Origin of the sequence: uncultured Dialister sp., assembly GCA_900314595.1 — a bacterium.
Taxonomy (GTDB): domain Bacteria; phylum Bacillota; class Negativicutes; order Veillonellales; family Dialisteraceae; genus Dialister.
The window spans coordinates 1-52,678 of record OMVW01000009.1 but is presented as its reverse complement, the minus strand read 5'-3'; the positions used below and the strand labels follow the sequence as shown (position 1 = coordinate 52,678).

Below are 52,678 nucleotides of genomic sequence, written 5' to 3'. Positions count from 1 at the left end.
ACTCCGAACAGGGTGAATAAGGCCCTATTTCCTTTAAACGCAATAGAGAAATTTCGATTTGGAAGCACTTTAGCAGCTGTTAAGTTAATGATATTGTAGCTAATAGTTAATGGCGAACCAGGAACCACGAACCACGAACCAGGAACCACGGACCACGGACCACGGACCGCGAACAACGAATAACGAATAACGAATCATGACTCTAAAACAGAAAAAATCCCCATTGACACATCCCTATTTCCATGATATCATACATCTCATAAGAGACAAAAAAGTCTCAAATGAATATTTTAAAGTTTAGAAATAGAAAGAGGTGTCTTATGATAACCGCGGAAAGGGAAGCGGAATTAAAAAGGCTGGCCATCGCGGTCTGTGCAAATCCACGCTCCACGGCAAAAGAACTGGCGGAATCGGCAGGCATCAGCAAGGCCACCTTTTACCGGGTCTATTCGTCCAGGGAAAATCTGGTGGAAATCCTGAATGACAGGACGAGGGCCATGGTGGAAGAACTGATGACCATCGTCCGGCAGCGGGACAAAAGCCCGCGGGACGTACTTCATGAATTCATCCTGAAAAGTTGTGAAAATAAGGAGTACCTGATCCGCATCTGCTACAGCAGCGCAGCCGGCTGTGATGATTCATGCACGGACCGGTATGTGCAGGAAGTGACCGATTTCTTCCTCTGGGGACAGAAGGAAGGGGCCTTCCGCATCGACCTTCCTGCATCGGTAATCAGTGAACTTTTCGGAGGCTCCATGCTGGCCCTTTTCGAAGGGGAGCGGACAGGACGCATCGCGTCTATGAGCCTTTCCGGTTACTGGGAAACTTTTTTCCTGCAGGGTGTAGAAAATTCTGAAAGAGGAGATGTCAAGTGAAAGAATTCAAACCATCGAAGAAACCGATATTGACGTACTATCTCGTCATATTCCTGATCATTATTTCCATCAACTCCTGGCTCTGGCCGATTTTCCGGGGCGAGGAAAATACGGTGAAGGAAATGGATTACTCCAATTTCATGACCCTCACCGAGGAGCAGCAGATTGACAAGGTCCAGATCGAACAGGACCAGATCATTTTCACGAAGAAAGGGGAAAAACAGGCCTACAAGACGGCACCCATCAATGACCCCCAGCTCGTGGAACGGCTGCACAAAGCCAATGCGGATTTCACCGGCAAAATCGTGACTCCCATGAATCCGCTCCTGAACTTTGCCCTCACCTGGATCCTGCCGATTCTTATCTTCTTCGGCATCGGCCATTACATGAATAAACGGATTATGAACCGTATGGGCGGCCAGGGAGCCATGCAGTTCGGCATGGGGAAATCGAACGCAAAGATTTATGTGAAACCGACCGATGGTATCAAATTTGCAGATGTTGCCGGGGAAGATGAAGCAAAAGATTCCCTGAAAGAAGTGGTTTCCTACCTTCATGATCCGAGCAAGTACAAAGATATAGGCGCGAAAATGCCTAAAGGCATCCTTCTCGTAGGACCTCCGGGCACCGGTAAAACCATGCTGGCTAAAGCGGTAGCCGGTGAATCGGGAGTTCCCTTCTTCTCCATTTCCGGTTCCGAATTTGTGGAAATGTTCGTCGGCATGGGTGCGGCCAAAGTCCGTGACCTTTTCAAACAGGCCAAAGAAAAAGCGCCCTGCATCGTATTCATCGATGAAATCGATGCTATTGGCAAGAAGAGAGGGGGAGCTGCCATCGGGGGCAATGATGAAAGAGAACAGACCCTGAACCAGCTTCTGACCGAAATGGACGGATTTGAAGAAAATACAGGGGTCATCATCCTGGCAGCTACGAACCGTCCGGAATCCCTGGATCCGGCCCTCACCCGCCCGGGCCGTTTCGACCGTCAGGTGCCCGTAGCCCTCCCGGATCTCCAGGGCCGTGAAGAAATATTGAAAGTCCATGCCCAGAAGATCAGAACTGCTCCGGCCATCGATTACAATAAAGTGGCCCGCATGGCCTCCGGCGCATCGGGCGCAGAACTGGCCAATATCATAAACGAAGCCGCTCTCCGGGCCGTCCGGGATCATCGCCCCTATGCGACCCAGGAAGATATGGAAGCGTCCATCGAAGTGGTCATTGCAGGGTATGAAAAGAAACATGCTATCCTTACGGATAAAGAAAAATGTGTGGTGGCTTATCATGAAATCGGTCATGCCCTGGTGGCAGCCCTTCAGAACCATACGGCTCCGGTCCAGAAAATCACCATCATTCCAAGGACCAGCGGTGCCCTGGGCTATACCATGCAGGTAGAAGAAGGAAATCATTACCTCCAGACCAAAGAAGAACTGGAAGCCCAGATTGCCACTTTGACCGGCGGCCGGGCGGCAGAAGAAGTGGTCTTTGGGACATCTTCTTCCGGCGCATCCAATGATATCGAAAAAGCAACCCGCCTGGCCCGGGCCATGATTACCCGTTTCGGCATGAGCGATGAATTCGGCATGGTAGCCATGGAAAACGTACAGAACCAGTACCTCGGTGGAGATACGACGCTCGCCTGCTCCCCGGAAACCCAGGCCAGAATCGACCGGGCCGTTTCGCAGCTCATCGGCAGGCAGCATAAAAAAGCCATTCAGCTCCTTACGGAAAACAGGAAGAAACTGGATGACCTGGCTAAACACCTCTATGAAAAAGAAACCATTACCGGTGAAGAATTCATGGATATCCTGAACAAAGAAAAGGCAGAAGAAAGCTCTCCTCTTCCGGCGGAAGAACCGAAGGCGGAAGCAAAAGAACTGCCTCATCCGGAACTGAATCTGGAGAAATGAGTTTGGTGAAATATAATTCGCGGAATGGATAGAGACAAACGAGGTAATCGTTCTTCGTGAATGTGGCCCGCTTTAGAAATGAGGCGGGCCATTTTGTGTGGGGGAATAATCAATCATAGAACCTTTTACGAATCGAGTCAGCTGCGGTTTTCGTGAATTAGCCTCACCACGGCATGTCCCAATACAGACACTTCCGAGATATCGTGGCCCGTGATCCGTGGTCCGTGAAGGCGGCCTGCATCAGAAATGAGGCGGGCCATTTTGTGTGGGAATTTTCTGCGGAATGGATAGAGACAAACGAGGTAATCGTGGTCCGTGGTCCGTGAAGGAGACCCACTTCGTAGAATGCGCATCAGGGTGAATGATTTCATGCCGGGAAGGGAAGGAAATATTTCAGACCGCCAGTCAAAAAACGTTAGAGGAATTGGGTTTATTATGTTATAATTAACTGATATTAAACAGAAACTTTACATTTTCATGACAAATGGAGATTGATTTCTCCCCTGAAAATTTTACGAATCAGGATTATGCGTTAAGGCTGGTGGACTGGATGGACTTGGAAGCGCAGGCAATCAAAAGGAAATTTCATAAAGGACTCGCTGTTTTTGCGATATGCGCACTGCTCTGCTTTATACCTCTTTTATTTACGGGTCCCTCTTTTGCCTGGGAAAACGGTCCTCTTGAAATAGCGCAGAATGTGGTCCTCTTTTTCGAGACCTGTCTTTTCCTGTATTTCTATAAAAATGCAAAAGGAAGCCGGTATCAGCGGCTCTGGGGAAGCGTGGCCATTCTTTTCCTGATTCTTCTGGGCCGTGAACTCAGCTGGGGACGGGTCTTTTTCTTTAAAGAAATGGCGCCCTACGGCCCTGCTTTTTACAGCCTGAAGGAAATCTCCTATGGATTCCTTGTGAACTGGGTGGTGGAAGCCCTGATGCTTCTTACCCTTTTCGGCCTCTTCCGGTATGCCCCCTGGCGGGCCATCTGGAAGGAAATCCCCAAACCCTGGATCCTGATGGCCCTGGTGGTCATCATGGCTGTGCTCTCGTCGCTGGGAGACAAGGAAAAAATTCTTCATACCGTCTTTGACCAGACGATCGAAGAATATGCGGAGCTTCTCATGTATATTCTCATCGGTTTCGGAGCGTACTGGTATTACTGCTGGATCCGATGGATGGAAAATCGGAAGTGATAAGAAGTGCCTTTCATAGTTGGAAGGCACTTTTAAATTGGAAAAAACGGATTTCGGATTGCGGGAAGGCGGCACCTTTCGGGCGTTTTATATGGGCCTTCGGCTCCCGATTGGCGGGAGTCACTTTTCAGTCATTAGCCATTACCTATTACCAATTAACCATTATTTGCAGTTTTCGGCTGAAAAGACACTGCCGCTTCCGGGGTCCATTCCCCAATTCTCTGAGACTGATGGTCAGAAAATCCTGCAAGGCTTTCTTGAATATGCTAAAATAACAATGGGTTTACGTAATATTTACTATTCTTTACATAGATATAAAGAGGACTCTCATGAAAAAAGCGTTGTTTTCTTCCATTCTCTGGCCCATCGTCTCAGCTCTGGTGATTATGGGCCTTCTTCATTTGGGTGGCGATTTTGCTGATATTCATTCCTACGTACAGCCGCGGCTGGGCGCGGGGCTCCTTATATTTTTCATCGTTTCCTTCGGCCTGAATTTCGTAATGGACAGGAATTATCTGAAAATCCTCCTTCCCATCGCCGTCATTCTTCCCCTTCTCTGGATGGGTACTTTTACCTGGGCTTACGGTTTTGCGTCCCTTCCTGAGAAAAAGCATCTGGGCGATTACTATGTGCTGGGGGGCCTCCTTTTTGCGCTGCCCTATGTGTATACCTCCATTACGGGACGGATTCGGAAGCTGAAGGGACTCTGGACTTTTATAGCGGGGCTTTTTGCCTTTTTTATGCTCCTTCTGCCTTTCATTTATATCGGTTACTACATCCTCTTTGGCGGGGAAATGGATATGTTTGCCATGCTGGCCGTCCGGTCCACCCATCTGAAGGAAATCAAGGATTTCCTCCGTACCATGGGGTCTCCTGCCCATATCATCATGGCTGTGGTGGCATTCCTTTTTGTAGTCTCCCTGGCCACTGCTTTTGCAAGACGCCTCATGAAGAAGGCAAGGAGTTTCGAAGGCTCTTACCTTCGGGGAGATGGAAAAGGATTCGCCCTTGGCCTTGCCGTGATTTCCATCCTCTTCGTGGGCGGTTTCTATCGCCAGATCACCCATGTATTCCCGGCGTCCATGATCCGTGCCCTCAATTCCAAGGGCAGTGAATTTTCTCTGCTCCAGAAGCTTTCTGATAATCTGGACAAGAATGTGAAGACAATGGCTTTCGTGCTGCCGGACCCGAATTCCGGTATCGATGAGGGCACCCATATCGTCATTATCGGTGAAAGCGCCAGCCGGGATCATATGAAGGCATTTACCCCGGACTATCCGGAGGAAACGACGCCCTGGCTTTCCGAGATGGCAAAGACGAAAGATTTCGCCCTGGGCTACAAGGCTTATTCCAATTTCCCGAATACACTCTTCTCTCTTTCCTATGCCATGACCAGCGCCAGCCAATATGGAGACAGTTCTTTTGAAGATGTGGTGTCCATGGTAGATGTGGCAAAAGCGGCAGGTTACTACACCACCTGGATTTCCTTCCATAACCGGAGTTCCATGTCTTCTGCCGGAGTCACCATGATTGCCGAGCGCTGCGACGATTCCTACTGGGAAAAGAATTACGACGGATACACCCTGGATATCCTGAAACGGATGCCGAAGCACAAGAAGCAGGTCATTTTCATCAATATCGATGGCAGCCATTATACCTATATCGCCAGAGTGCCCGTGAACCTTCGGGACAAACTGGGCGTATCCGCAGGGGATAAATACCACGATTACGACCTGACCATCGCCTATGATGATCTGGTGATGAAGGAAATATTCGAATACGCCAAGGAAAATCTCAATATGAAGTCCATGATTTATTTCTCCGATCATGGGGAAAATATGGAGCACTACCATACCACTTCGCCTTTCTTCTATGATATGGTCCATATTCCTTTCTTTGTTTATCTTTCTCCTGATTACCAGGCCGCTCATCCGGAACTCATGCCGGTCCTCAAGGCTCATGAAAATCAGGTCTTCACCAATGATCTGGCTTTCGATACGGTTACCGGCATCTGGCGGGCAAGGACCAATTTCTACCATTCGAAGTACGACTGGTCCTCGAAGGATTATTTCCTCACCATGGATAATGCGACGACTTTTGAAAGAAAGAAGAAAATTGCTGACGACCCGGTGTGGAAGAAATAGTGGCAAGTGATAAGTGGTAAGTGATAAGTGTTGGTGGGCGCGCTTCAGAAATACGGGCGCGCCCTTTTATTTATAAAATAAAAAAGCTGTGTAACGGACCTGCCATTACACAGCTTTTTACATACATTCAGGCTCCCAGGTCTTTGAGAAGGTCGTTCACGTGGGAAGCGGCCTTGACTTTGCGGTATTCTTTCACCAGATTTCCTTTTTCATCGATGATGAAGGTGGACCGTTCGATGCCGATAGATTTCTTTCCGTACATCATCTTTTCCTTAAGGACTCCGTACAGGTTCACCACCACTTCTTCCGCATCGGAAAGGAGGGGGAAGGTGAGCTCGTATTTATCCCGGAAATTGCAGTGCTTCTTCACGGAATCCCTGGATACGCCCAGGACCACATAGCCAAGCTTTTTGAAATCTTCCAGATGGTCCCGGAACGCTTTCGCTTCCAGGGTGCAGCCGGACGTATTGTCCTTCGGGTAGAAATAAAGAATCACCTTCTGCCCTTCGAAGTCATGAAGGGAAATATCTTTGCCGGAATCGGAAGGAAGAGTGAAATCCGGCGCCTTTTCGCCAATCACAAGTGCCATAATAAGCCTCCTTATATAAGAAATATTTATTTCGATTTCTATCGATATAATATCATATGTATGCCGGTCAAGTAAAGAAAAATATGAGATGAGTCAATAGCGAATGGCTGATAGTTAATGGTTAATGGCTAACTGCTAATAGCTAAATCGCCTGTACTGCTTCCATTCCCAGGATCAGTGCCGCCATCCGGCTTTCGGCTCCCCAGTTTCTCTGGTCGTGGGTCATTCTGGCAAGCGTATCGGCAGTGAACAAGATCTGGGCAAAATTTTTCTTCCTGAAAATCGCGCAGGCCGCGAGGGCGCTTGCTTCCATATCCACGAGAGTGCAGCCTTCTTTCTTCCTCATTTCAATCTTTTCCCTCGTCTCCCTGAAAAAACCGTCACTGGTCCAGGTCGTGGCCGGATGGAAGGGATAGCCTTTCTCTTCGTAAAATTTCTTCAGCTTTTCCAGCGGCTCTTTCGGAAGTTCCACAAACCGCTCCGGCGGCAGATAATGGAAAGAAGTCCCTTCGTCCCGAAGGGCTTTTTCGATAGGGAAGAAACAATTCTCCGGAATATCCGAGAGAGCACCGCAGCAGCCGATGGCCAGGACTTTTTCCACCCCATAGGCAAAGAGCCGGTCTTCAATCAGCACCGCTGCCGGCGCTCCGGCAGGCGCCTGCACGAGGAGGATATCCTCTTTTTCACCGGGAATCTGATAAAGAGGAAATGTCTTCGTGAGGGAGAGAAATTTTCCAATGATTTCTCCTCCTCTCGATTTCGCAAAAGCATCGATCCGCTTTTCGCCGAGAAAAGCAAGGAGGCAGCGCTTCGGGAGGTGAAGGTCCAATTTTTCAAAATCCGGGGAAATAAGGCCGGGAGTGGGGGTGAATTCGGAGAGGGGGATATTGGTCATAAAGGCATACCTTCTTTCAATTGAAAGGATAGAGGCAGATGAGAGGACAACTTTGAAGTATTCGAATAGCCGGCCGGCGTGGCGGGTATGTTGGAGGCTTATGAGCCCGGAACTCTGAATTATTCGTAGGGCCTGTCGTTTCGGCGGGGACTTCGGAGGCGATTATGCCTGGAGCTTTGAAGTATTCGTGCGGCCTGCCGGTCCGACTTGAGCTTTGAAGGCATCTGTACAGGGAACTTTCATGTATTCGTCTGTTTGTACAGTTGCTCCGCTATTAACCATTAACCCCTTCAAGGGCAGAATGGCAAAACAGTCATCGATACTGCTAACCTCAATGTACGGTTTTTCAACATAAATAAATAGACAGCCATCGAAGATTGAATCCATTATCCATTAGCCATTACCTTAATGCTTAGTCCCTGAAAATCCAAAGTCCGGCTTTCCACAATAGTCCGATAACTGCGAACTGCCAACAGTTCCACGGACTAAATCGCCATCAAAGTTTATCTTTCATCGTAGAACTCCGGATCCGGGCCGATTTCGTTTTCTCCGTATCCGTATTCTTCGGCTATGCTGTCTAAAAGGATGGTCACATTGTCCGTATCGTATTCGATCTGTTCGGACCAGCGGGCGGGGGAGCGGAGGAGGTCGTCTGTCCGGGATGTTTCCAGGAGGATGAAGAAAATACTTTCATCCACATATCGGATGAGGACGGAAAGGTCATAGGATTCCAGCATGTCCAGCTGGCGGAAAAGGATGTACTGGTAAAGATTATCGAAATAGAAACGATATTTCCCGGCCAGTCTTTTTAATTTGGGGAGAAGGACAGGGAGATGATTTTTGAGGAAAGAGAGGTTTTCCGTCCATGCTGTATCGATGGGCTCCGTTTCGAAGAGCCTTTTCAGCAGGAGGCGGGCGTCCACTTCTTCAAATTCCGGGATGAAATGGTTGTATCCCGGTTCCGAATCGGAGCCCAGGATGTGAAGGATTTCCTCCATGGAGACCCTTTTCCCTTCGGCCGTGGAAAAGGTGATGGGCCCCTTGAGCTCGAAAATCTGCTCCACCGTCCTTTCGCAGCATAGTCCGGTGCCCGAAAGCTCCACTTCTTCATCGGTCATGGGATTGAAAGTGTATTTATAAAACCTGGGATGGGCGGTGCAGATATCGCACATATAAGAAGGCCCTTTTAAGAGGTACAGCCGGCAGAGCCCTTTTTCCGTGAGGAAATGACAATATCCCTTCTCATTCAGGCGGAAACAGGTGGACCCGTCGTCCGATTTCTTCATCCATTCCGAGAGCTCCTTTCCCAGAGGCCCCTCGGTCTCACGGTACCGCTTCTCCGTTTCCGGGTCGATATCGATTTCCCAGGTCTGGCAGCAGGTATGAAGACAATGGTCCGCTTTGCAGGCAAAGTCGGGAAAGAAAGACGGGAAAATGTGAATCATGGCGGAGGCCTCCTTGGAAATATCCGGAAATGCTGTCTTTATTATAGCAAGGTTGGAGTTGATGGTTAATGGGGACGGTTTTTAGATTGTATTGGTTTCAAAAGGTTGACCAAAAGAATAAATACCTTTGGATCGGGAGTCGCGGGAGTCTCGGGGGTATCGGGATTATCGGGAAGGTGCGGCGCAACAGTAGAAGGCGCCGCATTTTGTATGAGATAATCATGAATAACTGTGATGTCATTCCGTCCGGGAAGCTGTACATTGGGGTTAATGGGTAACCGGTCGAAAGACTTTCTTCAGTGAGGATCACTTCATTTCGTATAACTGTACATAGGGGAACAGGTAATGGGGCTGGACAACTATAATGTCATTTCATTCGCGAAACTGCACATTGGGGTTAATGGTTAATGGGTAATGACTCAAACCGTCAACGTCACTATCCCACCCAGTGTCCCCTTGAGGGGGCATGTGCTTTCCTTTCAGCTCATTCTCGATGCTTACGATCGTACGACCCTTTCCCCTCCGCTTCGCTCCGGGACCTCCCCTGACCAGGGGAGGTTGGTGCGCCAAAGGCGGGGGAAGGGGTGTACTATCGGTACTTGGCAATATGTGGAACAATAATTCGAAGTTGAAAATAAAGCATGTCATGCCAATTGAGAGCTGAAGGCCCTATCAAAAACTGCGCCCGAAGGGCGCCACCTTCCCGACAGCCCCGACATCCCCGAAATTATTCCCGATAATCCCCGATTCGAAAGTCCTTTCCCCTTAAAGCTTCATTCCATAGTTCATGCTATTTCCGCATATAAAACTCTGCGCCCGAAGGGCGCCACCTTCCCGACAGCCCCGACAATCCCGAAATTAACCCCGACAATTCCCGGCACAAAAGTCATCTCATCCTTCCGTTTCCATTCACTTTGGCGAAAAACTCAAACCGGCACGAAGAACGAACAACGAATCACGAAGAAGGATGTCGAAATATTTCCCAAGACCAATTATTTCCGCATACTCTTTCCCCATGTGATATAATGATACAAGCGACTATGGAACGGCTTTTCATATTTCATATATATTTGTATTTAAACATGAAGACTCGAAAAATTACAACTGAATAAAGGAGGTTAATCTTGGCAAAAGCTAGATTACAGATTATTCCCCTGGGAGGACTGGGGGAAATTGGGAAAAACATGACTGTTTTTCGTTACGGCGACGAAATTATCGTAATTGATGCAGGCATGGCTTTCCCGGAAGAAGACATGCTGGGGATCGATATCGTCATCCCCGATTTTAGTTATTTAATTGAAAATAAAGATAAGATCAAAGCCATTCTGATCACCCATGGTCACGAAGATCACATTGGCTCTCTGTCTTACCTTTTGCGCGATATAACGGCCCCGGTCTATGCGACCAGACTCACCTGCGGCCTTATCGAAGGCAAACTCAAAGAAGCTCATATTACCAATTACGACCTGCATGTGGTGAAATCGGGGGATGAATTCAAAGCCGGTTCATTCAAATTCGGTTTCTTCCATGTATGTCATTCCATTCCGGATTCCTGCGGCATCTACCTGCGCACGCCGATTGGTACGATCGTTCACTCCGGGGACTTCAAATTCGATCATTCCCCGGTAGATGGTGAACTGACCGATATGTACAAACTGGCCGAACTGGGCCACCGGGGAGTCCTGGTGCTCTGCGCCGATTCCACCAATGCCCAGGTGCCGGGCTATACCCAGTCGGAAGCGGTCGTTGCAAAGTCCCTGATGGAAGCTTACAGCGATGCAAAGGGCCGCATCATTCTCGCCACTTTTGCATCCAACGTATCCCGCATCCAGATGGCTGTGGACGCTGCTGTCGCTTTTAAAAGAAAAGTATGCGTCTTCGGCCGTTCCATGGTGAACGTTGTCAATATTGCCCTGGAAATGGGTTACCTGACCGCACCGGAAGGCACGTTCATCGAACCGGAAGAATTGAACCGCTATCGCGATGACCGCCTCTGCATCCTCACCACAGGCAGCCAGGGCGAACCGATGGCAGGCCTCTCCCGCATGGCTGACGGCAGCCACCGCCAGGTACAGATTCACGCAGGAGATACGGTCATTATTTCCGCTTCCCCGATTCCGGGAAATGAAACGAGCGTAGGCCGCACCATCGATAACCTCATGCGTCTGGGCGCACATCTCGTCACCAGCTCCACCACGAAAGTCCATGTCTCCGGCCATGGATCCCAGGAAGATTTAAAGACCATGCTGTCTCTCGTCCGTCCGAAATTCTTCATTCCTGTTCACGGAGAATACCGCATGCTCTGCCAGCACGCAGAACTGGCGGAAAGCCTGGGAGTGAACAAGCAGAATATCCTGGTCGGTGAAAATGGGGATATCTTCGAATTCACCAATAAAAGCGCCAAAATCAACGGCAAAGTCCAGGCAGGTCCTGTCTTCGTTGACGGACTGGGCGTGGGGGATGTAGGAAATATCGTCATCCGCGACCGCCAGCAGCTGGCGCAGGACGGAGTGGTCATCGTAGTCATTGCCCTTGAAAAAGGAAGCAACCAGGTCCTTGCAGGCCCGGATATCGTATCCAGAGGCTTCGTCTATGTAAGGGACTCCGAAGCCCTCCTCACCGAAGCCAGAGAACGGATCGAATCGGTCCTCGACCGCTGCGAAGCAGGAAACGTCACCGAATGGAATGCCATCAAGACCCAGATCCGCGATACCCTGGGCAAGTATTTCTACGACAAGACAAAGAGAAGACCCATGATCCTTCCGATTATCCAGGAAGTGAAATAAGGATTTCATTTTTGAAATAAAACCGTATTCTCAGGAATGTGAGAATACGGTTTTTTTGTTTTGCACCTCATCAGGATAGAAAACTTTTGAATCGGGGATGATCGGGGATAGTTTCGGGGATCTCGGGACTATCGGGAAGGTGGCGCCCTTACGGGCGCAGATTTTTGATTTTGCCTTCGGCCCTCAATTGCCATGATATACTTTATCTTCCATTTCAAGTCATTTTCCAACATATTGCCGGGTGCCTTTAGTACATCCGCAATACCTGCTCGTGGGAGCTCCCCCCTGGGGGTATACCTGGGGGATAGTAACGCTGCCGATTAACCACATTAATCATTAACCCTGATGTACAGTTTTTCCAATTCACAGTTCTCTTTTCATCCTGCAGCCATTCTGCGAACTGATAACTGTTAACTCCTCCTTATATATGTTAAAATAAAATATCAATCAAAAATAATTTTCCAAGGAGTTTTCCATGAACAATACGATTTCCGGAAATAATCATGCTGTAGTGCTGGCCGGCATGTGTACGGCCCTGGCGGTGGTGCTGTCCCTCATCGGTTTATATATGCCCCTGCTTTCTACGGTCGTATTTCTTCTGATTCCTCTTCCCATTGCCTACCTGGGCATGAAGGAGGGGGTGAAGTGGTCAGTCATCGTGACGATCGGCATACTGATTCTCGATTCTTCTTTCTTTGGCATCGTGTCGGCTGCCTTTCTCTGCGCTATTTTCGGCGTACTGGGCGTGGTCATGGGCGTGTGCTACCGGCTGAAAGTCTCAGCCACGAAGACCCTGATTGCCGCATCCATTGTGGTACTCTGGGCTCTCATTGCGGAAGCGCTGGCCACGATGTACCTTCTGGGCCTTCCAACTCTTCTTTTTGGAGGGGAAGGCATGGCGCAGCTGAAGGATGCCATGATGCAGTCTCTGCCTTCTTTCTATTCCGGAGAAGCTTTAAGTGAAGCGGAGGAAAAAGTAAGCCTCCTTATTACAGCCATGGAAAAATCCGTGCCTTTCACCATTGTGGCGGTGGCGGTTTTTTATTCCTGGGCATCCATGACCCTGGGCTCCTTCGTTTTCAAAAAAATGGGCATTGCGGATATCCCCCATCTTCCCCGTTTCGAAAACTGGTACCTCCCCAAACCGGTGCTTTATGTATATATAGCCGTGCTGGCGGGCCAGTTCTTCCTGCAGGACAATGAGACTGCCTCCTATATCATTTACAATCTGGGTGTGGCCTGTACCTTTGCCTTCTGGATTCAGGGGATTTCCACCGTGTGGTGGCTGCCCCACAAATATCCCTTCGTAAGACCTCTTAGAATCATCATCATCGCACTTTCCGTATTCGTCGCCCTCATCCAGATGGTGGTCATCTTCCTGGGCATTGCGGATATGGCCATTGATTACAGAAAGAGATGGACGGGGAAATAGGCGTCAGCAGGTAATCGTTAATGGGTCATTGCTTCAATCTTCGATGGCTGTCTATTTATTTATGTTGAAAAACCGTACATTGAGGGTAATCGTTAAAAGGGACGATAACCGTTTATCCATTTCGTCCCTGAAGCTGTACATAAGGGTTAATGGTTAATAGAGTGTCACTCATTCCGGCCCGCACTCCACCATCTGGCCCCTTGAGGGAAAGCTCCCGCTGAAGGCAGATGCTCAGGGCGTACGAATGGTACGCGGTGAGATGTTGGATATGTATTTCGAAATAGAGATAAACCATTTTCAGTCCATTCGAGGGCCGAAGGACAAATATAAAAAGCGGCCAAAGGCCGCCACCTTCCCAAATCACGAACCACGAATAACGAATCACGAACAGCACAGTGAGAAAATGGCCGGGCAAGCACCCCATGAGACCAATAAACTTGCATTCCCCTCTCATTTCGAGTACGATAAGATAGTACCGGTGTTTCTTCCGGTTGGTAAGGACTCTGTCCTTGAAAGATGAGGCATACTATGCTCAGCGATATTTGGGTTTACAAGAAGACGGCCCGCATACTGATCGGCGTCCTTCTACTGGCAGTGGCGCTGCTGGCTACCCAGAACTGGATGCTAGGCCTCCTGGTTTTCATCGTGGCCGCCGCCTGCATTCTGTATGTGAAGCGGTCTGACTATTATCAGGAGAGGAAGCTGATCAGTTATCTGGATGACCTGTCCACGGGCGTTTCCGCAGGTACTGTCTATGCGGTGAAGAATCTGCCCATGGGCATTGCCATGATGGACGAAAAGAAGGAACTGGTCTGGGCAAATAATGTATTCCGCAACTGGGTGGGAAAGGATGCAGAAGACGGCGTCCGTTTCCAGAATCTGGTGACCGGACAGAAAATCGCGAAAATCTGGGGCAAGACCGGCTGGTTTGACTGTCATGCAGGCGGTACTTTCTTCCGCGTGTTTCATAAGTTTATCGACGTGGATGTCGGCGGAGGTACACAGTCCCCGTTCATGGTCTTTTATTTCATGGACCGCACCGATGTGGAAGTGGCGGTGAAGGAATGTACCGAAGCAAGACCGGTTTTCTGCCTCATCCGCATCGATAACGTTTCCGAAGTGACGGCCGATATGACGGATATGGAAAAATCCGCCCTCCTTTCCGACGTGACGGAAAAAGTGCTCTCCTATTTCACGGAAAAAGACAGCTTCATCAAGCAGTATTCGAATACGGACTTTGTGTCCTGTATTTCCCAGAAATCCCTGACGGAAATCATGGATGCCAATTTCGATATCCTCGACCAGGTGCGGGAAATCCATACGGTGAACCGGATTCCTGTCACTCTTTCCATCGGTGTGGTGCAGAGCAGCGATACTTTTGCGAAACAGTTTGAAGAGGCCCAGGTTTCCCTGGACCTGGCTCTCGGCCGCGGCGGTGACCAGGCAATCGTGAGGATTGGCAAAGATGTAAAGGCCTTCGGCGGCAAATCTCCGACTGCTGTCAGCTCCACCCGGGTCCGGGTGCGCGTGGTGGCGCAGGCCCTGCGAGAAATCATCGACGATTCCGATATGGTGCTCATTATGGGCCACAATCACGAAGATTTCGATGCCCTGGGCGCAGCGGTGGGCGTTTCTCATCTGGCAAGGGCCTCTCATAAAGAGACGCACATCATCCTTTCCAGAGAGCGGGACACCTGCAAGAAAATGGTAGATGCCATTGAGAAGAGCGGAGAGGCGGAAGGACTTCTCATCGATGAAGGCAAGGCAAAAAATATGATCACCGACAAAACGGTGGTGATTATTGCGGATACCCACATTCCGGAGCTCGTGGCAGCGCCGGAAATCCTCAAACGGGCGGCAAAGAAAGTGGTCATCGATCATCATCGCCGGGCGAGCTCCATCGTGCAGCATACGCTCCTCACCTATATGGAACCTTCCGCATCGTCTGCATCTGAACTGGTTTCCGAACTGATCCAGTACTACGGCGGCGATGAGGAAATGAATGTACTGGAAGCTTCCTGCCTCTATGCAGGCATTGTGGTAGATACAAAGAATTTCGCCGTGCAGACCAGTGTCCGCACCTTCGATGCGGCCAGCTTCCTGCGCCGCTGCGGGGCCGATACGAAGCTGGTACACCGCCTCTTTGAAGAGGACATCAGCAGCATTCAGGCAAAGGCGGAAATCCTGGCCTCCATGAAACTGGTGGACGGAGTCATTGCCATTGCCGAATGTCCGGAAGATGTGGCGGATTCCCAGATCCTGGCCGGCCAGGTGGCAGATTTCCTCGTCACTACGAAGGAAATACGGACCAGCTACCTTTTCTACCACACCGACAAGGGTCTCTGCATCTCTGCCCGCTCTGACGGCTCCATCAATGTACAGGTGGTCATGGAAGCTCTGGGCGGCGGCGGTCATCTCACCGTGGCCGGTACCCAGCTGGGCAAGGAAGGAAATAAAGAAACGGCGGAAAAGACCATTATCGATCTGGTCCGCAAACAGATAAAGGAGGAAAAAGAATGAAAGTAGTACTTTTACAGGATGTCAAGAAAATGGGTAAGAAAGGAGACGTTGTGGAAGTTTCCGACGGTTACGGCCGCAACGTACTCATCCGCAAAGGCTTGGGCGTGGAAGGCACCAAAGCCAACCTGAATACCGCAGCCCAGCGCCAGGAATCCAAAGTATTCAAGGATAAAGTGGCCGCTGATGAAGCAGTCATTATGGCTGCCCAGCTGAAAAAAGTGAAAGTGGTCATCAGGGTGAAATCCGGGGAAGATGGCAGAGTCTTCGGCTCCGTCACCAGCAAAGATATCTGCGATGCCCTGAAGGCTCAGTATAAATTTGAACTGGACAAGAAAAATATCCGCCTCAAAACCCCGATCAAGACCGTCGGTGAATACGACGTGGACGTCTGGGTACACCAGCAGGTGACCAGCAGCCTCCATGTGTCCGTCATTGCAGGCTGAATTAAAAAATCCATCCCTTCTGGGGATGGATTTTTTTGCGCCCCTTTTCCGGGGCGCGGGAAAAGGGGAAAGGGAAGGTGGCGCCCTGACGGGCGCAAGTATTTATGGGGCCTTTGGCGTTCAAGTGAGCAGGCGGTGATTCTGCACAGGCGGTGGCTCTGCCATTTCGGCTTGTGCCTGTATTCCCGGCCTTACGGGGACCGGGACCTTCGCACGAGGAACGAAGTGTATTCCCGGCCGCGCGCGGAAAGCGGGGAAGCGCAGCGCTCTATTCGGGAGGGAAAATCGGGCTTTATGAATCTTTTTTCAGCACGCAAAAAGGGCCCGGGCGTGGCTCGGGCCTTTTGCATTGGAAAATCCTCCGGAAGAATCATGACGGGCAGGCCTGCCATCCATGGGTGATCGAAAGATTGAAATGTACGTCCCATGAATGGAATGAATCTGTATGTCAGGTTTTTCTGTTTTGGAGGATTTTCAGTGGTTCGTTCTTTTGCTGCGCAGCAGAGATTTGGTTGAGGGAGCCTTTCTGCTCCTATCCTTCCCGGGATGCAGGATATTTCAGCAGAGGTGCTTTTCCTTTTCCTTGTCTCTGCCTATATAGTACAAAAGAAGGAATTTATTTTATTAGAAAAATATAAATTTTTTCTCAGAAATGGGCAGGGGATGACCATAATAAGAATCAGGCGGTTACCGGAAAAGGGAAGGGCGCTTTAAGGAAGAAAAGCTGTACTTTGGGGTTAATGGGTAATGGAGCGGGCCGCTGAGGATTTACGGGAATGAAAACTGTGCATTGCATTTCATGGTTTATGGCGGATTTGGCCGGCCGGCAGATGCAAAAATTTCCTGTTATGCAGTTTGGCTTATGTATTTCCTCTCATACCTTTTCAGATATGATATAATAAAACTGTAAATGTGCTTTTTACGTACATATAAAATTCGAGGGGATTCCCAAAAGGAAGGAAGAATGTATCATGGCAACAGCAATGGTCATTGGTGCCCAGTGGGGCGATGAAGGCAAGGGCAAGATCGTCGATTATCTTGCAGCGAAAGCAGACGTAGTCGTTCGTTCCCAGGGCGGCAATAACGCAGGTCATACAGTAGTAACGGGAGGCAAGGCATATCCGCTGCGCCTGATGCCGTCGGGCATCATGTATCCCGGAACCATCTGCATCATCGGTACCGGCGTAGTCGTAGACCCGAAGAGTCTCCTGGAAGAAATGAAGCGCCTGGAAGATCAGGGAATCGATGCAAAGCATCTCCAGATTTCCACCCGCGCCCAGGTCGTATTCCCATACCACATCCGGATCGATGAAGCGGAAGAAGCCAGAAAAGGCAGCCGCAAGATTGGTACCACAAAGAACGGCATCGGTCCCTGCTATGCAGATAAGATCAACCGTATCGGTATCCGCATGTGCGATCTCATGGACAAGGAAACTTTTGCAGAAAAACTGAAATACAATGTGGAAGCAAAGAATCTGCTTCTCGAAAAATTTTACGGAGTGGAAGGTTTCGACTATGAAACCATGCTGAACGACTACCTCGGTTATGCAGAAAAACTCCGCCCCTATGTGAAAGATACGAACTACACCGTTCAGCAGCTGGTGAAAGCAGGAAAGAACGTCCTCTTCGAAGGTGCCCAGGCTTCCATGCTGGACTGCGATAACGGGACCTATCCGTTCGTTACCTCTTCCCATCCGACTGCCGGCGGTGCCTGCATCGGTGCCGGTATCGGACCTCATATGATGCAGAATATCTTCGGTGTAGTCAAAGCGTACTCCACCCGTGTAGGCCAGGGCCCGTTCCCCACGGAACTTCTGGATGAAACAGGGGATTACCTCAGAAATACGGCTCACGAATTCGGTACCGTTACCGGAAGACCCCGCCGTATCGGCTGGCTGGATACGAGAGCTGTCCGCTATGCGGCAGAACTGAACACCTTCGATTACCTGGCCATCACCCGTCTGGATATCCTGGACGATATGGATGAAATCAAAGTCTGCGTAGGCTATGAATACGAAGGCAAAGAAGTGGAAGAATACCCGGCAGACCTGAAATTCCTGGAACACATCACCCCGGTTTACAAGACCTTCAAAGGATGGAAACAGAAGATTTCCGGCATCCGCAAGTACGATGACCTTCCGGCCCTCTGCAAAGAATACCTGGAAAATATTTCCAAACTCATCGGCGTACCGATCGGAATCGTATCCGTAGGCCCGAGTCGTGAACAGACCATTGTCATTAAAGATGTATTCTAAGTAGTAAAAAACGCTGATTGTTCAACAATCGGCGTTTTTCTTTTGAGGTAATCGTTCTTCGCTTTTCGTTGTTCGTTCTTCGTGAAGGCGGCGGCGCAGTAATTTCAAAAGCGCCGCCTTTTTTATTTCTTATATATTCCGTTTCAACTGCTTTTTATTGTATTGTTCATTTCATAAAAACTGGCACCCGAAAGGGCGCCGCCTTCCCGGGAGTCCCGGAAGGAATCACGATATTCCTGACACAAAAGTAATTGAAAATGACAGTTTCCCTCACCCTTTAGCTAAAACGACGCAGATGAGTCCTGCCAGGAAGAGGAAGATCATGGCAGGGAGGCGGTAGCTTTTGTAGAAGGGGTCTTCCTCGTATTCCTCTTCTTCGTCTTCCTCGGGACGGGGCGGACGGGCGTGGACTGTCTCGTAGTGGGAGGCGGGAATGAGGCCTTTATAAAAATCGGTCAGATACCTCCCGTAGTAAAGGGTTTCCTTGACGAAAAACCAGAAAATCGGCGTATAGAGGGGGACTTTATCTTTGGCGGCTAGGGTAGGAAAGGCCTTCTGTGACGAGAAGTCTCAGGGTATCGTCGCGGCTTTCTGCCTTTTCTTCTGCCCGGGCAGCCATGTACTCAAATTTTTCCTGAAGGGCCCTGATTTTTTCCAGGCTGTATTCTGTCTCCGGATTGTCCGGGAGGAGGGAAATATCTCCCACGCCTCTTCCGGGGTCCGCTTCCCGGATGAGAAGGTCCGGGAAATGTTCGTCCACTTCATCAAATCCCTGGTACAGATTGAGAAGGGGCGCATAGTCGCTGGCGTAATCTTTCAGTACGTGCCGGGCGATGTAGAGGCGGAAAAGGACATAGTCCGCCAGGAATGATTTCCAGTGGGACCGTTCCCTGTCCAGCATGACGATGCGCCGCTGCTTCAGAAACTCACGGAAAATCATATGGAGGGAGTAGCTTCCCTGGGGCTGGGCCATGTAAGAAAAGAAGGCCCGCTGGGAGACCGTATTGCCCATACTTTTCAGATAAAGCTCGTGGTCCATGGGTGCCTCCTTTCTAAAATCAGTTACATTTATTTTAAACCCGCCCGTCCGGATTGAACAGTAAAATTTCTGTATCATAAAAATAAAAAGGCCTCCTGCGGGGCCATTTTTTGATTGAAGCAGATGATGAAATATTTCCGGCGGGCGGAGAAGATTCCCAGAAAAATCTTCTTTTGCCCTTCCTGTTTCCATTATACATAAAGAGGAAAAAGAAAGTTAATAAAATTTGTCTATGATTGTCTATAGCGCATCCTCACAGGAAATTTCAATGGAAATATTTCTTCACGAAAGGCACATTTTCAAGGGTGATCGTCTTTCCGGAAAGGGAGACAAGGGGTCCCTCCATAGGGCCAAAGGTGGTCCGGCAGGCACAGAGGAGCTGCCGCCGTTCGCCGTAGGTCCGGTTCAGCACTTTTTCTCCGTACTTGTCATCTCCAAGAAGGGGGCAGCCGGCGTGGGCCATCTGGGCACGGATCTGATGGGTGCGCCCTGTGATGAGGCGGCATTCCACGAGGGACAGACCGTTTTTGACGGCCATTGTTTTATATTCGGTAATGGCAGTCTTCGAACCTTTCACCGGTTCATCGGTAATGTAGACCTGGTTTTTCCGGGCATCCTTGAAAAGCTGGTTTTCCAGTTTACCTGAAGGAGGCTTCAGGGTGCCGGTGACTACGCAGAGGTAGGATTTCTTCATTTTCCTTTCCCGGATGGCTTCATCCAGGAGGCGGCCCGTCTCTTCATCTTTGGCAAGGATGAGGATTCCGCTCGTATTGAAATCGATGCGGTGCACCGGATAGGCTTTCCTTTCACCCCGTGCAAGGAGCAGGGCATTCACCCTTTCCAGCATGGTATCTTTTTCTTTTCCCGTCACGTCGAGGGAAAGAAGGCCGGAAGGCTTGTTCACGGCAAGGATAAGCTCATCTTCATAAAGGATTTCCACCGGCGGCGCTTTTTTTCCGCCCTCCAGTACGTAGGAAATAAGGAGGTCTCCTTCCTCGAGGCGGTAGGAGGCTTCTTCTTTCTTCCCGTTCACTTTGATCTTTTTCGTGCGCAGCGCTTTCATGAAAAAAGAACGGGGCCAGCCTTTCTTCTCCATGAGGTAAGCATCCAGCCGCCGGCCTTTTTCTTTTTTCTTAATCGTCCATTGTTCCATATTGACCTCTTAATGGATGGTCCGCCTTTCCCGCGGACTTTTTGGAAACTGTCCCATCAGATTTTTCACGGCCAGTCCCGTAATCACGTCAAAGACTTCGCTTTCGTGTTCCCCTGCCACGTCAAAGGATCCGCACATGGCCTGGGACAGGGAAGCAATGAGGTAGTGGCACCTCGCTTTATCCATTTCTATGCTGATATGACCATCCTTGTGAGCGGTGACGTTCACCAGGGGATTTTTATTTCTTTTCATTCATTCTCCTTCAATGAATCTGCCTGGGGGATCCGGTGAATTCTTCTTCCCGGTAGCTCTGGGCCAGAATCTTCAGAAAGGCGGCTGCATCTTCTATATGATTTTCCGGTATGCCGTACATGCGGCATACGATAGAAGTCAGCACCGGTTTCAATGCCGGAAGGCTTTCATTTGCCCGGATCCGGTAATCGCCCTCAGCCTCATCAATCCGGATGACCAGCGGTTTCTTCGGAATTTCATCTTTCATGGCAGGCCTCCTTTTCTTTTATTATGGCATGTTTGAACGGGAATTGTAAATAGCCGCCCGGGAACCGGCCGGGGTGAAGATGCCGCACCAATGACAGAAAAATGAGGAAAGTCCTCTTTATAGTGGAAAAATTTTTAGAATAAGTATAAAATAATATGACGTATCATTATATTTGGAGGAAGTTATATGGACAATCGTGACAGTTTCAAGTCCCGTCTGGGATTTCTGCTGGTGAGCGCAGGCTGCGCCATCGGTATCGGGAATGTATGGAAATTTCCTTACATTACCGGCGAATACGGAGGAGCCGTGTTCGTTCTCTTTTATCTGGCTTTTCTTCTCCTTATGGGCATACCGGTCATGACCATGGAGCTGGCGGTGGGCCGCGCATCCAGGAAATCCGCAGTGCTCGGCTATAAAGCGCTGGAGCCGGCCGGTTCGAAGTGGCACATCCACGGGTGGTTCTGCATCCTGGGCTGCTACCTTCTCATGATGTACTATACGACTGTTTCCGGCTGGATGCTGGCTTATTTCTGGAAATTCCTGACCGGCACGTTTTCCGGAATTTCCCAGGAAGCCATTCCAAAAGTATTCGGAGCCATGCTGGGCAGTCCCTGGGAAATGGGTATTTTCATGGCCATTACCGTCTTTGTGGGCTTTGCCGTCTGCGGCCTTGGGCTTCATAACGGAGTAGAACGGATTACGAAATGGATGATGAGCTGCCTTCTCCTCCTCATCGTGGTCCTTGCCGTACACAGCGTATTCCTGGAAGGCGGCGGTCCGGGCCTTGAATTCTACCTCCTGCCTGACTGGAACCGTGCGGTAGAGGCCGGTCTTGGCAATGTGGCTTCCGCAGCCATGAACCAGGCATTTTTCACTTTGTCTCTCGGCATTGCGGCACTGGAAATATTCGGCTCCTATATGGCTGATGATTTCACCCTCACCGGAGAAGCCGTACGCATTACGGCCCTCGATACGTTCGTGGCCCTTCTTTCGGGACTCATCATCTTCCCGGCCTGCTTTGCCTACAACGTTCACCCGGATCAGGGACCGTCCCTCATTTTCATTACCCTTCCGAAAATTTTCGTGGACATGACCGGCGGCCGCATCTGGGGCACCCTCTTCTTCATCTTTATGACCTTTGCTTCCTTCTCCACAGTGACCGCAGTCTTTGAAAACCTCATCGCCTGCGCTATGGACAATCTGGGCTGGACCCGCAGGAAATCGGTCATTATCAACCTCGCCATCGTATTTTTCTTTTCCATTCCCTGCGTACTGGGCTACAATGTGCTCTCCGGTATGCACTTCATTGGGGCAAGGGACGTACTGGACAGCGAAGATTTCCTGGTATCCAACATCCTTCTTCCGGGGGGATCCCTCGTTTACCTCCTATTCTGCGTGACAAAGTACGGCTGGGGCTTTGACAGATACGCAGCCGAAGTCAATAAAGGCAGCGGACTTAAAATGCCTCTATGGATCAAACCCTATTTCCAGTTCATTCTGCCGCTTCTCATTCTGGTCATCCTCATCAGGGGATTGATGTGAGGTTTGCGACATTTTCAATGAATCTGACTTGATTCAATTGCGATTTTCGTTCTTCGTTGATCGTTTTTCGTTGTTCGTGAAGGTGCGGCGCAAAAATAAAAAGCGCCGCATTTTTTTATTGGATTTTTTCTAATACACTCATGGGCCGGGACACGAAGAAACGCTGTAAATGATTGGCTTGCACAGTTCCATATCCCGGGCGAACAACGAATAACGAATAACGAACAACGAAACAGACTGGCAGAATGATTGTTCAAACGGATCAATTTGTTTCCACTTTATTTCTTAATTAGAACGTTGTATAATAATTAAAGCTCTATGTCCTTTGAAACAGAAGGGCATCCTTTTGCGCGAAAATGGGAAGCACAAAAAAGAGCGCGGAAGCAGGCGCGGGTGTCTCCTGCTTCTTTTATTTATCCGGAGGATTGAAGAATGGAAGAAAGAGAAAGTTTCAGATCCCGTCTGGGATTTATCCTTGTCAGCGCAGGCTGTGCCATCGGCATCGGGAATGTGTGGAAATTCCCCTATATCACCGGTGAGTATGGCGGCGCGGTTTTTGTTTTATTTTACCTGGCCTTCCTGCTCCTTATGGGCATTCCCGTGGTGACCATGGAACTGGCGGTGGGCCGCGCTTCGCATAAAAGCGTACTCCGCGGTTTTCAGGCGCTGGAACCTTCCGGTACGAAGTGGCATATTCACGGATGGGTCTGCCTCATAGGCAGTTTCATCCTCATGGTCTATTACACGACCATTTCCGGCTGGATGGTGGACTATTTCTGGCGGTTCATCAACGGTTCCTTCAACGGCCTTTCGCCCGATGCGGTTTCAAAGGTTTTTGGAAATATGGTTTCCAATCCGCTGGAACTGACCCTTTTCATGGGACTTAACGTACTTGTGGGCTTTGGCGTATGTGCGGGAGGCGTGGCGAAGAGCCTTGAAAGAGTGACGAAAGTCATGATGCTGGGCCTACTGCTTCTGATCGTGGTACTGGCAGTGAACAGCATGACCCTTCCAGGCGGTGAGAAAGGCCTTGAATTTTACCTTCTCCCGGACTGGAACAGGGCAGTGGACGCAGGCCTTTCCAATGTGGCGGCTGCAGCCATGAACCAGGCCTTCTTTACACTTTCCGTCGGACAGGGCTCTATGGAAATATTTGCCTCCTACATGGGGAAAGACCATACCCTGGGCGGAGAAGCGGTACGCATTACGGCACTGGATACCTTTGTGGCCCTTCTGGCAGGCATGATCATATTTCCGGCCTGCTTTGCCTATGGCGTAGCACCTTCTGAAGGTCCGTCCCTCATTTTTGTGACACTTCCGAATATTTTCATCAATATGCCCATGGGCCAGCTCTGGGGATCCCTCTTCTTCGTCTTCATGACCTTTGCTTCCTTCTCCACAGTCACTGCTGTCTTTGAAGCGCTCATCGGAAACTGCATGGATGATTTCAACTGGTCCCGCAAAAAGACAGTCCTCATCCTGCTTCCTCTCGTCTTCTTCGGGTCCATTCCCTGCGTGCTTGGCTTCAACCTCTGGGGTGACGTCCATATCCTTGGAGCAAGAGGAGTCCTGGATAGTGAAGATTTCATCGTCTCCAACCTGGTCCTTCCGATCGGTTCCCTCATCTTCTGCCTCTTCTGCACCACAAAGTATGGCTGGGGTTTCGACAAGTATCTGGAAGAAACCAATACGGGAAAAGGCATGAAGATTCCGAAATACCTCTCCGCTTATTTCAAATATGTGCTCCCGGTGCTCATTGCAGTGATTATCATCAGGGGACTTGTATGAGTCATTTGTCGTTTACTGCGACCTGAGGCAGTTACGGTATTCGGGTCTTAGCCTCACCACGGCATGCCCCGGAAGAGTCTTTATCGAGATTTCGGGGCGCGGGGTTCGGGGTTCGTGAAGGTGTGCCGCTGATGCGGCACCTTTTTTTATGGGGATTTTGCGCAGGCAATTTTAAGGGAGTCAATTATCAGATAAACTGACCTGAGACAACTGCGGTTTTCGTGAGTTAGTCTCACCGCGGCACGCCCCGGTATTGGCTGTTTCGAGATTTCGTGATTCGTGATTCGTGGTTCGTGAAGGTGCGCCGCTTGTGCGGCGCATTTTTGATTGGGATTTTCTGCAGGCGGGTAATCCCGCATTACCCTGATGGTTCAGATTAAAACGCCTCAAAAGTTTCAAGTTCTTACCTTCATGCAAAAATCCTCCATTGCGAAGATGGTTCGCGTCGAAAAGCCTCAAAAACTTCAAGTAACTATCGGCAGGTTCATTTAAGAGTACTGCTATTCCAAATTTAAGAGGGTCTCTGTGCCAGCTATATAATATAGTCATAGTACAATGACTTCACCTTCTCAAAAAACTTAAAAAGTGTTATAGTATTCTTTGTGAGGTCTGGGCTCACAATAGAAAAACGAAGATAAAAGTGGGCTGAAGACCTGAATTTTATTCAGGAGGCGTAGAAATGGCAGATTACAATCCTTACAAAAACATGCTTGACGTGCTGGATAAAGCAGCAGCAGTACTGGGTTATAAGAAAGAGGACTATGAATTCGTCCGTTATCCGGAAAGGGAACTCACTGTGAGCATTCCTGTCCGTATGGATGATGGTCATGTGGAAGTCTTCTCCGGTTACCGCGTGCAGCATTCCACAGCCCGCGGCGCAGCCAAGGGCGGCATCCGTTTCCATCCGCAGAGCGATGAAAATGAAGTCAAAGCACTGGCTGCATGGATGACGATTAAAAATGCCATTGGAAATATTCCCTACGGCGGGGCTAAAGGGGGCATCCGCGTGGATCCGCACAAACTGTCCCAGAGAGAACTGGAAAGACTCACCCGCGGTTATGTGCGTAAAATTTATCCAATCATCGGACCGGACAAGGATGTACCGGCACCGGATGTCAATACGAACGGCCAGATCATGGCATGGATTGCTGATGAATATGCAGCCCTTTCCGGCAGCTGGCAGCCGGGCGTAGTGACCGGCAAACCTCTTTCCACCGGCGGATCTCTCGGCAGAAATGAAGCCACCGGCCGTGGTCTCATGTTCACCCTGGAAACCTGGTGCGAAAAGAGCCATAAAAAAATGAAAGATCTGACCATGATCGTCCAGGGCTTCGGCAACGTAGGCTCTGTCGGTTCCCTCCTCATGCACCAGAAAGGGGTAAAAATTACCACCATCGGAGATATCAATGGAACCTGGCACAAAGAAGCAGGCCTTGATATCGAAGCCATGTACGAATATGCAAACAGCCACGGTCGTTCCCTCAAAGGTTACACCGAAGAAGGGGCAGAAATGATTCCGGATTCTGAACTCTTTGCCCAGAAGGCAGATGTCATTTTCGTGGCAGCCATGGAAAACCAGCTGAACGAAAAGACCATGAAGAAAGTACAGGCACCGCTCATCCTGGAAGGAGCAAACGGGCCGACCACCGAAGAAGCAGATGCTTATTTCGAAGAAAAAGGCATCGAAGTCCTGCCGGATGTCATGAGCAACGTAGGGGGCGTAGTTGGCTCCTATTTCGAATGGGTACAGAACCGCACCGGTTACTACTGGACGGAAGAAGAATATAACGAAAGACTCCAGAAAAAGATGCGCCAGGCCTATGAAGACGTATATGCGCTGAAAGAAAAATATCACGTCACCTATCGTCTCGCAGCTTACATGCTGGCCCTCCAAAGAGTCGTGGAAGCACAGAACACGAGGGGATTTCTTGGTTGATGCATTTCAGCATATGATGTGCTGATTCATCAGTCAGTTTCGTTGTTCGTTGTTCGTTGTGGTGGGCCGCAACAGAAAAAGGCGGCCCATTAAGAAATAAAATTTAATAGAGACAACAAAAAGCAGGTATCTTTGAAATTTCAGAGATTCCTGCTTTTTGACTTTATATCCATTCCCTCGCCTGTGCAAATTCCCCATATATCATCGCGCCGCATCAGTGGTGCACCTTCCCGATTACCCCGATCACCCCGAACGCCCCGGCCACCCCGAAACAAAAGTCATTACAAAGAAAGCCAACTCTTCATTTTAACAGTTTGAGATATTAAAAAGGCCTCCCCCTGCGGGCAGGGGAGGCCTTTTGGAACCCGGGAAAAGCGGGTTCCCATGAATGTCAGGGGAAGGAGGGGATTCAGAAGCCTTATCGTGATCGTTGGAGTTCTCAAGTATTGCGGTAATTCATCTGACTATGAATAAACAACGATTGAGGATGGATACGACATATGAATGGGGTTTATATGCAGACCACGATAAGGATTCCCCTGACAATGTGGTGGAGATAAATCCCTTTATCTCTACTTTTAGTATAGCAGGAAATATTTTTGAATCAAATATTAAATACGGATGTTTCTATCTGTGAGGTGTGCATTTTGGTCATAGATGGTTTGTGAGTGGAAATCCGGGGAAAAATGATGATAAACATAGTGCAGTTCGTTCTTCGTTACTCGTTCTTCGTTGTTCGTTAAGGATATGGTTTCCTGCGGAAACCAATCTTTTATAGTACGCTTCGCGCACGGCCTGAGACCAATCTTAACGGTTTACGGAGAGAGATTCTGCATTCTCCGCATAGCTATTATCCCTGACACGACACTCAGATGCAACGCTTGATGGGATTTAAGCCATTTCTGCAAGTACCTTGGGCACACCCTATCCGTCAGCTTCGCTGGCACCTTTCCCTCAAGGGAAAGGCATGGGGCTATTCCCCTCGGTTCGCTTTCCGTGAAGTATTTCCAAATAAAAAGAAGCGCCTTTACAATTTCAAGGCGCCCACCTTCACGGACCACGGACCACGAATCACGAATCACGAAGAACGAACAACGATCAACGAAGAACGACGAGTCTTATTTTTCAATCCAGTTATCCGGATAGTCTCCCCGGTATTCCACCACTTCTTCCAGCGGTTTTCTGGGCATGGGGCGGATTTCCTTATCCGTATAGCCGAAGGCGATGGCTGCCGCCATTTCCCCTTCAACGCCGAGCCATTCTTTGAGTTCGTCATAGGCGAAGAATACGTTGCAGGTCCACAGGCTTCCGATATGTCTGGCTGTGGCTTCGAGGCACATGTTCTGGATGGCTGCTGCTACGGACTGGATGTCGGAGATTTCCATCATGTGTTCCGGAATGGAGAGATTTTTCCTGTAGGAAATCCCTTTCGTATTGAGGACGAATACGATGACCGGCGCCTGTTCCAGCACTCTTGCGGTGTAGATGGCGGAAGGAATGAATTTCGCATAGTCTTTGCCGAACATAGCGTTTTCCGCGCCTTCCCTGTTTTTCTGAATGCCTTCCTTCAGCTTTTTGATCATGGCTTTTCTTTCATCACCGCGGACGACGATGAATTTCCAGGGCTGCTGGTTTTTTTCGGAGGGCGCCCAGCAGCCGGCTTTCAGTATTTCTTCCAGGTCTTCGGCAGGGATGGGTTTCTGGAGGAAATGGCGGATACTTCTTCTCTTGTAAATTTCTTCAATCATTTGAAAGTCCTTTCATTATCGTATATTTCAGGGTACCGGATTTTATTTTTCAGGCATAACATGACAATTATAGTGCTTTATAGACTCTGAGTCAACCTTCCATTTATGGATTGCCTTTTATATTTTCCCGGCAGAGGAAGTATGATGCGGACCGGGCGTCACTGTTTTTCTGTATCTGATTATAAAGTATTTTTTTAATTGCGGCCCGTTATATTTATGGGGAATCTAAAAAAGAAATGATATAATTTTAGTAGAGAAGTTTGGAACGATTGGAAATTCATTCTTTCCATGAGGAAGGAGAACCGTATGGATCAGAGGGAATTTCATTGTCCTTTCTGTGGGGAAAGGATTGAGGAAGGTGAAAAGTTCTGCGCCCGGTGCGGGAAGCCCCTGGACTGGGAAGCCATTAAAAAGGACAGGGCCTGCCCGAAGTGCGGCGCTCCTTATGAAGAGGGCGACCGTTTCTGTCCTCAATGCGGCGCTTCGCTGACGGAAGAAATCAGAGAAGCAGAGGCACCCGGAGAAAAGTCGGAGACTCCGGCATCAGAAGAGAAAGAGGAAGCGGAAAGCAGGGATTCTTCCGGAAAGACGATTTTCGGAGAGACTCCTGCGCCCGTTCCTTTTGAAATGGAAGAAAAGAAACCGGATATTTCAAGGGAAGAGCCTTCTTTTGAAAATAATGCCTACCGGGATGATTCTTCCCGCTATGACTATACGAGGACCTATGGAGAAGAAAGTCTGTCGGACAAGCTGGACCATATCCTTGAGCGCTGGAGCCCGGCAAATTCCGACGGCTTTTCGGATACTTCCTTCCGCGGACGGTTTTTCAATTTCGTGGGCCGTTTGAACCGCTGGAGGTATTTCATTTGGGGCATCCTCCTCTGCGTATTCTTTTTTGTCTTATATGCAGTCATTATGCTTGGCCTTGCAGGGACTTTCCTTGCCGCTTTCGCTTCCGGGCAGGGAGCGTTATTCCTTGTGGGGCTGCTGATGTTCTTTGTATTCCAGCTGCCCTTCTATGTGGCTGCCCTTTCCCTTTCTATCCGGAGGGCTCATGATCTGGGGAAGAGCACCCTCTTCGGCTGCCTGTATCTTCTGAACCTGCCCCTTTCCTTCGTGCTGCAGACGATTGACAGCCGGGCTCTGGCCTTCATCGTGGCCGTGGCCTACTTCGTATACGGTATGTACCTGCTCTTTGTAAAGGGAACGGAAGGGCCGAATAAATACGGCCCCGATCCGCTGCGGTAAATTTTTCAGGCAGAGAGAAATCATTTGTTATATAATTAAAAATAAATTAAACATATTTATAAATGGGGAATATTTTTTAAGGAGGTCTTATTATGGAGATCAAAAAGATTCTTGTCCCTGTAGACGGTTCGAAACCTTCAGCCCGCGCTTTTGACTGTGCCTGCACCATGGCAAAGGGGATGGGTGCAAAGCTCGTTCTGCTGAACATCGTCATCATTCCGGGCTTCCGGGTAGAAGTAAAGCCGGAAGATATCGAATATGTAACGAAAAAAGGCCGGGCCGTAGTCGATGCGCTGGCTGAAAAAGCTCCGGAAGGCGTAGATATCGAGAAAAAGGTGGAAATCGGTCTTCCCACCAACGATCTCGTCCGCATTGCAGATGAAGAAAAAGTGGACATGGTCGTCATGGGCAACAGCGGCAAAGGCGCTATTTCCTCCTTCGTCATCGGCAGTGTCAGCCATTATACCCTGCAGCATGCCAACTGCCCGGTAGTCATTGTGAAATAAGGAAAATGGCAGCGAAAAGCCCGATTGTGCAAATCATCGGGCTTTTTGATTGGCAGAAACCGGATTGGGGATTTCGGATTGCGGATTGCGGGGAGGTGGCGGCCCTGACGGGCCCCAGAATTTTTCTGGGGATTGCTGACAGGCAGAGTCATCTGACAGTGTTCCTTCTGCAAAGCCTGTGTGAAAAAAGTGCCGGGACGGGGTGAGAGCAGCCTGGCTAAAAACTAAAAACTAAGCACTAACCACTAACCACTAACCACTAACCACTAATAACTTTTCTTTCCATTTCCTATTCAAAAGGCTTATTTCTCAATAGGATTTTAATGTTATATAATAGAAATGAAGAAAGAAAATTTTTTTAAAAGGAGGTTTTACCATGGAAATCAAAAAGATTCTTGTCCCTATCGATGGTTCCGATGCATCTGAGCGCGCTTTGGGCTATGCCTGCTCTCTGGCGGAAAAGGGAGGAGCCGTGGTCACCATGCTCTACGTGGTGGAGGCAGATGTGCTCTTGTTCCCCGTATACCGGGTGAACCTGTCTGAGTCGGATGTGGATTCGGTGAAGAAGAAGGGAGAAGAAATCCTTGCGCTCTTTGGCCGTGATGTGCCGGAGGGGACGAAAGTCGAAAGGAAAGTGGAAGTCGGCATGCCCGGCGCATCCATCGTCCGGGAGGCAGAGGCGGGAAAAGCAGACCTCATCGTCATGGGAAACAGCGGCAAAGGTTCTGTTTCCTCCTTTGTCATGGGGAGCGTCAGCCATTATGTAGTCCATCATTCCTCCTGCCCTGTGCTTATCGTCAAATAGTTTCAGGAAATATTGTCCATCAGTGACCGGCCCGGATTGCGGGAAAGGGCTGCATGAAGACTCTTTGCTTCGGGCCGTTTGTTTCATAAAGGAGGTCTCACTATGGAAATCAAAAAAATTCTTGTTCCTATCGATGGTTCCGATCCTTCGGAACGGGCTTTTCAGGAAGCCTGCTTCCTGGCAGAAAAAACAGAAGCAAAGATTACCATGCTCTATGTGATGGACCCGGAGGCCCTCATGCCTGCCTACAAGGAACTTCCGAAACATCCGGAGGATCCGTTCATTAAAAAAGGCGAGGCAATCCTGGACGTGTATCTGCAGGATGCGCCGAAGGAGGTGGAAACGGAAAAGAAAGTGGTCTTCGGCGTGCCAGGCACTTCCATCGTGAGGGAAGCAGAGGATAAAGATCTCATCGTTATGGGAAACAGCGGCAAAGGGTCGATTTCCTCCTTCGTCATGGGGAGCGTCAGCCACTATGTGGTCCACCATTCGGAATGCCCCGTACTTATTGTGAAATAAGCGGAAGGAATCTGTATGAAAACAAAGGAAATCAAAAAAATCCTCGTTCCTGTGGACGACTCAAAAGCTTCAGCCCGGGCTTTCCGCTATGCCCTGGACCTTTCGAAACTTTTTGAGGCACAAATCCACCTCCTCTATGTGGCGCCTATTGCGGGCATCACTTCAGCCGATTATACCATCCATATGACGAAAGAACCCGATGATGCAAGTCCTTTGAAATTGAAGGGATCCGCGGTCCTGGCCGGTCTTACCCGGGACCTTCCGGCGGGAGCAAAAGTAAAGACCGATGTGCTCATGGGAGTACCGGAAGTAATGATCGCCATTACGGCCGAAGACGATGAGACCGATCTCATCGTCATGGGAACCAGCGGCAAGGGAGCCTGGAACTCCATGCTCACCGGCAGTGTCAGCTACTATACCATTCATCATGTATCCTGCCCGGTGCTGGTGGTGAAGTAAATTCAGGCATTTCTCAGATCCTTTGACCTGAGGCAGCTCCGGTATCCGGGTTTTGACCTCATTTTCGGCACGCCCCATTCGAGGCAGTCCCGAGATTTCGGGGCGCGGGATGCGGGAAGGTGTGGTTTTCCTTCGGAAAACCAATCATATATTGCGCTTTGCCCGCGGGTTTCCGGCCTCGCGGGATGGGAAGGGACATTATTTCAAATGAAAAGCAGTCGTGAGAAAGTTCACGGCTGCTTTTTGATTGGAATTTTTGAGGAAAGTGAGGGTGTTCTACCAGCTAAATATTAAAAATTGGTCTGAGTGCTTAGTTTTTAGTGCTTAGTGCGTAGTTATCTGATGTCAATCAACTAACCACTAAAAACTAGAAGCTACACCGCCTTTTTCATATATTCTATAAATTTTTCCAGCGCCGGGGAAAGTACTTCCGGCACGGCCATGCCCAGTTCGATATACTGGGGCGGGTCCAGGGGAAGGACTTTGACTTTTCCCTGCCAGGAGGCGGACATGAGGCGGTTGTTGAGGGAAATGCCAAGGCCTGCTTCCACCATTTTATAGGCGGTATAGTTGTCGATGGAAGTGAAGATGACGTTCAGGTGAAGGTGCTCTTTTTGAGAAAGATGCCAGATGTCCGTTTCTTCGCCCGGAAGTTCATCGATGAAAGGTTCTTTTTCCAGCTGCTTTAATGGGAAGGCGGGAAGTGATGCCAGGGGATGATTCATGGGGAGCCATGCCATGAGTTCGTCCTGAAGAAGGGGAATCCATGGACCTTCATAGGACTGGCGGCTGATGATTGCCAAGTCCAGCTCTTTTTCGGCCAGGAGATGGCGGAGTTCTTTATTTCCTGCCTGAACCAGATGAATCCGGATGCCGGGATATTTTCTGCGGAAATCGGACAGGACGGGAGGCATGAGGTTGGCAGTTACGCTGAAAAAAGCGCCGATGGTCAGCTCTCCTGTTTCCAGTCCCCGGATGTCTGCACTGACGTCCCGGATAAGCTGTTCCTGCCGGACCATTTCTTTCAGCTGCGGGAGGATCCGCGCTCCTTCTTTCGTGATCGTTACACCCCTTGCCGTGCGGAGGAGGAGGGGAAATCCCGTATCTTCTTCCAGACTGTGTATGGCCCGGAGGATTCCTGAAGGCGTATACCCCAGGATATCGGCGGCTTTGGACATGCTTCCCTTTTCCAGGGTGGTGAGAAGAATCCTGCATTTATCTGTGTCCATAAAGACTCCTTTGAATTTTTATCATATCTATTATGAAATAGTCGCTATTCCGTCACAACTGACTCTATAGTACCATGGAAACAGTGAAAATTCCATGTTTCCGAAAGGAGCCCGTCATGAATACCCGTCAGGCTGAAATCCTTCTCTTCTCCGTCATTGCAGCGCGAAGCACTTCTTATACATTTTCCAAAATTTCCATCAATGCCCTTCCTCCCCTGGAGCTCCTGGGCATCCGGTTCCTTCTTTCTTCCCTCATTCTCTGTATCCTGTTTCACAGGAAGCTGCTCAAAATCGGTCGGGAGGAAATCAAAGGCGGATTCCTCACGGGTCTGGCCCTTTTTACCTGCATGGCCTGCGAACTGGTGAGTCTCACCATGATTCCCGCCTCTTCTGCCGCTTTTCTGGAAAATATGGCGGTCCTCTGGGTTATCCTCATCGGGGCAGTCCTTAAGAGGAAATTCCCCGGAGTGAAGACGATTGTTTCCGTGATCCTCGTGATTGGCGGCATTGCCTGCCTCACGCTGAAAGGCGGCGAACTTTCCCTTTCCCCGGGAGAACTCATCTGCCTTTCCGGTTCCTTCTTTTATGCCCTGTGGATTCTGCTGACGAGCCATTTCGCCAGATCGGCCGAACCCATTTCCGTGGGTCTGCTCCAGATGGGGGTCATGGGGGCGCTGGGACTTGTTTCCTCTTTCTTTTTCGAAATTCCTTCCGTTCCCACGGAATCTTCCACCTGGCTTGCCCTTGCCGGACTCATCCTTCTCTGTTCCGTCTTCGGCTTTACTTTCCAGACAGTGGCCCAGAAGTATGCATCTCCCGAAATGGCAGGATTCTTTGCCGCTGCCGCTCCCATGATGGCTGCCTTTTTCTCCTGGCTGATTCTGGGAGAAGCCATGACCATCATTCAGATGGCAGGAGCCGGACTCATCACGGTGAGCCTCATCCTCATGCAGCTGGGGGAAAATAAGAATAGCAGAGAAAAGTCTCCTGCCTTTCATTCTGCGGAATGCGCGGAAAAAGCATAATTCATGGTCCGTCATGCCCGCTATCCTTCCGGCGCTTCCACCCTGCCCTGCGGATCCGCTTTCCGGGATGGGGCCATTTAAACAGTGAGAAATATTTCCCACTGTTTTTTTATTTTGGATAATCGGCCGAAAGGGAGATGATTTTCGTGCAGCCGGTCTTTTCCCTATATGTCCTTCCTCATGCTATAATGAAATCGTAATTTCATGAGAATCTATTTTAATTTTTATTTCCATAAAGGAGTCACTATGTTCATCATCGGCTGTCATCTGTCAGTAACGAACGGTTTCCTCGCCATGGGGAAGGAAGCCACGGCGCTCGGTGGAAATACATTCCAGTTTTTTCCGAGGAATCCGCGGGGCGGGGCATCGAAGCCTCTCGTTGAGGAAGATGTGGAAGGTCTGAAGGCCTGGATGGAGGACCATCATTTCGGACCCATCCTCTGCCACGGGGCCTATACCATGAACGGCGCATCGACCAAGGAAAAGGTCCGGGAATTTGCAAGGACCGCCATCCGCGAAGATCTGGCCAAAGCGGCCCATCTGCCGAAGTGCATGTACAATTTCCACCCCGGCGCTCATCTGAAACAGGGAGTAGATGTGGCAGTGGAGCTGATCAGCGATATGCTGAATTCTGCCATGGACCAGGAGGAACTGCCAAAGGTGGTATGCCTGGAAACGATGGCAGGCAAAGGTACGGAAGTGGGCCGCACTTTTGAAGAACTGGCAGCCATCATCGAAAAAGTGGAGCGGAAAGACCGCATGGGGGTATGCCTCGATACCTGTCACGTCTACGATGGAGGGTACGATATAGTGAATGACCTGGACGGGGTGCTGGGAAAATTCGATGAAACAGTGGGCCTTGATAAACTTCACGCTATTCATCTGAATGATGATAAAAATCCTTTCGGCAGCCACAAGGACCGCCATGAAAAAATAGGGGAAGGTTCCCTGGGCATCGAAGCCATTACAAGGATCATCAACCATCCGAAACTCCGGGACCTGCCCTTTTATCTGGAAACGCCCAATGAACTTGACGGATATGCGAAAGAAATTGCTTTGCTGAAAAGTCTGCGAAAAGAGGAAAATCTATGAAATTTATTCATACTGCCGACTGGCATCTGGGGAAACTCCTCAAAGAACATTCCATGACAGAAGACCAGGCCTGGCTTCTGGAGCACCGGTTCCTGTCCCTTCTGGATGAAGAAAAACCGGACGTCATCCTTCTGGCAGGCGATGTATACGACCGGTCCAATCCGCCGGAAGAAGCGGTGGAGCTTTTTGACCGGATGACTGAAGAAATCGTGGGGAAGAGGAAGATTCCCTTCATCATTATCAGCGGAAACCATGACAGTGCAGAGCGCCTGGCCGTGGCAAGTCGCCTCCTGACCCATCAGGGACTTTATATTTTCGGGCCGCTCGAAAGGACGAAACCGGTCATTCTTTCCGATGAATACGGAGAAGCGGCCTTCCTGCCCCTGCCCTTTGCAGAACCGGCCAGGGTGCGGGTGATGCTGAACAATCTGGGCATGGAAGGAGCCGAAGAGGTGAGGACTTACGAAAAAGCGGAGGAAGTCCTTTCAGATTATCTCCTCTCTCAGCTGCCGGACGGCGGCAAAAGGATGAGGAAGATTGCCCTGGCCCACGTCTTTGCGGCCGGAGGCAGTACGTCCGATTCGGAACGGCCCCTTTCCATCGGCGGTTATGACCAGATTCCGGACGAAGTCTTTGCGGCCTATGATTATACGGCCCTCGGCCATCTGCACGGACCCCAGAAGACGAAGTCCGCTTCTGAAAAAATCCAGTACAGCGGAAGCCTCATGCGGTACTCCTTCAATGAAGTGCACCAGAAAAAAGGAGTGATTGTAGGAAATATGGACGGGGAAGGCCATATTTCCACCACCTTCCGCCGCCTTACGCCCCTTCATGAAGTGCGGGAACTGAAAGGGAAATTTATAGACCTCATGGGGGACGGAGTGGAACCATCGGAAGATTATCTGGAAATCACCCTCACCGATGAATCGCCGGTCATCGATGCCATGCCGAAGCTCCGTTCGAAATTCCCGAACTGTCTGGGCGTGGAACAGGATATGGGGTACAAGGAAGACGAGGGAAGCCGGGATATCCATCTCGAGCAGATGAGCGATGAAGATATACTGAAAAATTTTGTGAAGCATTTCCGGGAAACCGAGCTTACCGAAGAAGAAGAAAAGCTGGCCCTTTCCATCTGGGACAAAGTGTATGCAAAGGAGGTACAGCCATGAGACCTTTGAAACTCATTATGCGTGCCTTCGGGCCCTATGCCGGAGAAACGGTGATTGATTTCGATAAACTGGACGGCCGCCACCTTTTCCTCATCTGCGGACCAACGGGCGCAGGCAAGACTACCATCCTCGATGCCATGTGCTATGCCCTCTACGGAAGGACCAGCGGGGACCGGACCGGCAGCCACATGAGGAGCGACTATGCAGGGGGTGATACGCCGACGGAAGTCATCTTTGATTTCATGATTGGCGGAAAAACCTACCGCGCCAGCCGGAGCCCCGAGCAGATGCTCAATAAAAAACGGGGCGAAGGCCTGCGGAAAGTCCCCATGAAAGCATCCCTTTCGGAACTGGAAGAAGGAAAAGAAATCAATACGGTCACAAAAAATGTGGATGAAGCGTCGAGCCGCCTCATCGGCCTCAATGCAAGCCAGTTCTGCCAGGTCATCCTCCTGCCCCAGGGCGATTTCCGGAAGCTCCTCGTGGCCAAGCCGGAAGAAAGAGAAGCCATCCTGAAGCAGCTTTTCAAGACCCAGCGGTTCTCCGATTTCCAGATGGAACTTTTCAGCCATCTGAAAGGCCTCCAGCTGACACTTAAAGATGAAGAGACAAGGCTGCAGACCACCCTCTCCATGGTGGGGGCAGCTGATGAAAAAGATCTGGGAAATAAAATCACCGATATGGTTAGACTGGTGAAGGAAACGGAAGAGAAGAAAGAACAGGCAGAAAAAGCCTACGCCGGTTTCCGCACCCGTTACCAGAAAGCAGCAGTCCTGTACAACCATTTCAGGACGTTGGAAAAAGCAGAAGAAGACCTTGCCCTCTGCCTTCGGGAAGAGCCGGCCATCGAAAAGGCAAAGACAGACCTTGCCCGCATCAGGAGCGCCAAAGAGCTGGCCGCCTATTTCGAAAATCTGGATAAAATCAGGGTAGACGGGGGAGAAGTCCGGAAGAAAATGGACAGGGCTCTTGAAGAGAGAGTCAAAGCGGAAAAAGAAAAAACCGCTCTTGCCGCCAGGCAGGAAGTCCTTGACCGGCAGGCGGATGAAATAGGAAAATCCCGGGTGCGCATGGCGGAACTTATTTCCTGGGAACCGAAAGCCAAAGCTTATGGAGCGACTAAGCGGGAAGTGGACCGGCTGACCATCAAATTCAACGAAGCCAATGATATGCTGAAAAAACTGGAAAAGTCCGCTAAAGACTGTCAGGTGGAAAGAGACAAAGCCCGCGCCGCCTATGAAGCCCTTGAGCAGGCTTACTATTCCGGACAGGCAGCCATCCTGGCAGGAGGCCTTAAAGAAGGCATGCCCTGCCCCGTATGCGGAGCCATCCATCATCCCTCCCCGGCAAAAAGGGATAAACACCTTCCCACGGAAGAAATGGTGAAGAAGGCAGGGGAGGCGGCCAGGAAAGCAGCACTGGACTATGATAATGCAAACTACCTCCACCAGCAGTACCAGGCCAGCGCTTTTGTAAGCGCTATTACAGAGCTTGGCAATGCGCAGACGAAAATGAGGACCCTGGAAGACATACCGGAGGAATACCGGGTAACCGATGCTATCCAGACCGAAGTGGCCCGCATCAACCATTTCATCCGGGACTGGGAAAAAGATTCAAAAGAAACGGCCGCAAAGAAAGAAAAGGCGGCGGCTGCTTTCTCCGCAGCCGATGCGGAATACAAGACCTACGAAGCCCAGCGGGAGAAACTGGCGAAAGATTACAGGGAATGGGAAGGAAAACTCACGGAAAGAGCACTTTCTGCCGGCTTTGCCAATATTGACGAAAGCCGCCTCTGGTACAAACGGGCCGGGGAAGAAAAGAAGATTTCCTCAGAAATTGAAAACTGGCAGGCCAGAAAGAAAGCGGCGGAAAAAATGATTTCCGATGAAAAACTGGTGGTGGCAGGTGAAACCAGGCCGGATATGGAAGCTTTGGGCCGGGAAGACAATACCCTTCAGGCGGAAATCAAGGGAGCTGTGCGCATGATTTCCGAAGGCGAAAGCAGGCTGAAAGACCTGCAGAAGGCAGAAATAAAGGTGAAGGAAATCAGCGGACTCCATGAGGAAACGATGAAGGAAGCAGGCCTGGCCGCCGGTCTTTACAACCTCACCCGCGGAGAAAAGACGAGGGTCACCCTGGAGCGCTATGTGCTGGGCTCCCTCCTGGACGAAGTGGCAAGAGCCGCCAACCTGCGCCTTCTGGACATGAGCCACCGCCGTTACAGCCTTCACCGCATGGCAGACGGCACAAATGATGCCAAAGGCGGGCTGACCCTGGAAGTTTCCGACAGCTATACAGGAAGGTCCCGTCCCGCCAATACCTTGTCCGGCGGCGAGACGTTCCTTGCATCCCTTTCCCTGGCTTTAGGCCTTGCCGACGTAGTCCAGGCCCGTCAGGGAGGAGTCAGACTGGATACCATGTTCATCGATGAAGGATTCGGCACCCTGGACCCTGAAGCACTGAACAGTGCCATGAATACTTTGATCGATCTGCAGAATACAGGACGCCTCGTGGGCATCATCTCTCACGTGCCGGAACTGGAAGAACGAATCGATGCCAGACTCCGCGTCATGCCGGCAGAAAAAGGAAGCCGGGCGGTATTTGAGGTGACTGACTGAGGCAATTGTCAAATACTGCGGATTGAGTCAGTTAGCCTGTATCGTTCTTCGCTGCTCGTTGTTCGTTAAGGTGGCGCCCGGAAATCATAAGGGCGCCATTTTTGTACGGATAGCACAGACGGATTTATTTGGGACATTGGGCAGATAGAATGGAATAAGTCAGCTGCGGTTTTCGTGAATCAGCCTCACTACGTCATGCCCCGAGATAGACTTTATCGAGATTTCGTGATTCGTGGTTCGTGAAGGTGGCGGCCTGATGGCCGCCATTTTTGTATGGATAGCACAGACGGGGATGCATATAAAAAGAATCTATAATAAAAAATCAAAAATAAAATCCTCTTTTTGTACTATACAGACAGAGCTGAAGAAAACGCGCAGGTCCCTGCTACGGCAGCCATTCTCAGAGAAAGCGGGGAGCGAAGAAAAGCTCGCTATATGGTACCATGTAGAAAAAAGAAACTAACTAACTTGTAAATGTTGAAAACAGAAAGCCACAAAGCGGATGAATGAAGAGCCCCGCTTCGTGGCTTTTTGTGGTGGGATTATGAATAACGGGAACCGCCTTGTCCCTGATGAGGCGGTTCCCGTTATTTGCTTTAAAAGATGCAATGCACCTTCCCTGTTTATAAGGTATAATAAGTAAGATACACGAAGAGTACAGGTGAATTTCTTCGGGAGGAATTCCATGAGTGATTTTAACGATGCCCGTAAGGGCGATAGAAATAATTTCAAATCTGACCGGAAGGACTGGAAACAGAAGCTGGATACCGATTCCCAGATCATTACCCGCATACCGCCCCAGAATATTGAGGCGGAGAAAGCGGTACTGGGGGCCATGCTGCTGGAGAAGGATGCCATTGTCACGGCCGAAGACATGCTGACGCCTGCTGATTTCTACAGAGAATCCAATGCCATTATTTTTCAGGCCATCCTGAATCTTTTCCACCGGGGAGAGCCGGCGGATATCCTGACGGTCACCGAAGAACTGAAGAAACTGGGCCGCCTGGATGACGTGGGAGGCATTCTTTACGTCAATGAACTGCCCGTTTCCGTCATAAACACGAAATCCGTGGACCGCTATGCAGATATTGTGGCAGGCAAGGCGAAGCTGCGCCGCCTCATCGATGCGGCGGGAACGATTGCCGACGAAGCCTACTCCGAAAGACAGGATGTGGCGGAGATTACAGACGATTCCGAAAAACTCATCCTCCAGGTGACCAGGGATGAAAGGAAATCCGATTTCGTCGCTATCGGTGAAGCGGTGCGGAATGAACTGGAAGAAATTTCCGAGAAATATAAAAATAAAGAATCCATCACCGGCCTGGCCAGCGGATTCCCTTCTCTTGATGCCCTGACCACAGGATTCCAGAAAGGGGACTTCATCATCGTCGCTGCCCGTCCGTCCATGGGGAAGACTGCCTTCGTCCTGAACATGGCAAAGAATATGTCTATTTCCTCCGCCAAAAGGCGGGTCGCCTTCTTTTCTCTGGAAATGTCGAGAGAACAGCTGGTACAGCGCCTCCTCTGCTCCACGGCCCTCGTGGACAGCTCGAAGCTCCGCACCGGACGGATCACCACCAATAAAGAATGGCAGCAGCTCGCCACCGCTGCCTCCGTCCTCATGGAAGCGCCTCTTTATATCGACGATACCCCGGGCATTTCCGTTTCCGAAATCCGTTCCAAGTGCCGCCGCCTCAAGGCAGAGCACGGGCTTGATGTGATTATGATTGACTACCTCCAGCTCATGCAGGCAAAGAATGCATCCAGAAACGGGGACAACCGGCAGCAGGAAATTTCCGAAATTTCCCGCTCCCTGAAGAGCCTTGCCCGCGAACTGAACGTACCGGTCATCGCCCTCTCCCAGCTTTCCCGAAGCGTGGAATCCCGCCAGGACCACCGGCCTTTCCTTTCCGACCTTCGTGAATCGGGGTCCCTGGAACAGGATGCGGACCTCGTCAGCTTCCTTTACCGTGAAGCTTATTATAATCGTGAAATCGAAGACGACGACCCGAAGAAGAATGAAACGGAAATCATCGTGGCCAAGAACAGAAATGGCCCGGTAGATACAGTGAAACTTCACTTCGCAGGCCAGTTCACCCTCTTCTATGAATTAACGAATCAGGAACCGCCGCCGGATATGCAGTAAGAGGTAACTATGGATTTATTTGGACACGAAGATCCCGAAGAATACGCCGAAAGGCGGCATCGGGAAATGATGGGACCGCAGAAAGAAGAACCCCATTTCAAAAATCATAAAGAAATAGAAAATGCCATCAGGAGCTGCGCGCAGTGTCCCCTTCGCAAAGAGGGAGGCCTGGGGCCTGTCCTTTCCTCGGGACCTGCCGATTCGCCCATGATGATCGTCGGGGAAGGACCGGGAGGCGTCGAAGATGACTACGGCGCACCCCTCATAGGTCCCTCGGGCCAGCTCCTCGATAAAGCCCTCTTTTCCGTGGGAATTACAAGAGATCATGTCTATGTGACAAATATCGTCAAATGCAGGCCCCATGGAAACAGGACGCCCACCATTCAGGAAGGAAGCTTCTGCGGCTCCATCTGGCTGGTGAAAGAAATAGAACTGGTACGGCCGAAAGTCATCGTGGGTCTTGGAAAAGTAGCCCTCCGCTTCTTCCTCGGAAGAGACGCAGGCATTATCCGCTCCAGAGGCCACTGGATCAACTACCGCGGCATACCCGTCATGCCCACCTTTCATCCCGCCTACCTTCTGCGTCAGAGCGGCCGGGAACTGGTCAATGCCAAATGGCAGGTCTACTACGACCTGCTTGCCGCCAAAGAGCAGGCCCAGAAAGCTTCGCCCGGCTGGGTATGGAAAAGCGAAACGCCGCCGAATCTGCTGGAAACTTTAGGAGAAGAAAGAGCCCGGCGCCACAGCGGCGAGGCTTTCTGAATCAACGCCTCAAAGGTCGGAAAAAAGCCTGCCCGAAGTTCGGGGGCGGCCGGAGGAGCTGTACTATGGGACAAGTCGGAAATGAACTAAGTGATACGCTTCTCAAGGAGAGCTGATGCGAAGTGACTGGGAGGCTGTACTCACATGCAGGATGACAATGTTTTGCTGATCCAGATATATAACTTTTATTTCCATTTGAATTTCACATTTTTATAAATCAGGGGATAGGGGAAATAACATTGATTAAAAAGATTTTACTGGCAGCCGCCATGGCTATGGCAATTTCCGGCGCCATGACAGGAAATGCAGAAGCTAAAGGGTATTATGGAGATACGGCTCCCGAAGCGACTGTCGTCAAAAATAAAGTACCGAAGGAAATCAAAGATCTAAAAGCAAAGAAAGCACCCGTCGCTGCCTATATCGAAGAAAAAGCGCCGGTAGAAAAAGAAGCACCGAAAAAGCCGCGGTTTGAAGACAAACGCATCGAAGTCAATCTGGCCAGCCGCCTTCTCACCCTCTATCAGGGCGATGTAGGCATCCGTATGTATCCCGTTGCTCCCGGCAGACCGGGCAAGGATACAGAGACACCTCTTGGCAGGAGAAAAGTCGTTGCCATGATCGTTAACCCGGAATGGGTAGACCCTGATGATGAGGAACATCCCGTACCTTCGGGTCCGGAAAATCCGCTGGGCTACCGCTGGATCGGGATTGGCGGAAATTATGGCATCCATGGAACCAACAACCCGAACTCCATTGGAAATTATGCATCCCATGGCTGCGTCCGCATGTATGAAAAAGATGTGGAAGACCTCTTTGCTCATATCGTAAAGGGAATTCCCGTAGATATTATTTATGAAAGAGTGGTGGTTCAGGAAGAAACGGACCGCACCGTGGTTTACTATATCTATCCCGATGGCTATAACCGTCAGCCTCTGGACGCCAGGGCAGTACGGGAGAAACTCCGTCCCTTCGGCGTGGCCGGATTCCCTACGGATGAGGAACTGAATTCCGCCATTTATGCTTCCGATGGAAATCCCCATTATGTGGCCAAAGTCTATGACCTCTATGTGAAAGGAAAGAAACTGGAAACAAGGGCTTACGGCAAAGACGGTCATATCTATATCCCCGTATTTCCAGTGGCCAGAGCTGCCGGAATTCAGGCAGAATGGTCCCCGAATTTCCAGCTGCTCACCACCCCTTACGGAAAAGCACCGGGCATTCAGAAATGGCATGCCCTTTACATTGATGCCAATGACGCTCCGGCTCTCCTCCATATGAATGCCCGGCTGGATGAAAATTATAATGTGGAACTGAATTGAAAAAGTTCTTAGTTATCAGTGAAGGAAGGCCCGCCTCAATGTGAAGCGGGCCCTTTTTTTATGGTGTTAAGCAGATGATTTTCATTAAAAAAGCGGCGCTTTTCATTTTTGGCGCCGCACCTTCACTGAGAACTGCTAACTGAGAACTGATCACTTTTATTTCAGGCTTTTGAAACAGAACACAGCTATTCAGCCGGCTCACTTCTTCCAGTCATCCCATGTATCAGGAAATATAAATCCCAGCACCGTTCCGCCCACGAGGATGGCATACTTGATGCCGGCGGGCATGAAAAGGTCGGAAATGATATACATGAGAATGACCACGATACAGAGCTCCGTGCCCCGGGGATAGACCCGGTACCGCTGCATCCAGGAAGCACCCAGAAGCACATTGGCCGCAAGGGTCAGGATGAACTGAAGAACTCCGATGAGGACTTTGCTGGCAGAGTCTCCAACGAGGGACGAAAAAATAATAATCACCGTCATGAGGACGATGGGAAGAAGAACAGCAAGAATGACGAAGGGAAGACGTTTCGCAAACGTTTTCCTTGTAATGATTTTCCTCGCATCAAAAGAGGTCTTCCTCCAGGTAAGAAAGACGATGATGACCGCCGAGAGAATATATTCGGCGATGAAGAATAAATTGGACTGGTACGGTGTCATAGGTCTCCTTATTCGATGGCTGCGTTTTCATCATTTTCCGCAAACATCACATCTTCCGCGATATTTCCGCGAACTTCATTCTGATTGACATACCAGGCGATTTCGATGAGATTTCCATCAGGATCCCGCAGATACATAGACTTCATGGGTCCCCTGGCCCCGTGACGGTCCACGATGCCCGTGATGAGGGGCGCCTTTTTCTCTCTAAGCTCTGTTTCCACCTCTTCCAGAGGGGTCTCTGTGATGATACAGAGATCGATGCTTCCAGACACAGGATTCAGGGCGGCCGGCTGGAACTCCCCCGGCCGCTGATGGATATTGATTTTGCAGTTTCCGAAAAGAAAGGCATACCGGCCGTTTGATTCCGAAAGGGTCATACCCAGGATATCCCGGTAAAAATGAATGCATGCTTCCAGATTTCTCGTGGTCAGCACGATATGGTCAAAATTGATAAGTTTCATGATTTCCCCCCAGGGGTATTATAGTACTTACCCATTTTAACCATTTTCAGGAAAAAGTGCAAAGGGGAGGGGGTGAGGTTTTTAATATTGAAATCAAACTGATTAAAAACAACTTTTGAATCGGGAATGTCGGGGGTATCGGGGGTATCGGGGTTGTCGGGGCGGTGGCCGCATCAAATTACAAAGCGGCCAATTTTAATATTCTTATTGAGCAGGAGGAATTGGGGATTAGGGGCGGTGCGGCGTATAAAAACAGGAAGCGCCGCGGAGTTTTTAAATTACAAACCTTATCATGCCCGAAAAGGGACAGCAGTGGGAGGGTCTGCACAATCGGAAGCGTAATCATTTTCCCAAATCGCTCGCGGAAAAGCGTCCCCGGCGGGGGAAGCTCCTGCGAAGCAGGAGAAGGGGGCCAATCGATTCGAAGAATCGATGACTTGCAGAATCGGCATTCAGAAAATTGTGCAAAATCTTTATTTCGTGATATTTCCGTTATTATGATACTATAGGAATAGAAATATTTTCTATTCTCAAAAGGAGACAGCCATTAAGAGGAAACTAGACATCCTCATCGGAGTCCTGATCGTCCCTGGCGTGATCGTAGGTATCCTGATTCATACTTCCACTTTTTTCAGCGGCCCTGTATCCATGACTTTTGACCGGAAACCGGCAGAAGCAGCCTTTCCGAAACAGACAGGGAAATCATGGAATACCCTGCTATGAAAGGAGCCTCCTTCGGGGTAGGCCTCACGGCAAATATTGAAGGAGATATCGATCCCTGGCTTGCAAAAGCGGGATTCTGAGATTTCCGGAGGAAGTTAATTTCTCCATGATGATTGATGACTCGATGCAGAGGAAATAATGGTCATTTCAAGATCCTTTATTTTAAAACAATTTGATTCATACACTCGTCGTTTTGACGAGAAGGACCCGCAGGTCCTCCTGAAAGTCCTTCATTCGAAAAAGGTGGCATCCAATGCGGAAATCATTGCCAAAGGCCTGGGCCTTTCCGATTCGGACAGGGACTTGGCCTGGGCGCTGGGGATGCTGCACGACATCGGACGTTTTGAGCAGATTAAGAGGTTTCATACCTTTTCCGACGGGAAGTCCATGAACCATGCGGCTTTCGGGGCGAAATATCTTTTTCAGGAAGACCATATCCGGGATTTCATCGAAGATTCATCGGAAGATGCCCTCATGGAGAAAGCCATCGCCCTCCACAGCGCCTATGAGCTGCCATTGGGACTTTCTGAAAGGGAGCTCCTTTTCTGTAAGCTTCTCCGGGATGCGGATAAAACCGATATTTTCCGGGTTTATGCCGTCTATGCGGATCATCCGGAAATCATCTGGAACACAGCGCGGGAGAAGTTTGAAAAGTCAAAGATGACGGGAAAAGTCTATGAAATGGCGCTCACAAAGAAATCCATTCCCACTTCCATCAAGAAAGAACCTCTTGATTTCCACGTGGGCGGCCTGGCCATGTACTTTGACGTGAATTTCGAAGTGACAAGGAAACTCATCCGAAAGCAGGGATACCTGGCAAGGTTTATGGATTTTCATAGTCAGGACGAGGAAACGGAAAAACAGCTTTCAGAAGTGAAAAAATTGATATTCTGATGGAAATAAAACAGCTTTCCCGAAGGAAGGCTGTTTTAACTTTTACTGCGATGACGTCAAATGGAACTGTATTGGAAAACTTTTCGGTGAAATGGATTCGGTGGATTTTTTACAGCAGCAGAAATCATGATTTTATTCCAAAAATAAACGGAACGAATGTTTTACAAAAGTCAAGCCTTTTTTAAAAAGTTTTCAAAAAAGGCGGAAAATTTTGAAAAATAAAAAAATTCAAACCCGAAAGCCCCGATAAAATCTATCTTTTTTTGCCCTCTAAAAATTTCTAATGAAAATATAATGGAACAAAAAAGCCCTTTTTGCATTATATAGATAGAGAACCGAAAAAGAGGAGCTCCGGGAACGACTCCGGATGGATCATCAGCGCGCCAACATATGAGATGGTTCAGGACAAATTCCCTATATCTTTTTCCTCTCCAAATCCCGGGATAAATTTTTATTATTCCAGTTGTTAAAAAGTAAATAAGCCTTCCAAAGAGAGAAACTCACTGACAATCAAGCGCAGCTTCTATCCCTCCACTCACGACCGAAAGCACCGTTTGACGGTTCCCTGCTCTCGCTGACAAAGAGGGGATGCCCTGGGGCCTTGCCATAGATTTCGAATCGGACGAAGGCTTTTTTGCGTGCTTTTTATTTCTTCCGGAGCGGAAAGGCTTGAGGCATTTCGACAGGAAGGGGTATGGTGATGGGGTCTTGTGATGCCGGACTGAATTTTCCATCGAATTTCCTGTTTATAAAGTCCTCTGATATAAGTTATATATTTTATCTTTACAATCTAATAGAAATATTTGTGTAGTCATTACAATTATCCCATATATGTAATTATTGTGTAAAATAAAAAAGAATAGTAAAATAAAAAAATAAGTGATTTGTAAAGCGCACATAATTTCATATTTGGGAGCCCGAGGCCGGGCGGGGAGAGTCCGGCGCAGGGAATCAAGGAGGAAAAACAACGATGAAAAAGAAACTTCTGCTTGCTGCTGCTGCCATTCTTTCTGCAGGTATTCTTCTGGGAGGCTGCGGAGGCGGCTCCAAGAGCGCTGCGAAATCCGGCGCTGCATGGAAACCGGAAAAGGATGTCAAAGTCATTGTAGCGTATAAAGCAGGTTCCGGCACGGATACCGGTGCACGCCTTCTGACGAACAGCGCAAAGAAATATGTGGGCCAGACTCTGGTTATCGAAAATAAACCGGGCGCTGACGGCAAGATTGGCTGGACCGAACTGGCCAAATCAAAACCGGACGGATACACCATCGGTTTCATCAATCTGCCGACCTATACCACTCTGGAACTCCAGAAAGGCAGCAATCTGGATGACAAATCCATCGTTCCAATCTGCAACCATGTAACGGAAACAGGCGTTGTGGTCGTAAAGAAAGATGCGAAATGGAATACGCTGAAAGAACTCGTTGAAGATGCAAAAGCACATCCGGGTCAGCTGAAGGCTTCCACCAACGGCAGCCAGGCTTCCAATCATACCGCAGCCCAGCTGCTCGCAAAATCTGCAGGTTTCGAATACAATGCAGTTCCTTATGGCGGAACAGCTGACCAGCTCCTGGCTCTCCGTCAGGGCGAAGTTGATTTCTCCTGCGCTAAAGTAGGCGACGTGGCAAAACTGATCAATGGGGATACGGCTGAACTGAAAGTCCTCGGCGTATTCGATACGAAGAGAGATCCATCCCTGAAAGACGTACCGACCCTGGGCGAACTGGGTTACTATGATAAATGGTACGGCTCTGCCCGTGCTCTCGTAGCTCCGAAGGGCACTCCGGAAAACATCATTAAATTCTATGATGAAGCTTTCAAGAAGACCATGGAAGATCCGGAAGTCAAAGCTGCTCATGAAAAAGCAGGCATGTCCATCGATTACAAGAATGCAGCAGATCTGGGCCAACTGATCGAAAGCCAGAGAGATTTCTGCAAGAACATCGTAAGCAAGCTCTATTAATCCCATCCTGAGGAATATATCGGTATTGAGGCCGCCCCCATCGGCGGCCTCTTGCCGATATAGATGACGCATGAAAATGATTTTTATTTCCAAAAGGAGATGCGCATGAAAAAATCAGATATTTTTATCTGCGGATTCATGTACCTCTTCAGTTTCTTCTTCCTCTATCTTACGGAAGAGTATCCTGAACCGGTCCGACACTATCCGCACTTCGTCATAGGCCTCCTGCTTGTGCTTACCACAGTTCATGTAGGAAATATGTTTCTGGCCTGCCGGAAAGACCACAAAGTGGACAATGACTTTTCGAAGATTTTTGACGGCTTCGAAAAGAAACAGTTCTGGTACACCTTTGCGGCTTTCATCGGATTCTTCATCCTCATGTACCTGGTGGGCTTTTATATCGCTGCCCTGATCTACCTCCTCTCGACGCTCTGCTATTTCAAAATCCGTCCTCTTTATATCGGGATGGTCCTTGTGGGGATGGCAGCCATCGTTTACGGTACATTTGATATTTTCCTGAAAGTGCCCCTTCCCATGGGCATCATTCTGGAAGAATTCTTATAAGGAAGGAGGAAAACTATGGACGCACAAACTCTGGGACTTATGGCAGCCGGATTTGGACATGCTTTCGATCCCATGAACCTGATTATGCTGATTGTAGGCGTAACCATCGGCGTAGTCGTCGGCTGTATGCCGGGACTTTCCGCAGCTATGGGCGTAGCCCTTCTTCTTCCTCTGACTTTCGGTATGAAACCGGAAACGGGCCTCATCATGCTGGGGGGCATTTACTGCGGCGCTATTTTCGGCGGTTCTATTTCCGCCATCCTCATTCATACCCCGGGGACCCCTGCCTCGGCGGCTACGGCTCTTGACGGCTATGAACTGACGAAACAGGGGAAAGCCGGTAAAGCTTTGGGGACTGCCTGCTTTGCTTCCTTCTGCGGCGGCCTTCTCTCCTGTATTTCCCTTTATTTCTTCGCTCCCATGCTGGCCCAGCTGGCCATGAAATTCGGAAGCCCGGAATACTTCTGGCTCGCCCTTTTCGGCATCACCATTATCGCCGGCGTAACCACCGGTTCCATGGTGAAAGGCCTCATGTCCGGTGCTTTCGGACTCATCCTTTCCACCATCGGCATGGACCCCATGGAAGGGGTGGAACGGTACATGTTCGGTATCGATGAACTGTACAACGGGATCAATGTGACCTGTTCCCTCATCGGACTTTTCTCCATGTCCCAGGTCTTCATCCTGACCGAGAAAGCGATCAAGGAAAGAGGAAGCGTCATTAAATTCAAAGATTCCGTGCTTCTCAAAGCAGAAGAAATAAAACGAATCGGACCCACCATCATCCGTTCCTGGATTATCGGAAATATTATCGGCATCCTTCCCGGTGCCGGCGCATCCATTGCCTGCTTTTTGGGCTATGATACGGCTAAAAAATTCTCCAAACATCCGGAAACCTTCGGACACGGAAATATTGAAGGCGTAGCCGGGTCTGAAGCGGCAAACAATGCCGTTACCGGGGGCTCCCTCATTCCGACCCTGACCCTTGGCATTCCTGGTGAATCTGTAACCGCAGTCCTCATGGGCGGCCTCATCATTCAAGGCCTCCAGCCGGGACCGGAACTCTTCACCCGCTATGCTCCCATGACCTATACCTTCTTTGCAGGATTCGTACTGACCCAGTTCTTCATGCTTCTCATCGGACTTGGGGGCTGCCGCATTTTCGCACACCTGGCCAAACTCTCCGATGCCATCCTGATTCCCTGCATTTTCGTACTCTGCGTCGTAGGCTCCTTTGCCATCAATAACAGCTTTACCGATGTAGTCATCATGTTTATTTTCGGCGTCATGGGCTACCTCATGAGAAAAATGGGCCTCAATACGGCAGCTGTCGTGCTGGCCCTGATCCTAGGACCCCTGGGCGAAAGAGGCCTCAGAAGAAGCCTCCAGCTCTCCGGCGGAGATCCCTCCGTACTCTTCTCTACCCCCATCTGCTGGATCCTCATCGCTCTCTGCCTCCTCTCTGCTTTCTCCCCGCTTCTTATGAAATTCTTCAAGAAAGGGAAGGAAATGGCTGCGGGAAAATAGCCTTTAGTGTTTTGGAAATACGAAAAAGAACCGGTTGTTTAAACAATCGGTTCTTTTGTATTGAGAAAATCGGATTTCGGACTTCGGATTGCGGATTTCGGGAAGGTGGCGCCCTTCGGGCGCGAGTATTGATTATAAACTATAAGTCTCATCTGTCAGCTATGCCCGGCGACAGGCACCCTCGCAGCCTCCCCGAAGTTCGGGGAGGTGTCAGCACAGCTGACGGAGGGGCTGTACTATCGTACAAGTCGGAAATGAGCTACAATGTAAATTCATTTCCGGGGAGCTCCGCGATAGCGGTGAGGGGACGATCCAGTCGAAACCATGCAAGGCAGGGGTGTCATATAACGAATCGCGGTAAAATCTATATGGAGAAAGCGCTGTAAAGGAAATGCGGTCAATTCATTTGAAGAATCGAATATGATGCAGGATATTTCTATCCTGTCTTCAAAGCAAAATAAAAATCCCTGCCAATGCAGAGACAAAATACATATTCTGATTTTATGAAATTTCTGATATACTATTTTACGAGTCCTTGACGTGAGTTGGGCTCATCTCCTGTAAGGGGGTGATCCCATGCGTGTTTATGAAGCCATATCGCTGATGATTGCTTTCGGTACGCTGATTGTGATGATTATGAAGTAAAGAGCTGCCCCGGCAGCATATTTATGAATAAAGCGAAAAACCTGACGTAGACACACTGAAGTATCCCTCAATACTTCATTCACGTCAGGCTTTTCGAATCCTAAGTAGATGAGCCTGACGCCTTCACACGTCAAGGACTCTCTCTATGTACATTATAACACAGGCAATCAAAAAATCCTCACTCCAAAGTGAGGATTTCATTTTTATGGAGCGGATGAAGGGAGTCGAACCCTCCTGTCAAGCTTGGGAAGCTTGCGTTCTACCGATGAACTACACCCGCATATGAAATGCAAGATATTCACGTGTAAGAATATCTCACTTACTGCGAGTCCAGTTCAATCTCGGACAGCAACTATCTACCGATGAACTACACCCACATGTTTTATTATAATAGCATATTCGGAAGATTATTTCCACTATTTCTTATATAAGCAATATTTTATCAAAAGTTTTATAATATGGTAGATAAATATGTAACGAAAGGAGGCGGGAGCATGAAGGACTGGAAGCGGGTCATTTACCTGGTGTGCCTGATTCAGGTAGGCGCGGGGATTGCGCTCATGGGGGTCATGTCATTTCTTCCTCTTTTCCTTTCGGAACTGGGGCTTTCGGATCCCGGGGAGTCTGCATTCTGGGCGGGGCTCATTACGGGAGTGACTCCTTTCATGATTGCTCTTTCCGCTCCTTTCTGGTCCATTCAGGCAGACCGGCGGGGACCGAAAACCATGATGACCGTAGTCCTTTCGGCTGTTTCTCTCTGCATCCTGGGTTCCGCTTTTACTCAGGCTCCCTGGCAGCTTCTCATTCTCCGCACTATACAGGGCCTGGTGGGAGGATTTGTGCCCATCGGACTTTCTATCGTGGTTTCTGTGACTCCGGAAGAAAAAACGTCCTGGTCCATGGGCTATTTTCAGGCGGCCATGGTGGTAGGAATCATGGTAGGACCTTTGATTGGCGGAGCTATTGCCGATACAATCGGTTATCGGATGCCTTTCTTCTTTTTCGGGTCTCTCTCCCTTCTCTGCCTCCTGGCAGTCAGACTTTTCATGCCGGAAATTCACCGAAAAGGGGCTTCGAAGGAAAAAGGTTCCACCTGGGGCCAGATTGTGTATTTCATGAAAATCCCCCGGGTCCGGATTATGACTTTCATGCAGTTCCTCTGCAATTTCGGCATCACCGGCATCGGACCGATCCTGCCGCTCTACATCAAACAGATGATGGGCAGCGATTCCGAAGCCGTAGCGACAACGGTAGGTTTCATTATCTTTATTTCCGGCGCCTGCTCTGCCCTGATGTCCCTCAATGTGGGGCGGCTCACCCAGCGTTTCCGTCCCCATAAAATCCTTGTGGCGGCCACGATTTTCGTGGGATTTGATTTCATCATGCAGTACTTCATGACGTCTGTCACCGGTCTTGGCAGCTGGCGTGCTATTACAGGCCTTGGTATGGGTCCCATCGGTCCCTGTACGAATACCATTCTGGCTGCCTCGGTTCCGCCTGAAAAAAGATCTATCGTTTTCGGTGTCGTTTCTTCTATTTTCCTTATGGGCAATGTGGCCGGACCTGTCTGCTCGGGAGCCCTGGCCCGCTGGTTTGGCTACCCCACCGTTTTCTGGACCACTGCCATTGCTTTCTGGCTGGCAGCCGCATTTATAGTCTATAACTTCCGGGGAGACAAAGAGGGAAAGAAACTTTGAAAGCTGTCATCTGTCAGATAAGATGGATTGAGGCAATTTCGGTATTCGGGGTCAGTCTCGCAGGGACATGCCCCGTCAGATTCTTTTACGAGATTTCGGGGTGATCGGGAAGGCGGCACTGCTGAGGCAGCGCCGGTTTTTTTATGGGGATTATGCACAGGCGGAGTTGAAGGAAAGGCAGAGCGTCCACCTTCCGGCCAAAGGCTCCTGCACGACGTACTATGTAAAACTGGGTCAAGCCCCATATCCTTCACTGACCGCTTTTATTTCAAATAAAAAGAGCCGGCTGCACAACCGGCTCTTTTTCTAATCACTAAAAGCTGACTGCTAACGGCTAACGGCTAACTGCTAACTGCTAACGGCAATATCATTAACTTAACAGCTGCTAAAGTGCTTCCAAATCGAAATTTCTCTATTGCGTTTAAAGGAAATAGGGCCTTATTCACCCTGTTCGGAGTA

At 49.6% G+C, this 52,678-nt stretch carries 41 protein-coding genes and 1 tRNA gene; 30 read left to right on the top strand and 12 right to left on the bottom strand.

The features are described from left to right. Positions 1–320 precede the first annotated feature (320 nt). The 4 genes from QZN42_RS04650 (at position 321) to QZN42_RS04635 (ending at position 6,115) form a co-directional block, all read left to right on the top strand. Positions 321–875 carry a TetR/AcrR family transcriptional regulator gene (locus QZN42_RS04650; protein ID WP_296954715.1) on the top strand — a complete coding sequence of 185 codons (555 nt, stop codon included), beginning with the start codon at positions 321–323 and terminating at the stop codon, positions 873–875. Beyond that, positions 872–2,782 carry an ATP-dependent zinc metalloprotease FtsH gene (gene ftsH, locus QZN42_RS04645; RefSeq protein ID WP_296954712.1) on the top strand — a complete coding sequence of 637 codons (1,911 nt, stop codon included), beginning with the start codon at positions 872–874 and terminating at the stop codon, positions 2,780–2,782. The genes QZN42_RS04650 and ftsH overlap by 4 nt, the downstream gene beginning before the upstream one ends. A 550-nt stretch (positions 2,783–3,332) precedes the next feature. Then, on the top strand, positions 3,333–3,971 hold the full coding sequence (locus QZN42_RS04640; RefSeq protein WP_296954710.1) for a hypothetical protein: 639 nt from the start codon (positions 3,333–3,335) through the stop codon (positions 3,969–3,971). Between the two features lie 329 nt (positions 3,972–4,300). Beyond that, positions 4,301–6,115 carry a sulfatase-like hydrolase/transferase gene (locus QZN42_RS04635; RefSeq protein ID WP_296954709.1) on the top strand — a complete coding sequence of 605 codons (1,815 nt, stop codon included), beginning with the start codon at positions 4,301–4,303 and terminating at the stop codon, positions 6,113–6,115. A gap of 127 nt (positions 6,116–6,242) precedes the next feature. Here the strand turns inward: QZN42_RS04635 and bcp are convergent, their stop codons facing one another. The 3 genes from bcp to fliB form a co-directional block, all read right to left on the bottom strand. Beyond that, the gene (bcp, locus tag QZN42_RS04630; RefSeq protein ID WP_296954707.1) at positions 6,243–6,704 is read right to left on the bottom strand and encodes a thioredoxin-dependent thiol peroxidase; all 462 of its coding nucleotides are present in this window, start codon (positions 6,702–6,704) and stop codon (positions 6,243–6,245) included. A 142-nt stretch (positions 6,705–6,846) separates the two neighbouring features. After that, a complete protein-coding gene (locus tag QZN42_RS04625; RefSeq protein WP_296954705.1) occupies positions 6,847–7,599 on the bottom strand; it encodes a nucleoside phosphorylase in 753 nt (250 codons plus the stop codon). 503 nt (positions 7,600–8,102) lie between these two features. Next, positions 8,103–9,044, bottom strand: a complete 942-nt coding sequence (gene fliB / locus QZN42_RS04620; protein ID WP_296954704.1) for a flagellin lysine-N-methylase — start codon at positions 9,042–9,044, stop codon at positions 8,103–8,105. Between the two features lie 1,121 nt (positions 9,045–10,165). Between fliB and QZN42_RS04615 the strand changes: the two genes are divergently transcribed. From QZN42_RS04615 to QZN42_RS04595, 5 genes are all read left to right on the top strand, one after another. Then, complete coding sequence (locus QZN42_RS04615) at positions 10,166–11,830, top strand: ribonuclease J (RefSeq protein ID WP_296954719.1); 1,665 nt, start codon at positions 10,166–10,168, stop codon at positions 11,828–11,830. Between the two features lie 475 nt (positions 11,831–12,305). Beyond that, complete coding sequence (locus QZN42_RS04610) at positions 12,306–13,262, top strand: YybS family protein (protein ID WP_296954702.1); 957 nt, start codon at positions 12,306–12,308, stop codon at positions 13,260–13,262. 528 nt (positions 13,263–13,790) lie between these two features. Next, the gene (locus tag QZN42_RS04605) at positions 13,791–15,782 is read left to right on the top strand and encodes a DHH family phosphoesterase (RefSeq protein ID WP_296954700.1); all 1,992 of its coding nucleotides are present in this window, start codon (positions 13,791–13,793) and stop codon (positions 15,780–15,782) included. Next, a complete protein-coding gene (gene rplI / locus QZN42_RS04600) occupies positions 15,779–16,225 on the top strand; it encodes a 50S ribosomal protein L9 (RefSeq protein ID WP_296954698.1) in 447 nt (148 codons plus the stop codon). Before QZN42_RS04605 ends, rplI begins: the two co-directional genes overlap by 4 nt. Positions 16,226–17,196: 971 nt before the next feature. Next, a complete protein-coding gene (locus QZN42_RS04595) occupies positions 17,197–18,480 on the top strand; it encodes an adenylosuccinate synthase (RefSeq protein ID WP_296954696.1) in 1,284 nt (427 codons plus the stop codon). Between the two features lie 523 nt (positions 18,481–19,003). Here QZN42_RS04595 and QZN42_RS04590 read toward each other — a convergent pair. From QZN42_RS04590 to QZN42_RS04575, 4 genes are all read right to left on the bottom strand, one after another. Then, on the bottom strand, positions 19,004–19,519 hold the full coding sequence (locus QZN42_RS04590; protein WP_296954695.1) for a hypothetical protein: 516 nt from the start codon (positions 19,517–19,519) through the stop codon (positions 19,004–19,006). Between the two features lie 265 nt (positions 19,520–19,784). Continuing rightward, entirely contained in the window at positions 19,785–20,672 is an 888-nt protein-coding gene (locus tag QZN42_RS04585; protein WP_296954693.1) for an RluA family pseudouridine synthase, read from the bottom strand. A 9-nt stretch (positions 20,673–20,681) separates the two neighbouring features. Next, positions 20,682–20,924, bottom strand: coding sequence for a hypothetical protein (locus tag QZN42_RS04580; RefSeq protein WP_296954691.1), 243 nt, complete (start codon positions 20,922–20,924; stop codon positions 20,682–20,684). Between the two features lie 10 nt (positions 20,925–20,934). Next, entirely contained in the window at positions 20,935–21,171 is a 237-nt protein-coding gene (locus QZN42_RS04575; protein ID WP_296954690.1) for a hypothetical protein, read from the bottom strand. 186 nt (positions 21,172–21,357) lie between these two features. Between QZN42_RS04575 and QZN42_RS04570 the strand changes: the two genes are divergently transcribed. The 3 genes from QZN42_RS04570 to QZN42_RS04560 all read left to right on the top strand — a co-directional run bounded on the left by QZN42_RS04570 (position 21,358) and on the right by QZN42_RS04560 (position 26,437). Next, positions 21,358–22,713 (top strand): sodium-dependent transporter, encoded by a 1,356-nt coding sequence (locus QZN42_RS04570; RefSeq protein ID WP_296954689.1) that lies wholly within the window; start codon positions 21,358–21,360, stop codon positions 22,711–22,713. Between the two features lie 432 nt (positions 22,714–23,145). Continuing rightward, positions 23,146–24,501: a sodium-dependent transporter gene (locus QZN42_RS04565; protein ID WP_296954686.1), complete on the top strand. Its 1,356-nt coding sequence runs from the start codon at positions 23,146–23,148 to the stop codon at positions 24,499–24,501. A 679-nt stretch (positions 24,502–25,180) separates the two neighbouring features. Next, a complete protein-coding gene (locus QZN42_RS04560; RefSeq protein ID WP_296954685.1) occupies positions 25,181–26,437 on the top strand; it encodes a Glu/Leu/Phe/Val dehydrogenase in 1,257 nt (418 codons plus the stop codon). 1,118 nt (positions 26,438–27,555) lie between these two features. Here QZN42_RS04560 and QZN42_RS04555 read toward each other — a convergent pair. Further along, complete coding sequence (locus tag QZN42_RS04555; RefSeq protein WP_296954683.1) at positions 27,556–28,185, bottom strand: nitroreductase family protein; 630 nt, start codon at positions 28,183–28,185, stop codon at positions 27,556–27,558. 306 nt (positions 28,186–28,491) lie between these two features. Here QZN42_RS04555 and QZN42_RS04550 point away from each other — a divergent pair, with 306 nt between their 5' ends. From QZN42_RS04550 to QZN42_RS04530, 5 genes are all read left to right on the top strand, one after another. Further along, positions 28,492–29,433, top strand: a complete 942-nt coding sequence (locus tag QZN42_RS04550; protein WP_296954681.1) for a zinc-ribbon domain-containing protein — start codon at positions 28,492–28,494, stop codon at positions 29,431–29,433. A gap of 92 nt (positions 29,434–29,525) precedes the next feature. Beyond that, positions 29,526–29,939 (top strand): universal stress protein, encoded by a 414-nt coding sequence (locus QZN42_RS04545; RefSeq protein ID WP_296954679.1) that lies wholly within the window; start codon positions 29,526–29,528, stop codon positions 29,937–29,939. Between the two features lie 376 nt (positions 29,940–30,315). Beyond that, positions 30,316–30,744, top strand: a complete 429-nt coding sequence (locus QZN42_RS04540; RefSeq protein ID WP_296954678.1) for a universal stress protein — start codon at positions 30,316–30,318, stop codon at positions 30,742–30,744. 102 nt (positions 30,745–30,846) lie between these two features. After that, on the top strand, positions 30,847–31,263 hold the full coding sequence (locus tag QZN42_RS04535; protein ID WP_296954676.1) for a universal stress protein: 417 nt from the start codon (positions 30,847–30,849) through the stop codon (positions 31,261–31,263). 15 nt (positions 31,264–31,278) lie between these two features. Then, positions 31,279–31,722: a universal stress protein gene (locus QZN42_RS04530; protein ID WP_296954674.1), complete on the top strand. Its 444-nt coding sequence runs from the start codon at positions 31,279–31,281 to the stop codon at positions 31,720–31,722. Between the two features lie 374 nt (positions 31,723–32,096). Here the strand turns inward: QZN42_RS04530 and QZN42_RS04525 are convergent, their stop codons facing one another. After that, positions 32,097–32,951, bottom strand: coding sequence for a LysR family transcriptional regulator (locus QZN42_RS04525; RefSeq protein ID WP_296954673.1), 855 nt, complete (start codon positions 32,949–32,951; stop codon positions 32,097–32,099). A 116-nt stretch (positions 32,952–33,067) separates the two neighbouring features. Here QZN42_RS04525 and QZN42_RS04520 point away from each other — a divergent pair, with 116 nt between their 5' ends. The 7 genes from QZN42_RS04520 (at position 33,068) to QZN42_RS04490 (ending at position 43,082) form a co-directional block, all read left to right on the top strand. Next, complete coding sequence (locus tag QZN42_RS04520) at positions 33,068–33,976, top strand: DMT family transporter (RefSeq protein WP_296954672.1); 909 nt, start codon at positions 33,068–33,070, stop codon at positions 33,974–33,976. A 246-nt stretch (positions 33,977–34,222) separates the two neighbouring features. Beyond that, the gene (locus QZN42_RS04515) at positions 34,223–35,068 is read left to right on the top strand and encodes a deoxyribonuclease IV (RefSeq protein WP_296954670.1); all 846 of its coding nucleotides are present in this window, start codon (positions 34,223–34,225) and stop codon (positions 35,066–35,068) included. Continuing rightward, entirely contained in the window at positions 35,065–36,237 is a 1,173-nt protein-coding gene (locus QZN42_RS04510) for an exonuclease SbcCD subunit D (RefSeq protein ID WP_296954668.1), read from the top strand. Before QZN42_RS04515 ends, QZN42_RS04510 begins: the two co-directional genes overlap by 4 nt. Further along, positions 36,234–38,855, top strand: a complete 2,622-nt coding sequence (locus QZN42_RS04505; protein ID WP_296954667.1) for an SMC family ATPase — start codon at positions 36,234–36,236, stop codon at positions 38,853–38,855. The genes QZN42_RS04510 and QZN42_RS04505 overlap by 4 nt, the downstream gene beginning before the upstream one ends. Before the next feature lie 778 nt (positions 38,856–39,633). Beyond that, a complete protein-coding gene (gene dnaB / locus QZN42_RS04500; RefSeq protein ID WP_296954717.1) occupies positions 39,634–41,001 on the top strand; it encodes a replicative DNA helicase in 1,368 nt (455 codons plus the stop codon). A gap of 9 nt (positions 41,002–41,010) precedes the next feature. After that, positions 41,011–41,763 carry a uracil-DNA glycosylase gene (locus QZN42_RS04495; RefSeq protein WP_296954665.1) on the top strand — a complete coding sequence of 251 codons (753 nt, stop codon included), beginning with the start codon at positions 41,011–41,013 and terminating at the stop codon, positions 41,761–41,763. 239 nt (positions 41,764–42,002) lie between these two features. Beyond that, on the top strand, positions 42,003–43,082 hold the full coding sequence (locus QZN42_RS04490) for a L,D-transpeptidase (protein WP_296954662.1): 1,080 nt from the start codon (positions 42,003–42,005) through the stop codon (positions 43,080–43,082). 198 nt (positions 43,083–43,280) lie between these two features. Here QZN42_RS04490 and QZN42_RS04485 read toward each other — a convergent pair whose 3' ends face one another. Together QZN42_RS04485 and QZN42_RS04480 are read right to left on the bottom strand one after the other, a co-directional pair. After that, on the bottom strand, positions 43,281–43,745 hold the full coding sequence (locus QZN42_RS04485; protein ID WP_296954661.1) for a hypothetical protein: 465 nt from the start codon (positions 43,743–43,745) through the stop codon (positions 43,281–43,283). Between the two features lie 8 nt (positions 43,746–43,753). Continuing rightward, positions 43,754–44,206, bottom strand: coding sequence for a VOC family protein (locus QZN42_RS04480; protein WP_296954659.1), 453 nt, complete (start codon positions 44,204–44,206; stop codon positions 43,754–43,756). A gap of 861 nt (positions 44,207–45,067) precedes the next feature. Between QZN42_RS04480 and QZN42_RS04475 the strand changes: the two genes are divergently transcribed. The 5 genes from QZN42_RS04475 (at position 45,068) to QZN42_RS10150 (ending at position 50,522) form a co-directional block, all read left to right on the top strand. Continuing rightward, on the top strand, positions 45,068–45,823 hold the full coding sequence (locus QZN42_RS04475; RefSeq protein ID WP_296954658.1) for an HD domain-containing protein: 756 nt from the start codon (positions 45,068–45,070) through the stop codon (positions 45,821–45,823). A gap of 970 nt (positions 45,824–46,793) precedes the next feature. After that, positions 46,794–47,786, top strand: a complete 993-nt coding sequence (locus tag QZN42_RS04470) for a tripartite tricarboxylate transporter substrate binding protein (RefSeq protein WP_296954657.1) — start codon at positions 46,794–46,796, stop codon at positions 47,784–47,786. Positions 47,787–47,891: 105 nt separating this feature from the next. After that, a complete protein-coding gene (locus QZN42_RS04465) occupies positions 47,892–48,350 on the top strand; it encodes a tripartite tricarboxylate transporter TctB family protein (protein WP_296954656.1) in 459 nt (152 codons plus the stop codon). A gap of 15 nt (positions 48,351–48,365) precedes the next feature. Next, entirely contained in the window at positions 48,366–49,877 is a 1,512-nt protein-coding gene (locus QZN42_RS04460; RefSeq protein ID WP_296954654.1) for a tripartite tricarboxylate transporter permease, read from the top strand. Positions 49,878–50,453: 576 nt separating this feature from the next. Continuing rightward, on the top strand, positions 50,454–50,522 hold the full coding sequence (locus QZN42_RS10150; protein WP_363916265.1) for a putative holin-like toxin: 69 nt from the start codon (positions 50,454–50,456) through the stop codon (positions 50,520–50,522). A gap of 206 nt (positions 50,523–50,728) precedes the next feature. On the opposite strand, the gene QZN42_RS04455 is transcribed toward QZN42_RS10150, so the two are convergent. Then, positions 50,729–50,802 (bottom strand) — tRNA-Gly (locus QZN42_RS04455). A gap of 214 nt (positions 50,803–51,016) precedes the next feature. Here QZN42_RS04455 and QZN42_RS04450 point away from each other — a divergent pair. Further along, positions 51,017–52,219, top strand: coding sequence for an MFS transporter (locus QZN42_RS04450; protein ID WP_296954652.1), 1,203 nt, complete (start codon positions 51,017–51,019; stop codon positions 52,217–52,219). Positions 52,220–52,678: the final 459 nt, after the last annotated feature.

Bases quoted from the DNA above. Each gene is read 5' to 3' on its own strand.
- QZN42_RS04650 (WP_296954715.1), top strand. From the start codon at position 321: ATGATAACCGCGGAAAGGGAAGCGGAATTAAAAAGGCTGGCCATCGCG.
- QZN42_RS04640 (WP_296954710.1), top strand. From the start codon at position 3,333: ATGGACTTGGAAGCGCAGGCAATCAAAAGGAAATTTCATAAAGGACTC.
- QZN42_RS04635 (WP_296954709.1), top strand. From the start codon at position 4,301: ATGAAAAAAGCGTTGTTTTCTTCCATTCTCTGGCCCATCGTCTCAGCT.
- bcp (WP_296954707.1), bottom strand. From the start codon at position 6,704: ATGGCACTTGTGATTGGCGAAAAGGCGCCGGATTTCACTCTTCCTTCC.
- QZN42_RS04625 (WP_296954705.1), bottom strand. From the start codon at position 7,599: ATGACCAATATCCCCCTCTCCGAATTCACCCCCACTCCCGGCCTTATT.
- fliB (WP_296954704.1), bottom strand. From the start codon at position 9,044: ATGATTCACATTTTCCCGTCTTTCTTTCCCGACTTTGCCTGCAAAGCG.
- QZN42_RS04610 (WP_296954702.1), top strand. From the start codon at position 12,306: ATGAACAATACGATTTCCGGAAATAATCATGCTGTAGTGCTGGCCGGC.
- QZN42_RS04605 (WP_296954700.1), top strand. From the start codon at position 13,791: ATGCTCAGCGATATTTGGGTTTACAAGAAGACGGCCCGCATACTGATC.
- rplI (WP_296954698.1), top strand. From the start codon at position 15,779: ATGAAAGTAGTACTTTTACAGGATGTCAAGAAAATGGGTAAGAAAGGA.
- QZN42_RS04595 (WP_296954696.1), top strand. From the start codon at position 17,197: ATGGCAACAGCAATGGTCATTGGTGCCCAGTGGGGCGATGAAGGCAAG.
- QZN42_RS04590 (WP_296954695.1), bottom strand. From the start codon at position 19,519: ATGGACCACGAGCTTTATCTGAAAAGTATGGGCAATACGGTCTCCCAG.
- QZN42_RS04585 (WP_296954693.1), bottom strand. From the start codon at position 20,672: ATGGAACAATGGACGATTAAGAAAAAAGAAAAAGGCCGGCGGCTGGAT.
- QZN42_RS04580 (WP_296954691.1), bottom strand. From the start codon at position 20,924: ATGAAAAGAAATAAAAATCCCCTGGTGAACGTCACCGCTCACAAGGAT.
- QZN42_RS04575 (WP_296954690.1), bottom strand. From the start codon at position 21,171: ATGAAAGATGAAATTCCGAAGAAACCGCTGGTCATCCGGATTGATGAG.
- QZN42_RS04570 (WP_296954689.1), top strand. From the start codon at position 21,358: ATGGACAATCGTGACAGTTTCAAGTCCCGTCTGGGATTTCTGCTGGTG.
- QZN42_RS04565 (WP_296954686.1), top strand. From the start codon at position 23,146: ATGGAAGAAAGAGAAAGTTTCAGATCCCGTCTGGGATTTATCCTTGTC.
- QZN42_RS04560 (WP_296954685.1), top strand. From the start codon at position 25,181: ATGGCAGATTACAATCCTTACAAAAACATGCTTGACGTGCTGGATAAA.
- QZN42_RS04555 (WP_296954683.1), bottom strand. From the start codon at position 28,185: ATGATTGAAGAAATTTACAAGAGAAGAAGTATCCGCCATTTCCTCCAG.
- QZN42_RS04550 (WP_296954681.1), top strand. From the start codon at position 28,492: ATGGATCAGAGGGAATTTCATTGTCCTTTCTGTGGGGAAAGGATTGAG.
- QZN42_RS04545 (WP_296954679.1), top strand. From the start codon at position 29,526: ATGGAGATCAAAAAGATTCTTGTCCCTGTAGACGGTTCGAAACCTTCA.
- QZN42_RS04540 (WP_296954678.1), top strand. From the start codon at position 30,316: ATGGAAATCAAAAAGATTCTTGTCCCTATCGATGGTTCCGATGCATCT.
- QZN42_RS04535 (WP_296954676.1), top strand. From the start codon at position 30,847: ATGGAAATCAAAAAAATTCTTGTTCCTATCGATGGTTCCGATCCTTCG.
- QZN42_RS04530 (WP_296954674.1), top strand. From the start codon at position 31,279: ATGAAAACAAAGGAAATCAAAAAAATCCTCGTTCCTGTGGACGACTCA.
- QZN42_RS04525 (WP_296954673.1), bottom strand. From the start codon at position 32,951: ATGGACACAGATAAATGCAGGATTCTTCTCACCACCCTGGAAAAGGGA.
- QZN42_RS04520 (WP_296954672.1), top strand. From the start codon at position 33,068: ATGAATACCCGTCAGGCTGAAATCCTTCTCTTCTCCGTCATTGCAGCG.
- QZN42_RS04515 (WP_296954670.1), top strand. From the start codon at position 34,223: ATGTTCATCATCGGCTGTCATCTGTCAGTAACGAACGGTTTCCTCGCC.
- QZN42_RS04510 (WP_296954668.1), top strand. From the start codon at position 35,065: ATGAAATTTATTCATACTGCCGACTGGCATCTGGGGAAACTCCTCAAA.
- QZN42_RS04505 (WP_296954667.1), top strand. From the start codon at position 36,234: ATGAGACCTTTGAAACTCATTATGCGTGCCTTCGGGCCCTATGCCGGA.
- QZN42_RS04495 (WP_296954665.1), top strand. From the start codon at position 41,011: ATGGATTTATTTGGACACGAAGATCCCGAAGAATACGCCGAAAGGCGG.
- QZN42_RS04485 (WP_296954661.1), bottom strand. From the start codon at position 43,745: ATGACACCGTACCAGTCCAATTTATTCTTCATCGCCGAATATATTCTC.
- QZN42_RS04480 (WP_296954659.1), bottom strand. From the start codon at position 44,206: ATGAAACTTATCAATTTTGACCATATCGTGCTGACCACGAGAAATCTG.
- QZN42_RS04475 (WP_296954658.1), top strand. From the start codon at position 45,068: ATGGTCATTTCAAGATCCTTTATTTTAAAACAATTTGATTCATACACT.
- QZN42_RS04470 (WP_296954657.1), top strand. From the start codon at position 46,794: ATGAAAAAGAAACTTCTGCTTGCTGCTGCTGCCATTCTTTCTGCAGGT.
- QZN42_RS04465 (WP_296954656.1), top strand. From the start codon at position 47,892: ATGAAAAAATCAGATATTTTTATCTGCGGATTCATGTACCTCTTCAGT.
- QZN42_RS04460 (WP_296954654.1), top strand. From the start codon at position 48,366: ATGGACGCACAAACTCTGGGACTTATGGCAGCCGGATTTGGACATGCT.
- QZN42_RS04450 (WP_296954652.1), top strand. From the start codon at position 51,017: ATGAAGGACTGGAAGCGGGTCATTTACCTGGTGTGCCTGATTCAGGTA.